Source organism: Enterococcus sp. DIV2402 (assembly GCF_017426705.2).
GTDB classification, from domain to species: Bacteria; Bacillota; Bacilli; order Lactobacillales; family Enterococcaceae; genus Enterococcus_F; species Enterococcus_F lowellii.
The window spans coordinates 602501-660171 of record NZ_CP147251.1 but is presented as its reverse complement, the minus strand read 5'-3'; the positions used below and the strand labels follow the sequence as shown (position 1 = coordinate 660171).

Here is a 57671-nt window from a genome sequence, read left to right as displayed (position 1 = left end):
CATTAAAATAACCGTCAGCGTCTTTTCCAATAATAGCGTCTTCATATAAAGGCATGCCACAACACTGACAAATCAACTTTCTTGGAGACCCCAGCAATGTATTAATCGAAACATCAAATTCCTTTGAAATAATTTTTAATGTTTCAGTATTTGGCACGGTCTCTCCAGTTTCCCAACGGCTAACCGCTTGACGCGTAATCATTAAACGGTCTGCCATTTCTTTTTGCGATAGATTATGCTGTGTTCGTATTTTAAGTAAAATTTCTTTAATTTCCATCATATCGTCTCCACGTATTGGTTATTAATAGTATTGTATAGCAAATCTGCTAAACATAAAAGCAACTGGAAATTGCTTTAAATTTCAATATGCCATCTCATATATCCCGCAATATTTAACTCGTTCTACTTTCGTAAATACTCTAATCACTTCTGCATGTGTCACGCAAGCAATGCACGTATACCCTGCATTTTTATAGTGCTGAAAGACGCTGGCAACACGTTGGTAGACTTCTTCTTTGGTTTCAAATTCTAAATCAGACGTCTTTGTTCCCTTTAAATAATCGTGATAAGCTACTTTCATTTGCTCTGGATTTTCAAATTTATAACCGGTTTTATCAGGTAACCATTCATGGAGTAATAATTCCACGCAGACGGGAATTTCTTTGAATCGAGTGATTTCTAGTGCGGTTTGCATAGTCCTTGTATATGGTGAAACTAATAAAAGTTCACTCTCATCAAAAATGGCATGATTAGCAATCGCTTGTGCTTGCTGTATGCCGTCGCTAGTTAATCGAGATAAATCCCGTCCAAATCCTTTATATTTTGCCTCGGTAACTTGCCCATAATCTGGTTCGCCATGGCGAATTAAATATATTTTCATGACACTCACTCCCTTTAACTAGTATACCAAACTTCACTTCTCAATTTACCTAGTCATTCTTCTAGCATCGTGTTACTCTAAAAGAAAAAAGGAGGTTTTTCTTTTGAAAATTATTATGGCAAGCGATCATGCAGGTGTTGATTTAAAATTGGAAATTATTGATTTATTGAAAAACATGGGACATGAGGTTGAAGATATGGGTCCATATACGAAAGAGGCAGCAGATTTATCTGATTATGTGTATCCTGCAGCATTAGCTGTGGCGGAAGGGAAAGGCGAACGTGGCATTTTTGTTGATGGGGTAGGTTATGGTAGTGCCTTAATCGCCAATCGGATTTATGGTATTGATGCGGTTGTATGCCAAGATCCGTTTTGTGCGCAGTTAGCACGTGAACATACGGATAGTAATGTCCTTTGTTTGGGTGGAAAAATTATCGGTTCAGCAATTGCGTTAGAAATCGTTCGTGTCTGGATGACAACGGACTTCCTCACAGAAGAAAAATATATTCGTCGTGTAAATAAAGTGAAAGAAATCTCTGAAAGACACTTAAAACCTTTAGATGAATGCAATTAAAAAATAAGCAGAAAAACGTGACGTTTTTCTGCTTATTTTTTTAGTTAATTTCTTTATATTCAGCTTCCAATGCGCGTTTGACAGCTGGACGTTTAGCAATTTTATCTGCCCAAGCTTTCAGATGAGTGTATTCTTCAGCCTGTAAAAATTCAGCTGCATCGCCATATAGTTCGCCTTGAACTAAACGACCATACCAAGGCCAAATTGCCATATCAGCGATGGTGTATTCATCTCCATTAATATAGGCATTATCTGCCAAGTGTTTATCTAATAAATCTAGTTGACGTTTCGTTTCCATCGTATAACGGTCAATCGGATACTCTTGTGGGAAAGGCGCATAATGATAGAAGTGACCAAAACCACCGCCAACAAATGGAGCTGCACCCGTTTGCCAAAACAGCCAGTTCATTAATTCTGTTCTTTCAGCAAGTGTAGTTGGCATAAATTTGCCAAATTTTTCTGCTAAGTATAACAAAATAGACACCGATTCAAAGACACGAATGGGTTCATTCTCTGAATAATCCATCATCGCGGGAATTTTAGAGTTAGGATTAATTTTAACAAAATCGCTACCGAATTGATCGCCTGCACCAATGTTAATTTTATACAGATCGTATTGTGCACCTGCCACATCGGCTTCGTTTAATTCCTCTAATAAAATTGTGACTTTCATCCCATTAGGTGTTCCTAATGAATAAACTTGCAACGGTTTATCTCCAACTGGAAGTTTTTGTTCAAAACGGCTCCCTGCTACTGGTTGGTTACCAGACACGCTTTTTTCTTCTTGATTCCATTCCCAAAGTTTCGGGATTTGATATTCTGACATAGTAATTCCTCCTTTTATCTACTTATTATAGTATAGCGATTTATAATTTTTAAGACAAGAAATCGCTTTACAAATTTCGCCAATCATACGGCAATAGCTCTTTCAACAAAACCACCTTGTTATCGCCCACCATTACTTCTGTATCTAGATTGTTTTCACTAATTTGACTCAAAAATTCACGACAACGACCACATGGAGATAAAATATCCCCTTGATGATTGACCGCAATCAGTTTTTTTATATGGTTTTCTCCAGCCAACAACATTGAGGCAACTGCCGCATGTTCTGCACAAAATCCCATCGAACAAGCGGTATCGATACAGATTCCCACATACACATTGCCTGTGTCGGTTAATAACGCAGCTCCTACTGTGCCGCATTGAGCAGTTTTCGATAATTTTCTAGGATTCGTCGCTTTTTTTGCTTGTAAATAAAGTTCTGTAAACTCCAATGTTATTCCTCCAGTCAATTCATTTGCTGCCTGATTTTATCAGGAATCATCACTACTTCAGTGGTCAATTTTACTGGTTTAAACACCGGATCAATACAGGCTCTCCAATATTCTAAATGTTTTTGATCAATCCAATGTGTGGACTCTTCCACTTCTTGTCCCCCTTCGCCTTGTATTGAATACCAATAAAGAAATTCTTGTCCATTCAGCACTTCTCTAAAAATTGTTTCGACGTACATTTTTTCATTTTCTAAAGTAAGTAAAACTTCTTGCATGTTCTCATTAAGAAAAGCTAACCATTCATCCACTTGCTTCGTCTGTCCAGCGAGAACTTTAAAGCGCATAATTTCTACGTTCATTCGGAATACCTTCTTTCTAATCAAAACTGTTTTCTTTATACTAAATGTTAAAGGAGTGATGGCATGATTCATCATATTGAATTATATGTTCGTGATTTAGCTGAAACCCAGCAATTTTATGATTTTTTATTATCTGAATTAAATTATTCTATTTATCAGCAATGGGATAATGGCATTAGCTATAAATTTGAAGATACTTATATTGTTTTTGTACAAGTAACAGCAGCTTATAAGAATAATGGCTATCATAGAAAAAATATCGGTTTAAACCATTTAGCTTTTCAAGTAAATAGCACGTCTCAAGTCAATCATTTACGAAAAAAATTGCTTGCGCGAGGTACCCAGGAACTTTATGCTGAGCTATATCCTTTTGCTGGTGGCCCTACGCATTATGCGTTTTACTTTGAAGATCCCGACCGGCTTAAACTTGAAATTGTCGCAGAACCAAAGTGATTAGGATTCATCCATTCGTTTTCGCTTAATTTGAACCCAAGAATCAAAGTCATTTTCGGGAAGTGGTTGATACGTATAATCTTTTTGCGATTGATACGTATCAATCAACGAAACTGCTTCATCAAAAACCATGTCTGGTGTCTTACCGGCAATATCAATCACACGTTCATTGGGTAATAAAGCACGCTGCATAATTTTCTCAGTTCCACGTATCAAAGTTTCTAAATGTGTTAATCCTGGTGGTTCACGATGTAGCATTTGTTGCTTATTTTGTTCAAAATCGCTCGAAATTAATTTCAAACAAATAAACGCCTTTCCTTTAAAACGACTGGGAATTTCTCTTGCACGAATATCATCATAGTCTAAAATAATAATATGTTTAAACCCTAAATCATGAAATTGTTCCACCATTGCTAACATTGCTTCCCAACAAACTTTTTCTTCCAGCAACGCGGCTTCATCGGCATCTTTCAAATAATTGTAGAAATCGGGAATCATATGTTGTTCAATGTATACGCCTTGATAATGTTGATGCAATTTCTTAGCAAGCGTCGTTTTCCCCACACCAGTTGGACCATTAATAAAAATAAATTCTTGCATGTCACTCCTCCTCGCAAATTCTCTCTACTAAAATAGTACCCTAGATAACTAGAATTGTAATGACATAAAAAACACTTAGAAAAACAAACCTCGTTTTTCCAAGCATTTATCTGGATGAATGTTTAATTTTTCGGAATATCTTTGTCGTTAATTTTAGCTTTGCCGTCTTTTCCCTCAAGTAGATTGAAAATTAATTTTGCCTGATCGGTATTATCAATCCGTCCAGCAAATGCTTCTGATTTTGGACCATAAGCATAGACGTTCACATCTTCCCCTGTATGTCCGCCTGTTGTCCAACCTGTATTCGAACGGGCATCGAAAATTTTGCGAATCGGTACGGCAATTTCTTCTAACTCTTGGCTTTTTTCAGCTTTGGTCACCGTTGCTAATTCTTCTTTGGTTAGTTCAAAGTCAATATATTTTTCAAGGACTTCTTTCGCAGACGCTCCATTTAAAATTTCATTCGCCATGAAATCAGGTGTCCGTTTTGCTGCATGAAGTGGCTCAGTTAACCAATTATATTCATCATTGGCACCAATAGAGAAACCTCCTGTTGAATGATCGGCAGTTGTCACTACTAAAGTATTGCCGTCTTTTTCAGCAAATTTAATCGCTGCTTCAAAAGCTGCCTCAAAATCTTGCATTTCACTCATCGCGCCAACTACATCATTACTATGACCTGCCCAGTCAATTTGACTTCCTTCTACCATTAGAAAGAATCCTTCATCGTTTTGGCCCAAACGTTCAATCGCAGCCGTGGTCATCTCTGCTAATGAGGGTGTTTCTTGTTTTCGATCAATCATTTTCGGTAAGCCTTCTGGTGCAAACAATCCTAATACCTTTTCAGTATCATCTTTTAATAATTCATCTTTATTGGTCACGTAGCTGTATCCACTTTTTTCAAATTCTTTTACTAAATCACGGTCTTCACGTTTAAAATAATCTAAGCCACCACCCAACAAAACGTCAACGGTGTGCTGATTGTTGGTCAAATCATCAAAGTAATCATCTGCTATTTCCTTCATATTTTTACGTGATTCATCGTGTGCGCCAAAAGCTGCCGGCGTTGCATGGGTAATTTCTGAAGTTGCAACCAATCCTGTTGACTTGCCTAATTCTTTGGCACGTTCTAGAACAGTCGGTGTATCTGATAAATCATTATCGACAGCAATCGCATTATTGTAGGTTTTTACACCTGCTGACATAGCGGTTGCAGCTGCGGCCGAATCCGTGACATTTTCTTCTGGGTCTTCTGGATGCGTTGCTTGTTGTCCCACTAAATAACGATCAAAAACTGTATCGGGAGCAATTTTTTCATTTCCTTCTTTAAAATAGCGATAAGCAGATGTATATGAAACACCCATACCATCGCCAATCATAAAAATAATGTTTTTAGGATGTTCTTGCGTCGTTTCTGTAGGGGCATTTTCTTTGTTACTACTAGCTAAAACAGTTGTAGAAACAACGCCTCCTACGACTAGACAACTAAGTAAACTCATTCCTAACATACTTTTTTTCATTGAACATTTCCTCCTCTATCTATTACCTCTCAAAAATAACAAAGGATTATTAAGTTGTAATCAATATCCAGTAAACAAGCTGTAAATTTTGTATATTTTTTGTTTTTTTGGAATATTATATTTTTTTAACAAAATTATAATAACCAAATAATTTGTTATTAATAAATAACTTGTTTTTCCTTATTATTTTACATTTATTAGAAGAAAAATGAGTGTTTCTTAAAAAATATTGACGGCTGTACAGATAAGACTATAATCGAAAAGGATATTAATCTTCGTACTAAAATAACAACTAAATATTATTTTGATTTTATTATTTGTTATTTTAATACGACTAATTTTATTTAAGGAGTTTTCAAAAATGGAAGCAAACACAAAACAGTTGCGATGGACCAACGTAGGGCTGATTGCCTTTAGTATGGTTTGGGGATTAGGAAATGTCGTGAATAACTATGCCCAACAAGGTCTTTCTGTCGTTACTTCATGGATCATTATCCTCGTTCTCTACTTTATTCCCTATGCATTAATTGTCGGACAATTAGGATCAACCTTCAAAGATAGTCCCGGAGGTGTCAGTTCATGGATTGAAAATACCACGACCAAAAAGTTAGCCTTTTATGCTGCTTGGACATATTGGGTCGTCCATATTCCCTATTTAGCACAAAAACCACAAGGCATCTTGATTGCTTTAGGTTGGGCTGTCAAACGTGATGGCACATTTATTTCAGATATGCCTATGCAACTTATTTCGATCCTTAGCTTAATTATTTTTCTTGCTTTTCTTTACTTATCAACTAAAGGTTTATCAACGTTGAAAGTAATTGGCGGACTTGCTGGAACAGCCATGTTTATTATGTCTATTTTATTCATCCTGTTAGCAATCGGCGCACCCGCTATTCATTCCAATATTGAATTTGCAACACCTGATATGAACAAACTAAGCTCTTATATTCCTAAATTTGATTTTTCTTATTTTACAACGATTTCCATGCTGGTTTTCGCAGTAGGAGGAGCAGAAAAAATTTCTCCTTATGTCAATCAAACTAAAAATCCAGCCAAAGAGTTTCCAAAAGGAATGATTTTCTTAGCATCGATGGTTGGTTTAAGCGCGATTTTAGGTTCCGTTGCAATGGGGATGTTGTTTACTAGTAACAATATTCCAGCTGACTTAATGGCGAATGGTGCCTATACTGCTTTCCAAAAATTAGGTGCGTATTATGGTGTAGGAAACACGTTAATGATTATTTATGCGCTAACCAATACTATTGGACAAATTTCAGCGTTAGCTTTCTCCATTGATGCACCGTTAAAAATTTTATTAGCGGATGCCGACCCTATGTACGTACCCGCTTGGTTAAGAAAGAAAACGGCCAAAGGAACCCTAAAAAATGGTTACTTACTAACAGGAATTTTAGTGAGCATTTTAATCTTGCTACCGATTTTCGGTATTAGCAGTATGCAAGAGCTTGTAAAATGGATGACCAACTTAAATTCAGTCGTGATGCCCTTACGTTATTTATGGGTGTTCTTTGCTTATATGATGTTAAATAAAGCTTCAAAAAATTATCAATCTGAATACAAATTTGTCAAAAATCCCAAAATTGGTTTTGCCATTGGATTATGGTGCTTCTTATTCACTGCTTTTGCTTGTATTTTAGGAATTGTCCCTAAGATGGAGATGGATTTAAGCTCCAAAACATGGTGGTTCCAATTGACTTCAAATCTTTTAACCCCAGTTGTTTTTCTTTTAATCGGCGCTCTTTTACCAATTATTGCACGTCGTTCTTCACAAACAAAAATTCAATAAAAGCAACTAGAGTTTGGGTACTTCTACCCAAGCTCCTTTTTTCATGTATAGTGGCACGCCATTTGTCCTGCCAGCACGGAATAAAAACCAAATTTTTCATAATAGTTGCGTAAAGAGTCATCATAAATAACATTTATCATGTATATTTTTTGTTCTTTTAGCTTAGCAATGGCCATCGTCATCAAGGTGCTTCCAATTCCTTGTCCTTGATAATCCGGTGCGACCATTACATCTTGAATATAGGCATCCGTTGCACCATTGCTGACTACTGAAAGAAACCCAACTAATTTTTGCGCATCGTAGCAAGCAATTCGCAAAAAATCAGCCAAATCAAGACGATTGAGTTCTTCCTCCAAGCGATTCCAGCCCACTGCTTGACGTAAGTCAGCAATTTCATTTGGTGTAATTAATTTATCAGTGACATACTCTACGATCATTTCCTCTCTCCTTTACTCCACGTTAACTAAATCAATAAAAATTTGAGCAATCATTGGATCAAACTGTGTTCCTTTATTCCGTCTAATTTCTGTCAAGGCTTCTTTTTTACTCATTGCCAAACGATAGACTCGATTGTGCGTCATCGCATCATAGGCATCGACTACACTAATAATTCGACAAGGTAACGGAATTTCTTCCCCTTTTAATCCATGTGGGTAGCCAGTTCCATCCCAACGCTCATGATGAGAAAGAATCAGCTCAGAAATGCCGGCGTTTCACGGGCAATACGATACCCAATCTCCGTATGTCTACGCATTTCTTGCCATTCTTCTTCCGTCAATTTACCTGGTTTGTTTAAAATATCTAAATTAATCCCCACTTTGCCAATATCATGTAAGAGAGACAGCAGTGCTAATTCATCTTTGTCTTTAGAAGATAATTCCAATTTTTGCGCTATGGCAGTACTATAGGTCTCCAAACGCTTCGAATGCGTTTCTGTCTCAGAGCTTCGTTCATATATCGTTGATAATAAGGTACTAATAATACCATTTCGATAACTCTTACTATTCAGTAGTTTTTGTTGATACATATTTTTTTCAGCCTCTTGAATTGCCGCATGGATACTGCCAACCTCTCCTGATGCGCTCGCACAACCTAAAGACAAACTAAGTGGCAAGTTACTCCCTTCGACAATGACTTCTGTTTGTTGAATATTTTGAATGATCGCTTCGGCTTCCTCAATCGCTTGATTCGGTAAAATAATTAAAAATTCATCGCCACCATAACGAATGACTGAAGCTTGCTCATCACAATATTGCGCACACAAACGACTCGCTTGCCGTAACAACTCATCGCCCACATGATGCCCGAAAACATCGTTCGTCATTTTCAACCCATTCACATCAATCATAATAACCGAAGTTGCTTGTTGCTTCTCTTCTAACGTAGTAACAGTTCTGTCTAAAGAATAACGATTGTGCAAACCCGTCATCGCATCATGGCGACTTAGATATTCAATTTCACGTTGCGTTTGCCGCTCTTCTGTCACATCTCGAAAGACCATCACTACTCCTGATAAATTATTATCATCCATATAAATTGGCGCCGTACTATCAGCAATTGGGATTCTTTTTCCCACACGGTTGATTAGTTCAGCTTGGTTGATTTCGATGCTTTTTCCCGTTTGCAAAACTTGTTTAATTGGATTTTCGATTAATTTTCCGTTCAATTCATTTCGTAGTTCAAATATTTCAGAAAAATCTTTTCCATAAACATCGTCACGTGTCCAACCTGTCAATTTTTCAGAAATGCGATTCATATTTTTAATCTTGCCTTTTTCATCCGTAACGACCACCCCATCGCCAATCGATTGAATGGTCGTTTTGAAAAATTCTTTTTCTTTAAATAATTCTTCACGATAACTTTCACGGTCTGTCGTTTCAAAAGAGACAACATGAATCAACTTAGTGTCATTTTCAAAAATAATCGAAGCATATAAGTCAAAATATTTAATCGTTCCATCGATTAAGCGATGGGGTGCGCCTAAAAAGAGCAACTCACTTTTCTCAATATTTCTAAATTTTTCTTCTAAAACTTGTGTAGGCAGCAAGATAAATTTGTTCGGCTTTTGTCCGATAAAATTTTCTCTGACTCCTCCAAATGCATCAATGACTGATTGATTGACATCTTCAATTTCCAAGGTTTTACCATTAATGATTACATTGAGCACACTGCTTTCAGAGAATAACTTCTCCCAACGCTGGACCCATTGCTTTTTTGTTTTTTGCTCATGTTGTAGCTTGTCCTGACTAGCTTGTAAACGTTTGGTTTCTTTTTTCAAGCGCTCACGATTTACTAATAGCTGGAAATAGATTGTCAAAGCGGCTCCGACTGTCAATAACAGCGTCAAACTACTGATGCGCACCATATCATTAAAAACACTTTCTGAACCTAAAAGAATATCTGTATCTTGTACAAATGAGATGAGCTGCCAATCATTTACCTTTAGCGGTACCGCAGTGATATAGTAATTTTTGTCAGCTTGTGCGATGACTGTGCTAGTTAGTTTATCTGCATGCATCATTTGCCTTAGTTCGGCTCTTTCTGTTTTATTTAGACGCAAGGTTTGTAACGTATCAAGTAAATTTTCGCCTTGATATTTATCGTAATCGCTATAAATCAGTTTATCATCTACTGCTAAAATGACACTTTTAATGCTAGAGTACATCGCAATATTATACATTTCTAAAAATAAATCAGTCACATTCACATAAGAATAAAATGCTCCAATAACACTCCCCTCTTCTTCAATTGGTAACAAAATAGTCATCCTATCATTCGCTAGTTTTTCATCATAATGAATGGTGCTAACGACAATTTCACCTTCTGCAAATCGACTCGGAATTTCTTGTTTTTCTTGTTCTCCTAACATTGATTCAGCATCCTTTAAAATCATTGCCATTGTGGCATATTCAACCCGGCGAACTGAATCATCATTGTTGCGGTATTTTAAAAATTCTTCTGGCGAGGAGACTTTCCCTTCTGTTTTTAGCAATTGATACATCGCTTCGACAGCGTGCAATGAATTTTGATTTCTTTCAATTGCATGTTCAATATGCTTGGCATCCCCTTCTGTTCGTACTCTTAAAATTTCCGATACTGTTTTGTTGTATTCGGCATCAACTCTTCGTTTTTCGAGATACAACAAAGTAACTAAAATGCCAATAAACGTTATTAAAATCAGCATGCTGTAACGGCTAAATTCTCTTTTAAAAAAGTTTTTCAGATTATAAATTCCTTTTTTCTTCTCATGTATCATACGCGTCTCCTTTACGTAGTTCTGACACATCGGCCAAGAAAATAGCGCAACAAGTGTTGGTTCTCCTTAGTAACTGCTTCAAAAAATTCCGGATGCCATTGAACAGCTAAAACAAAGCGTTTATTTGACATATAAACGGCTTCAATCAACCCATCACTAGCCGTTGCGGCAATTTTTAATTGGGGACTTAATCTTTTAATTCCTTGATGATGATAACTATTCACTCCAACTTGAGTTTTTCCTAAAATCGTAAACAATAAGCTATCTGGTAGAATCGTTACCTTATGTTGAGCGCGATTATAAGGAGCAATCATTTGATGCTGACACGCGCTCGAAGATTCTGTTGGTAAATCTTGATAAAGTGTGCCACCCAATACAACATTCAACAACTGCAAGCCTCGACAAATACCTAATATCGGTTTATCTAATGCGAGTGCCTGCTGTAAACAATAGGTTTCCATTTCATCACGTAATACACAACTTTCTCCACAAGTCTCCCGCATTGCTTCTCCATAAAGAGTAGGTGAGACGTCTTGTCCACCTGTAAATAAAAAACCATCGCAAGTTTGAAGGAAATAATCCAAGGTCTCTTGCTTATTTGTCAATGGTAAAATCAGCGGAATGCCACCATTTTTCTCAATTAATTCTAAATAATTGGGCAGCATCCAAATACTTTCTTTTTCTGAATCATATAATGGCATTACACCTATAATAGCTGACATACACATTCTCCTTTTTTTCACTCAAATAATTATTAGTATAGTATGAATTTTCCAAAAATTCATCATAATAAGCTAATCTTTTCAATCGTCATTTATGATTGACTCTGTTACACTGACTATATAACAAATAAGAAATGGAGGGATAGTTTTGCGCTTAGAAAACAAAAAAGTTATTGCTTTAATTGATGGCGATTTCGAAGATTTAGAGCTATGGTACCCTGTTCATCGTTTACGTGAAGAAGGTGCACAAGTTGATTTAGTCGGACAAGAAGCAAAGAAAACGTATATCGGTAAATACGGCGTACCCGCTGAATCTGATTATGCCTTTGATGAGGTGAACCCAGAAGATTACGATGCCATTTTGGTACCCGGAGGTTGGGCGCCTGATAAATTACGTCGCTTCCCTGAGGTAATTCAGTTCGTTCAATATATGGATGAGCACAAAAAACCAATTGGTCAAATTTGCCATGCTGGTTGGGTATTAATTTCTGCCAACATTTTACAAGGAAAAACTGTCACAAGTACACCAGGTATCAAAGACGATATGACAAATGCAGGCGCTACTTGGGTTGATACTCCTGCAATTACAGACGGACACATCGTTTCAAGTAGAAGACCACCTGATTTACCAGACTATATGCGTGAGTTTATTAAAGTACTTGAAGCTTCAAATTAGTCTTGCTTATAAAACACCCGAACGCTCTCTTTACAGACCGTTCGGGTGTTTTTGTCGTGTGTTATATTTTTTTCTTATGATATTTCATAAAACCTGACTGGATTTTCTTTTTTTGACAGTAGTGGCAATATGACTGATACACTTCAGGACGTTGCACTTTAGGAATTTGCTGCCAAGCATGGGCATCATGTGGTTTTTTTACAATGTCTAAATACGGACCCGCTTGTTTTAATGCCACTGGACTTTTCCAATGACGTAAGGCTTTTCGACGAATGGCGGGATTAATTGGATATAAGACATCCAGATATTCATGGGAATGATTCCAAGGTAAAACATCAAAGTTCGAACCATAGGAAAAGCCATAATTAAATGATTCAGTGTTTGCGACAGGTCCCAATTCAGGTACAGCGTAATGATTGGGCTGACTATCATAACGACCATTTGCTAATTTGCGATAGATATCCCATTCGCTGACAAATTCTCCCGTGCTAATTCGCACAATAAATTCCGACATTCGCGCATCATTTGGTCCCCACAAACATGTTTTGCGTTTTGGCACTTGTATTTTCATATTTCTTGGATAATCAAACGATGTCATTGAACGATTATGATAGCGGGCACCTGTCGTATAATCGAACGATAGATGAAAGGTTTTTCCGTAAGCAAGTAATTTCTCATAATCAGTTGTCCCTTGAAAATGTGTTCGGATATAAGTGATGTTTTGACGATCAATGTACGTACGAAACAAATGGACTTTTTTTCCTAATTCATCGCTATTTAATCCTTCTTTCGTTGGAAAAGCACGCAATACATCTCGACGAAAGTAGGCATAAAAAGCTGCATGGGGTGCTAATTCTTCATCTAACTGATACGTGTTCGACAATAAATGCATAAAATGGAATTCATCAATTTCTGCTTCTAATTGATTAAAAATGAGCTGAATTTTTTCTTTAGCTGACAAGCGACTAGCACGATACAATGTTAAATAAATAGGTGAGCCAATCGCAAAAGTATCCAGATAATACGTTTGAACATTTGCAATACTCGCTGCTAAATCTTTATCCGAAAGCTGGATGGTTTTACGAAGATAGCCCTTAATAGCTGCTTGATCCCATCCAGAACTTTGCAATTGCTGACTAATCTTCTGAACTTCCGACTGCTCTTTTAGTTGTCGATACAATCCCCACATACTCGCCACCTCCTACTCATGGAATGCTTTAATCAATTGTGTCATTTCTGCCAAACTCTCTTTTTGTCCAGTTTGAATCCACGTCAACCAAACTTCAAAAATTCCCGCTGACATGAACTTAATCCAGTATAGTCGCTTAGGATTTTCCCAATCACTCCAAGTTGTAGTGGTATCATAAAATCGCGCCATTTGTTCGGTAAAAATTTGAAAAATAATCATCGTGTAATCACCTGCAATCGCACGTTGAAAGTCAGGCGTCAATTCCGTAAAAAAATCGCCTAAGTCGGTCATCTTTTGTTCTTCACTAATTTTATGAATCGTCTGATCAAATATCTTTTGAAATTTTGGTTCATAATATTCGGTTAACACCTGTGGCAAATTAGTGAAATGGCGATAAAATGCCATGCGACTAACACCTGATCTTTTCGCTACTTCAGCAACCGTCATCTCGGATAATTTTTTGGTCTGTAATAATTCTAAGGTTGCAATCGTGATCCAGTTTTTACTATCTTGCTTTAAATTTTTTGCATAGTTCGTCGCTGCCATAACACTTTCTCCTATCTGTCACAAATGCGGTCACACTGCTTGTTCTTTTGTTTTGTGTTCTCTACAATAGCATCTATAACAAGTGTAACACTAGGAGGTAAAAAAATGAAACTATTAGTCACAGGTGCCAACGGATTTGTTGCTACCCATATCATTCAACAATTACTCGACCAAGGTCATGATGTCGTTGGAACAGTTAGAAATTTCAACAAGCAACCAACTATTTTCAAAGAACTCACGTATGTCGTAACAAATTTAACTCATTCTGATGGGTGGGTAGAAGCTATGGCCGGTGTCGATGCCATTTTACATGTGGCTAGTCCCTTAGGTCATGAAAATGCAAATGATGTTCGCTTAATTAAGGAAGCTGTGGCTGGTGTTGAACATGTCTTCGAAGCGGCACATATAGCTGGTGTCAAAAGAATTGTGATGACCTCCAGTCAAGCTGCGGCCACACCCCTTGCTCAGACAACAGGATTTATCGATGAACATTTTTGGTCTGATCCTGAAAATCCTGAATTAAACGCCTATCGTCTTTCCAAATTATTTGCCGAGCAAAAAGCATGGGAACTAGCCCAGAAATATAAACTGCATGTGACCACCATTTTACCAGGTGCCATTTTTGGACCAACCTTAACGGCTAATCGTTCCTCCAATCAAGTGCTTGATCAGATTAACCACACACGCTTCGTGCCAAAAATTTCATTAGAAGTAACTGACGTCCGCGATTTAGCAGCTTTGCATTTGTTGGCTCTCAACAACTCCGAAACAATCGGAGAACGGATTCTGGCAAAAAATGGTGATTTAACGTTTGCACAAATTAGTCGCCTTTATGGCCAACGACCGATTATTTTACCAAATAGTAGTTTGAAAATAGCGGCAAAATTCGTTAAAAATTTGCGTGCACTTGTCCCAATGTTAGGGAGAAGCTATACGCATACCAATCAAAAAGCAATCAATTACGGCTGGCAGCCTCGTGATGCGCAACAAACGGTACTTGATGCTAGAAATAGTTAAGTTGCACGTGATTCACTTTGAACGTTATGATCATTAAAAAAACAAATGTACACACCGCAACGGTTCCTATGCTTAGCAAGAGAGGATCTAGTATTTTTTTAGGAAAAATTTTAGCTAACAACCCATACAAAAGAAACCCACCATATCCACCTAACGTATTAGTGAGTAAATCAGTCATATCCGTTGCCCCAATCGCTAACAGATATTGGCTGATTTCAATTGCTAAACTAAATAAAAAGCTGTAGCGCAATATCTTCTGACCTTGATAGCGTGTTTCGCGCATACTGATTAACACACCAAAAGGCACAAATACAAGCGTATTTAACAAAATTTCTCTCGTACCACCCGATGCCATAAAAGGCACCCAATTGATGATGCGGTTTTCTCCATTGATAGCGGATTTTATAATGGCTTCTGGGGACAATGAGAATTTAAATAATAAGACCCACAAAACCAATAAACTATAACTACTTAATATGATTATTTGCCATCGTTTCATAGTAATCTCCTTTCATTTCTTTACAATTATGCTAACAAATTCTAGCTGCCAGAGTATTCTCAAATCATCATGAAATTCTTCGTTTTTTCTGACAAATGGAACCTGTGAGCATTGTTTGGGTTTTCATTTTAGTTATGCTATAGTTTGATAGAGTCAAACAGAAAGGAAGTCACGAATGTTTAATAAAGAAGAAACACTTTCATTTTTAGTAGAATTATTAGCAATTAATAGTCCCACTGGTTATACCCGACATGCCATTGATTTTATCAAAACAACAGTCGAGTCATTCGGTTACGAAACAACTCAAACACCAAAAGGGAATTTGATGGTACAGGTTCAAGGAAAAGATGCGACACAAACGCGTGGTTTAAGCGCGCATGTAGATACTTTAGGATTAATGGTGCGTTCCATTAATAGCGATGGAACCTTAGCTTTAACTAAATTAGGTGGTCCGCTCACACCTACATTAGACGGGGAATATTGTGACATTATTACCCGTGATGAAAAAATTTATACGGGCACGATTTTATCCAATACACCTTCTATTCATGTGTTTCCAGATGCGTCTACCAAAGCACGTGATATTGACAATTTGATTGTTAAATTAGACGAACGTGTCACGAATAAAGAAGAAGTCCAAGCGTTAGGCATTCAAAACGGTGACATCGTGGCGTACGATCCAAAAGTCATCGTCACTGATTCTGGTTTTGTAAAATCACGTTTCTTAGATGATAAAGCTTCTGTCGCCATTTTAGTTAGCTTATTAAAGCAAATCAAACAAGAATCTATTACTCCTGCAACCAATCTCACATTTATTTTCTCAACTTATGAAGAAGTGGGCCACGGTGCAGCGTGGATTCCAGCAGATATCACTGAATTGCTGGCAGTCGATATGGGCTGTATCGGTCTTGATTTAGAATGTACAGAATATGATGTCTCTATTTGTGCCAAAGATTCTTCTGGACCTTACGATTATGAAATGACCACACGCCTCGTAACTTATGCCAAAGAAAAAGAGTTGAATTACGCAGTTGATATTTACCCGATGTATGGAAGTGATGCTTCTGCTGCTTTAGGTGGTGGTGCCAATATTCGTGCTGCACTAATTGGTCCAGGCGTTGCAAGCAGTCATGGAATGGAACGGACACATGTTGATGCGATTGAAAATACGTTTGAACTAATCTCAGCTTATATTCAAAATTAAAAAAACTCACATACCCCTGTTACTTTTTCTAAAATTTGTTATAATAAGAATATTCAGACAATAAATACATTGCTGAGGAGTAGTACTTATCGTTCCGTTAACAGAAACTTGCTGGCTGATGAAAAGCAAGAACGCAAGATAAGGAACTCGCCTCGAAGTAGCCTTAATGACCATTTATTTAGTTAAGGACGGCAGCCGACCGTTATTTGGAAAAATCAATCAATGCGACATTGATTGATAGAGGGCATGGCTTTTTTAGTCATGAACAGGAGTGGTACCGCGAGTCTTTCGTCTCCAGTAATTTACTGGAGATGAAAGGCTTTTTTATTTTCTATTGAAGGAGGAATTTACATGTTTAATCACACAAAATACGAGAAAAAATATTACCTACCCCCGCAGTTAACCTATGATTGGGTACAAAAAGAAACGATCGAGCGCGCCCCAGTTTGGTGTAGCGTTGATTTACGTGATGGTAATCAAGCCTTAGCCATTCCTATGAATTTAGAAGAAAAATTAGCCATGTTTCAATTGTTAGTTGCTATTGGTTTTAAAGAAATCGAAGTTGCTTTTCCGGCAGCTTCAGAAACAGAATTTCAATTTGTTCGAACGTTAATTGAAGACAACTTGATTCCAGAAGATGTCACAATTATGGTGATTACCCAAGCACGTGAACATATCATTCGTCGGACTTTTGAAGCAATTAAAGGTGTTCCTCGAGCGATTGTTCATTTGTATAATTCAACTTCCGAAGCCCAACGAAGACAAGTTTTCCGTAAAAGCAAAGAAGAAATCAAACAAATCGCCTTAGACGGTGCCATCTTAGTGAAAGAATTGGCCGAACAAACACCAGGGAATTTCTATTTTCAATATAGTCCCGAAAGCTTCCCTGGAACAGAAGTCGACTATGCTTTAGACATTTGTAATAGTGTCCTAGATATTTGGCAACCTACACCTGCACACAAAGCGATTATTAATATTCCAACGACGGTAGAATATGCGATGCCTCACATTTTCGCAAGCCAAGTTGAATATATTCATAAACATTTGAACTTTCGTGAGGCAGTCACCTTGTCTGTTCATCCCCACAACGACCGTGGATGTGGCGTAAGTGATGCTGAATTTAGTGTATTAGCTGGAGCAGATCGTGTTGAAGGAACTCTTTTTGGTATTGGCGAACGAACTGGAAACGTCGATATTATCACGCTGGCAATGAACATGTATTCTCAAGGCTATGATCCTCAATTAGACTTTAGCCATCTAGAAGAAATACGCAAACGTTATGAAATGTTAACGAGAATTAGTGTCCCAGAAAAACAACCTTATTCTGGTGACATGGTTTTTACCGCTTTTTCTGGTTCTCATCAAGATGCGATTTCTAAAGGGATGAAATATCGTGAAGAAAATCAAATTGACATTTGGGATGTGCCCTATATTCCAATTGATCCCGTCGACATTGGCCGAAATTATCAAACAGATGTCATTCGCATTAATAGTCAATCTGGTAAAGGAGGCGTGGGGTATTTACTTGAAACCAACTATGGCATTAAATTACCTTACAAAATGAATGAAGAATTAGGATATGCCATCAAAGCGATTTCAGATAACACCAATCGCGAATTAACGGCGCAAGAAATTTATGATGCCTTCTTACAACTATATGTTGATTTCCATCCACATTTTGAAATTACGGATTATCGCTTTACACAAGGAACACCACAAGAAGTTACTTTAACTATTTTAAAAGATAACCAATCCATTGAAACACACAGTGCTGGTTCTGGAAGTTTGGATGCGGTGAATCAAGCGCTTAAAAAGACTTTGGGTGCGACATATACGCTTGAAGTTTACGAGCAACATTCATTAGGCAATAATTCCAAAGCGCAAGCCTGTGCACAAATTGGCATCGCCTCACAAGGTAAATTGTATTGGGGAGCTGGTATTCATCAAGATATTGTAAAAGCTTCGATTCAAGCTTTGGTTAATGCAGTGAATCGTTTAGAAGTTTTTTAGTCATTAGGGATTCCTTTTTTTCACAAATAATCTTACAATACGAATGAAGACAAAGGAGTCCACGAATGAAAAAATTACTTAAATACAGTACTATCCCACTTTTGTGCCTGTTACTTGTTATTGTTAGTTTGATTAGCTATCTTGCAATCAATGAATATCGTCCACCAGCAATCGAACCCCTGATTCCAATAGTAGGCAAAGAAACGATTGATGAAAAACAATCGCTTTCAATTGCGACGTATAATATTGGTTATGGCGGGCTAAGCGCCACAGAAGATTTTTTTATGGATGGCGGAACCAATGTCCAACCACACAATAAAAAATTTGTGCAAACTAATCTAGCAGCAATTGCCCAAACTTTACAACAGGCAAACGCTGATATTCATTTGTTACAAGAAGTGGACCGTCAATCCAAGCGTTCTTATTATATTGACGAAGAAAATTATTTCCAAGAAAAATTAAATACAGCTAGCGTCTTTGCCTATAATTTTTTGGTTGATTTTGTTCCTATTCCTGTACCACCAATTGGACGGGTTGCGAGTGGTTTAGCCACCTTCACGGATTATCAAATGACGCAAGCCAATCGAATTTCCTTGCCAGTACCTTTTAAATGGCCTATCCGCTTGTCTAACTTAAAACGAGCGTTATTAGAAACGCGTTTCCCAATTGCCGGCAGTGACAAAGAACTCGTCATCTTCAATTTACATTCGGAAGCTTACGATAGTGGCGAAGGAAGAATGGCGCAAAGTAAAAAACTTGCACAGCTCTTAGCAAAAGAATACGCAAAAGGGAATTATGTCATTGCAGGTGGAGATTTCAATCAAACATTCGAAGGAAGTCACCAGTTTCCAACAGTTAGTAAAGACATTTGGCAAGCAGGTACCTTTGCCAAAAAAGACTTACCAGAACATTTTAGTTTTGCCTATGATGATACCTATCCGACTGTGCGCGTATTAAACAACGCGTATACAGGCGATTACGAAACTTCGCAAGTGTATGTTATTGATGGCTTTATTGTTTCAGATAATGTAAACGTTGAAGAAATCAAGACGCAAAATACAGATTTCAAAGCAACTGATCATCACTTGGTAAAACTGACAATCACCTTTTCATTTATAATCTAAACCAATCAACGACGAATTGATTGCAGAATTTTAGCAATGATACCGGCAACTAATCCCCAAATCAAATTAGTCATAAGTACACTAATGATTGAATAGATGCTGAGAATCGGCCCTTGTACCTGCCCTAATAACATAGGCGATAACACGGCACTTAAAAGAATAGCTAACACCCCATATGTCACACCCGTTGCCCCTAATGTAATAATTGGATCAGCGGTTTTTTGTGCAACCAACACCCAAATAACCGTAATTAAAATGGTTGCCCCAATGCTTACCATGGGTTTACCTAACAGTTCAGAAATGCCCACTATACTAAAAAATGGGCGAATTAGCGCCAAAGCGCCTAACCCCAAAATTAACGTCCAATTTTGTTTATTCATTTTCATCCACTCCTCTATAACAAAAGTGTACGAAAAAAATAGCAATGAAACATCGGTCGCACTATGGAAAAGCTTCTACATCTCTAGCAGGAATTATATAGGCATTTGCCAACGCTGGTCTTGCCAAACGACATCGATATCATCCACATGCACCTGCCAGTTTCCGGAAATTTGCTGACGAATTTCTGTTAAACAAGCAAGCCAATACGCCAAGGTTGCTTCAATTAATTCATAGTCATCAACGAAAGGTAACTTGGTGGCACCTTCAAATATCGTGTCGGAGGTTGGATTTTCATAAACACAAAATGATTCGGCAAGCTCTTGCCATTGGAAATTGGTATTGTATCGTTCAATAATCGCGGCACTCGTTGCTTGTTCTGTGACAGTTAACGGTTGCGCTCGTTTACACGTATAATAAATCGATACACTCATCTTTTTTCATCCTTTCCTTTATAAAATTTCAAGTAATTCAGATAATTGACTAACTGTATAATCGGAGTGAAATAGCTCGTTTTCTGGTTGATACTGTCCCAGACCTTGGCGCACGCGAATCGTGGTAAACCCTAATTTTTTGGCTGGAATAATATCATTGTCACAACGATCGCCGATGTATAGGCATTCCTGAGCAGAAACGTGCGCTTGCTGAAGAGCATAGGTAAAAATATCAGGGGAAGGTTTTTTCATGCCAATTTCAGCTGATGAAATAATCAAATCAAAATAATGCGCAATGTCATGGGCAACTAATCGCTCAACCAACCCTGTTCCTTGATTAGCAATAATTCCCAAATGATAGCGAGAGGCTAATTGTTCTAAAGTAGGAATCGTGTCTGGATAGCGCCTTTCGCCGGTATACGACCACTCAGGTTTGGCTAATTCAGTATAACGTTCCCAAACCGTTTTAATTGGTTTCTTTCCTAATTTGGACGCTTGAATCATTTGACCGTAATATTCTTCAGGAGTAACGTGAATGCCCATCAATGCTAATTGTTGGGTGCATTGTGTGACGTGTTCCACATAACAACGTGTTTCATCAATTAATGTAAAACCAACATCAAAAAATACCCATTTTTTCATACTATCAACCACCTTTCCCTGTTAGTGTACCATCCTTGCAAAAAAAAAGACGCTTCCTGTAAAAGGAAACGTAATTTTTTATTTAACAATCGGCACTCCAATATTTTCACGTAAGGTACTACCCGCATAGGCTTTGCGATAAATACCACGCTCTTGTAGAATTGGAATCACTTCATTGATAAAACGTTCAAATGAACCTGGAATATCACTCCCAATAATAAAACCATCAATTGCCTCTGCTTCAAACCAGCGTTGGATTTCATCTGCTACATCTGTGGGTGTTCCGATGAAATTTGGTCGTGGTACAGCTTGTTCTAGCGCAACCTGACGCAAAGTTTGATTGTTGTCTTTCGCGCGTTGCTTAATATAATCCGTTGTACTACGGAAGGCATTTTTTCCGATGTCGCCTAATTCAGGGAACGGCGCATCCAAATCATACGAACTAAAATCGTAATCATCAAAATAACGTGCTAGGTAACGAACAGCATTTTCGATTGGAATCAAACTAGCAAATTCTTGATATTTCGCTTCTGCCTCTTCTAATGAATCGGCAACCAACGGATTAATTCCTGGATAAATTTTTACATAATCTGGATTTTTACCCGCAGCTTGTGCACGTTTTTTTACATCATCATAAAAAGCTTTGGTTTCTTCTAACGAGCTACTATGGGTAAAAATTGCCTCGGCATTCCCTGCAGCAAACGCTCGGCCATTTTCTGAAGAACCCGCTTGAAAAATTAACGGCTCACCTTGCTTTGAGCGACTAATGTTCAACGGACCGGCTACTTGGTAATAATCGCCTTCATAATTTAAGCGATGTAATTTACTTGGATCAAAGTATTCACCCGTTTCTTTATTTCGTGGAAACGCATCGGCTTCCCATGAACGCCATAACCCACGAACCACATCTAAATGTTCTTGGGCGATTTTATAGCGCTCGTCGTGTGGTGGTAATTCTCGATTATTGTAATTTTTAGCAACGCCTGCTTGAGGTGAAGTCACCAAATTCCAGCCAGCACGACCGTTACTTAAATGATCCAAAGACATTAGTTGGCGTGCCAACGTAAACGGATCAGTATACGTAGAAGAAAAAGTTCCGACTAAACCGATATTTTCCGTAATCGCAGCTAACGAAGATAATAACGTAATCGGTTCAAAGCGATTTAAAAAATGCGGAATTGATTTTTCTGATATGTACAATCCATCCGCAATAAATACAAAATCAAATAACCCTTTCTCAGCTAATTTAGTTCGTGCTTTATAAAAATCAAAATTAGTACTAGCCGTTTCATCGACTTCTGGATGGCGCCAGCCGTCTGTTGTACCGCCAACGCCATGCAGAATACTGCCAAAATGAATTGTTCTTTTACTCATACCCTACACCCCAATCTCTGCTTCACGTAAACCATTGACAACATGCTCTAAACCAAGGTCAGTAATCCCTCGGTAAACGTGACTACCCGCTGAAGCAACCTCAACTACAGGAACATAGCGAATGCCGTATTTCGCAAACAAAATATCACGAAAATTATCTTGTTGTGTCACATCAATTACTTGATATGCTAATTTTTTTTCTTGGAAAAAGTCTTTGATTTCTTGGCAATAATGGCAACCATCTTTTGCCCATAAAATAATCGATGCTTCTTGATTTGTTTGCGTCATTTTCTTACTCTCCTTTTAATTCATTCGCTAAAGCTTGAATGATTTCATGTTTTTTATCATAAGGTACACCTGGCGTATGAATCACAAAATGCTCGGTGTTAAAACGTTCTGAAAAATCTAGTAAATCTGCTTTGACTTGTGCCGCGCTACCTACAAAAGCTCCGACTTGTCGCTGAATCACTTGCGCTTCTTCTGCTTGATGTTGCTGAGCATATTCCTCAGCTGTTGCTTGATCAGCAAAATTAAGACGTTTCCCTGTATTAAAAACAACCGTATACGAAACTTGCTTTTCTAGATACTCGGCAGCTTCTGTTTCATCCTCGGTAATATAGACCACTACCGCAATTTTAAACGTTTCTTTTGCTTGGTATGCTTGGCGAGTTTTAGCCAAAGCCTCTTCGTCAGCATTGCCAAAGTATGGATAAATAAGACCTGCTTGTTCTTGCGTGGCCAGTTCAGCACTTTCTTGACTTCCACCTAATAATTCGATGGCTAGTTTTTCTTGAATTTGGGGTTCCAACGTGTATTCGGGTGTTGCATAAGGATGTCCTTCAGGAAAATCATTGCGGATAAAATGTGCTAGTTCAGCAAACTTCTCTTCAAAACTAGGTGCTGGTTTGATAAAGTCTCGTTGTAAAACCTCCACAGCTTCGTCTTTGCCTCCTTGGGCTTTACCTATACCTAAGACCACCCGTTCAGGCGCTAGATGATGCAACACACTAAAAGACTCTGCCACTTTAAAAGGAACATAATGCTGCAACATAATACCTGCTGCGCCGACTTTAATTTTTTTAGTGCTCGCTAAGAGATAGCCAATCAAAACTTCTGGTGACGCACCAGCTAGCTCTTTAATCAAATGATGTTCTGAAACAAAAAACGTATCAAAACCGAGGGCATCCGCTTTTTGCGCAAAAGCTACTGTCTTGGCTAAGGTCGATGTCGCCGTTTCCCCTTCATAAACGATACTTTGATCCAACAAACTTAATTTTATCCCCATTTCTTTCCCTCCTTTAATGGTAAACGGCAGTCCTTGCTAAAAAGTTTTTTGTCCGTTGTTCTTTTGTATAATCAAATACTTCTTGCGGTGTTCCTTGTTCAACAATCACACCATTTTCCATAAAAATGACCCTATCGGCAATTTCATAAGCGAATTGCATCTCATGCGTAACAATCACTAACGTACTGCCTTCGTTCGCTACTTGTTTGATGACATCCAGTGTTTCGCCAACTAATTCTGGATCAAGTGCCGAAGTTGGTTCATCAAATAAGATTACTTCTGGATTTAAAGCCAAGGCGCGGGCAATTCCCACACGCTGTTGTTGTCCACCTGATAATTCATGCGGATAGTGGTTTTCTTTCCCTGCTAAACCCACTTTTTCTAGCAATGCTTTGCCTTTTTCAGTTGCTTCTTTTTTAGGTGTTTTACGAGCAATCACTAGCCCTTCAATCACATTTTCTAAAGCAGTCCGATTAAAAAATAAAGCATACTGCTGAAAAACCATGGCTGTTTTTTTGCGAATAGCTAAAATTTGTTTTTTCGTTGCTTGTTTAAAATCAGCGGTAGTCTCACCAATTTGAAGTGTGCCTTGGTCAGCACGTTCTAAAAAATTCAAGCATCGTAAAAAGGTCGTTTTACCTGAACCACTGGGACCAATAATCACGACCACCTCACCTGCTTCAATCGTAAGGTCGACCCCTTTCAGAATTTCATTTTGTCCAAATTTTTTATGAATATTTTGTATCTTAATCATACGAAAGTCCCCCTTACAAATTTGCGTGCGTAGTGGCGTTCAAAAAATCCTGATAGCTGTTCAATAAGTATCGATAAGCCCCAATAAATCAGTGCTGCTGCGATATATGATTCTAAAAAAGTATAGCTAGTGGTTGAAGTAATTAGTGCGCCATTTAAAACATCGACGACTGATACTAGAGAAACCAATGCGGATGCTTTAATTAAGACAATTAATTGACTACAAATCATCGGTAGCACAATCGGAACCATTTGGGGTAAGACTACCCGACGAATCGTTTGAACTTGCGTAAGCCCAATCGATGCGGTTGCGTCCCATTGATCTTGAGGAATACTTGTTAAAGCCCCACGAAAAATTTCTGACAAACCGATACTTGCGTACAAGCTAAGGACAAACATTGCGATATATTCCCGATTAATGTCTTTAAATTGTAGTGACCAACCAAGTGCTTGAGAAATACTGTCAAACGCATCGGAAAAAACTAAATACGCCACAATTAAGCTCAACACAATCGGAATCCCTTTACCTACCGTAATTATTCCAGAGAAAATTTTCGCTAAAATAGGCAGACGGTAAAATCGAATTAAAGCGATAATCAATCCCACTGCTGTTCCAATCAATAAAGGAACCAGTGCCAGACGTAGCGTGACCGGAATATAAGGAATTGCTGCTTTAAAAGCTGTGATGATCGCGTTAATATCTATTTTCATTTCCTTCTACCTACTTTCTTTATTTTGTATAGTCGTCACCAAAAATATCAATCGATAGTTGTGACAAGGTTCCTTCATCAATTAATTCTTCTAACGCACCATCTACAGCTTGTTGTAACTCTTCATCGCCTTTTTGGAAGATGAAAAAGATCCCCGCACTCTTAAGTGCTTTATTCGATGCTTGCAAGTTAGCATTAAATTGTTCATTGTATTTATTGGTATCGAATTTCGTTAAAATTGCTGCATCGGCTGTGCCATTTTGCAAGCCTTTAACCAATACTTCACTAGCTGCTTCGTTATAAATAATCTCAATCGCCTGATTGTGCTCTTTGTTATACGTTTCTAAAATATAGGCTACTTCACTGCCTGGTGAAGCAAAAACCTTTTTCCCTTCTAAATCAGCCAGTGATTCGTAAGCTGCACCGGTACTTTCATCATTGACAATGTGATGTGCATACGTATTATACGCAACCTCGCCATAAAGATATTTTTCTCCTCGTTCATCATTGTACGCATAATTATGTGCAGCCAAACGAACTTTATTTGCAGAAAGCGAAGTTAAAATATTTTTAAAATCCATCGATTCAAATTCAAAGGTATACTGAGGTAATTTTTCATCAACCGCTTTTAACACCTCGACATCATAGCCTTGCAACTCATTATTTTCATCTAAATATACAAATGGTTGATAGACATTTCCTGTACCAACAATAACCGTTTCAGCATCTTCATCTGCTCCTGTTTTTTCTGATGAATCTGCCTTATTTCCACATGCCCCTAAAAAGAGTGCTCCGACAATTCCTAATGAGATCAACCACTTTTGTTTTTTCATTCTATGCCTCCTCAGTAATTATTATTTCGTATAGTCATCTCCTAAAATATCAATGGATAATTTCGATAAGGTTCCTTCATCAATTAATTCTTGCAACGCACCATCTACCGCTTCTTTTAATTCTTCATCGCCTTTTTCATATAAGAAATATGTTTTAGAAACATTGATAGGCTCTCCAGAAATCTGTAAATCGGCATTAAATTGTTCGTTGTATTTATTGGTATCATATTTCGTTAAAACGGCCGCATCTGCTGTACCGTTTTGTAACCCTTTTACAAACACTTCACTGGAAGCTTCATTATAGATAATCTCAATTTTATCGTCATGCTCCTTATTATATTTTTCAAGTAAATACGCGACATTACCCCCTGGTGAAGCAAATACTTTTTTACCAACTAAATCATCTAGTGATTGATAGGTGGCGTTTTGTCCTCCATCATGCACAATGTACAAGGTATAATCGGTATAACCAACTTCGCCATAGAGGTAGTTTGCAGCACGTTCATCATTGTATTCATATTGATGTGCTGCTAAACGAACCTTTCCAGCTGAAAGTGAGGTTAAAATATTTTTGAAGTCCATTGATTCGTATTCAAAATTATATTGATCGAGTTTTTCATCAATCGCTTTTAAAATCTCAACATCGTAGCCTTGCAACTCATTATTTTCATCTAAATATACAAATGGTTGATAAACATTTCCTGTCCCCACAACGATTGTTTCTGCATCGGGATTTTTTGAAGTTTCTGTTGCGTCTGATTGATTCCCACAAGCACTTAAAAGTAGTGCTCCAACAATTCCAAATGAAACAACCCATTTATTAGTTATTTTTTTCATAATTTTCTCCTTTTCAACGAACAACTTTCGGTAATTTTTTTTCTTGTTTAACTTGTTTAATTAGTGGCTGAAACGTTACAATTGGTTTGGATTGCGTTACTTTTTTGGATTGAAATTGATAACGTCGGCCTAACCAAGCAAAGAGTTGTTCAAGAATAATACTTAAAACGACAAAGATAATTGCCGCAATAAAATATCCTTCTAACGAGTGATAGGTTAACGCACCTAACGCCCGAACTTTCCCAATCACATCAATGACCCCCAATGAGAAGGCTAATGAAGTGTCTTGTAATAAGTTAACAATCATCGTACCTGTTGCAGGTAATGCAATACGAACCGCTTGCGGTAAAATAATTCGCCAATACGTTTGAATTTTCGTCAATCCCACCGATGCCGCTGCTTCTTTTTGTGAAACTGGAACGCTTAAAATCGATGAACGAAAAATCTCTGAGAAAAAAGCCGCAGTATTTAATCCATACGTAATATATACGTAGTCAATTTTGTTCAAATTAGCTAAACTTGGGAACAGAATCGGCAAGCCATAAAAGACTAAAAATAGTTGCACTAAAATCGGCGTTCCTCGAATAAATGAAACAAATACACGACTAATTTGTGAGAGAACTGGTACCTTTTCAATTCGAAGAAACGCGATGAGCAACCCTAGCAACATGCCAATCATCGAAGCAACCACCACAATGAGTAAGGTTATAGGTAGCGCTGATAAAATTTTTGGAAAAAATGAAACTACATATTCCCATTTAAAAAAGTCTGACATCACGTTCTCCTCCTTAATGCGTAACTACTTCAGGTATTCGTAAAATATTTTCGTCAAATTTTTCAGGGATTAATACTTTATAAAGAGCGACACCTGTATCATCTTCATCTTCACGCGTTGTTAAAATTTGATAACCATTTCGTAGATACATATCTAACAACCACGGATGCTTTCTACCCGATGTCCCAATCACATAAGCCGGTGCTTTCAAAATTTTGACTAAAAATTCTTCTTCAACTTGTTTGATAAACTTTTTGCCAATGCCTTGTCCTTTTAATTCATCTGCCGTAGCAAACCACCAAAGAAAGGGATAATTGGAAATCGGTGTTTCATTTTCCCACGGTTGGCGAACAGTGATGGTAGAAATTAAACGACCTTCGCGCTCTAACACAAGTGCAATCCCAGTTTCAATATTTTCGATGACGCTTTCTAAAGTGGCGTTAGTGGACGGCCAATCAATGCCATAATCTTTCACTTCTTGAAAGGATTCTTGAATCAATTCTAAAAAAGCGGGTGCATCTTCTTTGGTAGCAATTCTTAAACGATCTTTTCCCATCGTGGTTCCTCCTTTAGCTGTTTTGCTTCAATCCGAGTATAAAATTGTTCTAATTGTTGATTGATACGTTGTTTAACCACATCACTAACTAGAAAACCATTAATATCATCTTTTGTGACTTGCTCTTGGACAACATAGGTTGATTGCAAGAGCTCTTCTGTTCCTAATTCTTTTAAAACTGGTTCTAAGGCGTACTGTAACGCCAACAAATGATGATGCGATCCTCCCAGCCCTAATGCGTAAACGACTTTATTTGCTAATGCTTTTTGTGGCAATACGTCTAAATAGGTTTTCAAAATTCCTGAATAACTGCCTTTAAAAATTGGAGTAAAAACTAAAACACCCTCACTAGCTGCAATTTTTTCGTTATATGATTGAAGAGTGCTATCCATGACATCAGCAGTCAATAACGCTTGATGCGGCAACATGTTTACTTGAATCACCTGCGTTTGTAATTTATAGTCAAACAATACTTTTTGCGTATATTCTACCAAGCCATTTAATCTAGAAGACATTGAATTGGCACCGACAATGAGTGTAACTTTCGTCATGTTTATCCCTCTTTCCTGATTGTTTAGTGAAATTTGTTTCTAAACTATAAGGGATAAAAAACACAGTTACAAATAAAAAAAAGTAATCTAACGTATCAAAAAAACTAATGAATGAAAAAACATTCATGTGTAAAAACAACAAAAAAGCTTGATAAATCAAGCTTTCAAACAACTATATTCTTTTTATTTTCACCTTTATTTTTAAAATCCAACATCCTCTTTCACGTGATATAAAAAAACTATATCCCTAAAACAATAAGATTGTTGATTACACAAACTCTCTTTATACTGTAGAAAATACACTAGAAAGAGGGCAATTTATGGACATACGAGAAATTCAGACATTTGCAGTTATCGTTAAAACCGGCAGTTTCCAAAAAGCTGCTGAAATTTTACAATATTCACAACCAACTATCTCTATGCGCATCAAACAATTAGAAGCCGAATTAAAAATTCCCTTATTCGAACGGGGCAAAACGTTACAATTAACCCCTGCTGGTACTCTTTTTTATGAAAAAGCCCAAGCACTTCTAGCACAATATGACGCATTGGATCAGTTGGCGGAACAATTACATAACGAAACGCCACGTTCTTTAGTTTTAGGTATTTCAGATCCGACTGCTAGCTTAATTATGCCACAAGTCATCAAGTCATTTAATGATGCACATCCAACCGTTACGATTCATGTACAAGTGGCTGATGCCAACGCTTGTAGTCAAGCACTCCAAGATGGCATCATTGATTTTGCTATCTGTGGCGCACCCAATTTAATGTTGGACCATTATTATGAACCTTTTTTCTATGACGACTTAAATTTATTGGTTTCAGAACAGCATCCACTTGCTCATCGAAAAGTGGTGTCATTAAAAGAATTAAAAAATGAAACCTTCTTATTTACACCAGAAAACTGCCCGATTCGGATTCAAATCGAGCAGTATTTACGTCGCAGTATTGGCGATCAATATAAAAAAATGGAAGTAACGACTAGCTTGTCACACAAATATTATGTCCGTGAAAATTTGGGCGTTTCGATTTTTACTGCCACAGCGCATTCAGAAGTATTTAGTGGAACGAAAGTCATTCCCATCAAAAACTTGCCGATTCATCCACCAATTGGTTTATTGACGCCTTCAAATAAAACTGACTATGATAGCATTACCTTATCAATGATTCAACGGATTATCGAAGCATTTGAAAACCGTGGACAAGACTTACACTATCCAAAAATCTTGCGTAACCACACAAAATAAAGGACCTTATGTTATCATAAAAGAAAACGTTAAAGGTTGTGTGCTTATGAAACAGCGTTCACGTATTTTATTTGTCAGTTATTTTATTGTCATGCTCGTATTGCCAGCATTCTTTAGGAACTTTTTTATCCATTGAGTGGTTTTCAGTTGGCTCCTCTCTTTTTTTATTAGTATTCGCTTTATTATTATTTGGAAAACAGTTGCGTTTAGACTTTCAGCGCTTCACGCAACAAGTGCATCTGGGAAAATTTTTACTTTCTTGTATCGGTTATTTTCTATTGCTAGGTCTTATTCGTACGATCACCTATTTCATTTTGGATCTTTTTATGGATACTAATCAAATTGGCCAAAATCAGGAAATGTTAAATGAACTATCACAAAATATTCCGATGATTGCTACGTTCTTAGTTATAGCTATCTATGCCCCCATCGTCGAAGAACTTGTTTTTCGGCAAGCAATTATGGGATATGTCGATAAAAACAATCGGCCAAAAGTGATTTTTTTAACCATTCTTTCTGTGGCTATTTTCACCTTATTACACACATTACAAGTGGTTGACATCTTTTTATACCTTCCACTTTCACTACTATTAACTTGGCTTTATTGGAAATATGACCGCAACATTATTGCTTCAATTATTTTTCATTTTGTGAATAATACTATTGCAGTCATTACGATGCTGCTATTGCTATAAACAAAGAGCGACTCGCTACACGCAAGTCGCTCTTTTTGTTAATAACAATCCCAATTGTAAAGAACATTGGTAAAATTTCGATTGGCTAAATCTTCTTTCGAAATAAAGAAATTACCTACACCCGAGTCGCCCCACATAATCCCAATCTCATCCGTGTCTAACTGGAACAATAATTCAGTATGTGTGACATTTTCAGCGTAGTTACGGGGGTCTTCTTGTGTGAAGAACGGATAGCCTCCCATTAGTGCCCCAGCAATTGCGAGATTCTCATAAATGGCATCGCTCACATCATCGGCAGCATCGCCAAAGTGCGTTTCCATATACTTATAAAAATGCGTGCCATATACTTTTTCAAAAGAATAACTATCTGTCACTAAATAGCGAGGTTCGATTGTCCCAAGCATTTGAAATTCACCATTCACTACACGATAGTCATCTTCTTTAGGGAATTCTGCAAAAATGTCATCCATTTCTTCTCTGGTATAACTTTTTTTTATGATGTCTTCAAAATAAACAACTCTAAACCCCGTATTATTGGTCGGGTTATCAAAATCCAATCCCATCAGATCATCGAATAAATCAATATAAAATGCTAAAATTCCCTTTTTCGGATATTCTGCTAAGTGCGGCATTTCTTCAAAATTGATTTGGGCTAATAAAGATAACGGTTGACCTGCTAAATTTGTTGGATAAGCCAACTCTTTTGGAAAATAACCCACACCACCTGCTTTACTCGTTGTTAAAGATAACGGTCCCGCATTTTTAAAAGAAAAAGCCAACGCAGCTACTTCTGTTTGTTGCATCGCCTGATATATGTCATCATTTGGAAATAGTTCTCTTAATGATTTCATGTTAACACCTCGCTTTTCTTTCATTGTAACGAGGAAGTTTTTATTTAGCAAACAAAAACGGGAACCGACACGCTGGCGGTTCCCTCACCTTTATTATACTACACTTTGGTCGACAATTATAGACTGGTTCTTTCACCGAAAATAGCATAAGATAGACTTCCAAATAACAATCGGAGGTACGTTTATGACAACTGATAATGTGTTAGATCGTGGACCCTTTTTGCATGGGACAAAAGCTGTCTTGCAACTAGGTGATTGCCTTAAACCGCAACATCATTCCAACTATGAAGTCGGACGAATTTCTAATTATATCTATTTTACAGGTACTTTAGAAGCTGCCAAATGGGGCGCGGAATTGGCCATTGGTTCTGGAAAAGAACGAATCTATTTAGTGGAACCTTTAGGTGAATTTGAAAATGATCCCAATCTAACTGACAAACGTTTTCCTGGGAACCCCACACGCTCTTACCGCTCGAAAGAACCATTAAAAATCATTGGAGAACTGGCAACATGGGAACGCCATACTGATGAAATGATTGCTCAAACAAAAGCTCATTTAAAACAAATGCAAGCTGACGGTACAGCTGAAATTATTGATTAAAAAAGAAGAATTCTTCTTTTTTAATCAATTTTCCTGTTTGCGTCTTTCAATCAAATGAATTTTCTCAATTCTACGTAAATGACGTTCATCCATCGAACATTCTGTCTTCAACCAAGTATCCACAATCATCAGCGCCAAGCCTTCACCGATTACGCGTTGCCCTAAGCACAAAACATTGGCATGATTGTGTTCTTTGGTGGCTTGTGCGGAAAAGACATCCCCAACCACCGCAGCACGGACACCTGCTATTTTGTTGGCGGTAATGCTAACGCCAATCCCTGTTCCACAAATTAAAATCCCACTGTCTACTTCATTCTTAGCCACTTTTTCGGCGACCATTTCGGCAAAATCTGGATAATCTCCAGATTCTAATAGCTTATGTGTGCCGACATCAATGACTTCAATGTTGTGTTCTTTTAAAAAGACAACAATTGCTTTTTTCAGTTCAAAGCCACCGTGATCATTTCCAATTGCGATTTTCATTTTCTTATTCCTTTCTTTTAATAGCCATTTTCTTCAAGTAAGGTAATGATGTCTTGGGCTTCCGTTTGTTTCGATAATGCTTGAAGTAAGGTAGTATTTTGAATTAACTCCATTAATTGTTGCAGCATCGCTAATTGCTGATGCGGTTGATTCAAGCCTAAGATAAAGATGAAATCAGCGCCTACAGATAAATTAATGTCGTCCATCCGTTGAAAAGTAACTGGCTTTTTAGGAACGACCAAGGAAATAAACTCTTCTACAATACATTCCGGATCTGTATGAGGAATTGCAATCCCAAAGGAACCTTGGTGCAAACCTGTTGGAAAAACCTGTTCACGCTCAATAATTTTCTGTAAGAATTGTTCCGTCACCCAACCTTTTTCAAGCGTTTGTTCCGTTACTTTAGTAAACACAAATTCGCGGTTTTCAAATTCATCACCTAATAAAATCGGTGCATTCTTTAAATAATCTGTTACTTTTTCTGCCATTTTTTTACCCCCAATAGTTGATTCGATAGGAATGTAGAATTTTATAGGCTTGTGCTGCCGTCTGACATTCTACTAATTTTGAAATATAATCGTCTCTTCCGGATAAATCCATTAATTCTAAGAGCGCATCTATATGCTTTTCTTTATCATTGGAAGCTAATAATACGACAATATGTATCCGTTCACCTGTCTCAGTAACAAGTCCTTCTTTAAAGATACCAAAACTCATAGCTACTCCCAGCGCGCCTTTTTCTGGTTCAGTATGTGGCAAGGCCAATCGATTGCGAAAAACCATATACGGCGGTATCTCTGCCATCTCTTGTTTTAATGCCGTTAAATACTGTGGTGTGATTATTTTTTCAGAAATGAGTGGTTGACTTAACGCGTCTAGCGCTTCATGCCAAGTCACCTGATTTTCTTCAATTAATATACTTTTAGATGGAATTAACTGGTCGAAATGAATCACGTGGTCTTTGATTTTTTCATTTTTTGCCACATTTTCTTTTAACACATTTAAAACATCTAAAAATAACGCTTCTTCATCTAATACTTTGGTATTTTTTTTAACTTTTTTGACAATTTTTTCAGCTAAAGCAAAATCATCCATTCCAACTAACGTATCATTCATTACTTGCTTTCTAAGCTGTAATTTACCCTCATCGGTTAGAAAATCCTTCACTAAATAAAACCGTTTGTCCGTTTCTAAAGGTACCGAAGAAAAAACATATTCTGCTTCAATATTTTTCTCATAAAATTCTCTAGCCGATAGCGTGGCGATAAAATCAATTTCGGGGAAAAGCCCCGTCAAATTTCTTTCTAGCATCAATGAAACCGAAATGCCATTCGTACAAACAATGATGGCCGTTTTGCGTTCTTCCTTTGCAAGCACACTCTCATGTTCTAATAAATGTCCGCCAAAAAACAAAGCCAAATAAAAGATTTCCGTTTCTGGTAACTGTTTTGAAAAAAATTGTTCCAATGGTTCTAAGGATTGTTTCACTAAATAAAATACCGAAGAAACACCCATATTTTTTTGTCGTTCGATGTCCACTTCATTTAAGTGCATTTGATATTTAATCCGATAATAAGCTGGACGCATGTGTATCATCACTCGCTGTAACAACTCTTCTTTATCTACAATGGTCACATGGGCTGTTTTCTCAAAGTTTTGAATGACCTTTGTGACAGCTAATTCTAGTTGCCGCAACTCCTTAGCAGATAAAATGTCGATTTGCGTCAAATTCGTTGATAGAAATAATAACGTAAAGTAAATCACATCATTAAAATCAGCTGTAGCAAGCGCACCATCAAAAAATATTTCTTTGATCACATTGTATTCTTGTGTTTCTTGTAATTCTGAGAAATCTAATTCGACATCGTAACGAATCGTTTTTTTGCGTTTCACACGTCGATGCAACAACAAAGTGAACACCGGTAAATTTTTGATGTTGTTGTCGGAGTAGCGAATATTTAGAGATTGTTCAACAGCTTCGACTTTCGCTTGATAGTTGGCTAAACTCGCTTCATTAATATCCGCAAATTGGAGTAACAATGTGCCATCTGTATCAAACAAATAAATTTGATTAATTGTTTCCAATAACAACTGTCGACGTTGCCATTCAGTTGCTTTAATGCGATAGCCTTTTGAGCGTAAATACTCTAATTTAAACCCTTGTTTAGCTAAGAGTGCACCTAACTCTTTTAAATCTCTAACTACGGTATTTTTACTCACATTTAGTTCAACAATAAAATGATTCATTGATAAAAAATCAGTTTTTGATAATAACATCAATGTGATTAAATGCATCCGTTCCTCTGGTGCCAAATAAATATCAATTTGTTTACGCTGATGCAAATCATTAAACTGCTCGTTAACTGTTCGCGGAACAACAAAGTGGCCATTGGGCGTTCGATGAATTGCTTCTAATTGTAAATCGGCTAAATATTCGTTCAGTTTTTTAAACGAATAGTTTATTTGCGCCCGTGTTAAACCCAAGCGTTTGCCTAATGTTCCACTTGTTTCATTAGGATGATTCAATATCTCCATAAATAATTCATTTGTTCGTACGTCTAATTCCATGATATACCTCTTTTTACCCTTATCTTTAAAGAGTAGACAGCGGACGAATCACGCTGCCTATCTCCTCAATTAAAAGTCATTGGACTTAATCATCACTTTAATTTCATCCCCAGACATGACACTTTCAAATGCTTTGCGCCAATCTGCTAACACAAATTCTTTGGTAATCATTTCATCAATATGAATAGAACCTTTTGCAAGTAAATGCAATGCTACTGGCCAATCATAGGGATTTTGAGAACGGCTACCTACGTAGTTAATTTCTCTTTGGATAATTGTTTCTAAATCTAATTCATTCATTTTATTTTTGAACAAACCTACTTGAATGAACTCGCCGCCTTTTCGAATTAACGGTAACGCATAATTAATGGCACCTACCGCACCAGAAGCATCGTAAATTTTATCTACACCTAACTCATCGGTTTCTTGTAAAACAACTTCTTTTAAGTCTTCTTTTTCTGTATTTACAATCACATCAGCACCCATTTTTTGTGCTAACGCCAACCGATGTTCATCTCTGGTAATGCCTGTCACAATAACTTTAGAACCAATTTCTTTTGCAATTTGAACTAAATACAAACCAATCGGACCAGGACCAATAATTAAAATCGTATCATGTAAATCCAAATGACTTTTTTGATACATGGCGTGGACGCAACATGCTAACGGTTCAGTCATTGCGGCACCCTTATAGCTTAAAGAGTCCGGTAACTTATGCGCATATTTTTCCTTTACTAATAAATAATTAGCCATTGAGCCATTTTGTTGTGTACCAATACCTTTGCGGTGGGGGCATAAATTATATTGTTCTTTTGCGCAATATTCACATTCATTGCATACATAAAAAGTCGTTTGACTCGTCACTCGATCATTTGGGACAAATTTTGTCACGTCTGCTCCCACTTCCACCACTTGACCAGAAAATTCATGTCCTAAAATCACCGGTGTTGTAGGATTGTTATATTCGCCTTTAAATGTGTGTATATCTGAACCACAAATCCCTGTATAAGCAACTTTCACTAATAATTCATCCGCTGCAGGAGACGGAATATCTACTTCTAAGAGTGCCATTTGATCGTATCCAGGTGCCGTTTTAGTTACACCTAACATTTTATCCGTTGTCATTGTTTTCAGCCTTTCTAACTTATCGTTTTTTTAGAAAATACCATTCCATAATTGTGCTAATTTTAAGAAAATCCAGTTTAAAATATTTCCACCGGTGTCAAAATTACTAATTTGGGCAGCACCTTCTGGAAAGGCTACCACACCCTCTGCCATTTGTGTTAAAACTGGTGCATAATCTGTCGCCATTAATAAAGCAAATACCATTACAACTGTACACGTTAAAACAGAATGCAAAATGTTTCCTTTGCGACTTGGAACAATCATTCCTACGAAAAATGGAATTGTTGCTAAGTCTCCAAATGGTAACACGCGATTTCCTGGTAAGATAACTGCTAAAAATAGCGTGATTGGTACCATTAATAAACCTGTAGCTAAAGCTGATGGTGAACCAGTTGCTAACGCCGCATCCATTCCTAGGAAAATTTCACGGTCTCCATAGCGATCTTTCAATAATTTTTGCGCGCCTTCTTGGATAGGAATTAAACCTTCCATTAAAATTTTTACCATCCGTGGCATTAATAACATAACGGCACCCATCGTCATTCCCATTTGCAAAATACCTGAAATATCATACCCACCTAAAGCTGCCAATACTCCACCAATTAAGATACCCATAACCATTGGCTCACCGAAAATGCCGAAACGTTTTTGAATGGTCTCTGGGTTAACATCAATGTCACGAATACCTGGAATTCGACTAATCACCCAGCCAATCGGAATTCCCAATACAGCATAACCGGCTGTTGATCCAGTTGAAAAAGCAATCCCTTCAAGGCCATAATATTCTTGGACAGCAGGCGCCGTTTTGTCTGCTAAAATTTGTACAAATACGGTATATGCAATCCCCGCAATCACACCTAGAATTAAATTTCCAGTCACAATATAAACAGTTGCTGCGGCTGCCGACATATGCCAATAATTCCAAATATCAATATTTAACGTTTTGGTCCAATTCAATGCTAACATTATCAAATTAACCACTAAAATAATGGGAATCATCAAGGCTGAGATAGGCTGTGCCCAAGTTCCAGCGGCAATAGCCGGCCAACCACCATCAATCACCGTTAAATTTAACCCAAAACGTTCAACCATTGCTTGAGCAGCTGGACCTACGCTCGTCGTTAAAAGATTAATCACTAAATTAATGCCAATCATGCCGATTCCCACCGTAATTCCCGAAAGCAATGCTTTGGTAGGTTTCACTTTAAAAACGACACCTAGAATAAAAATAATGATTGGTAACATTACACTTGCACCCATATTCAAGACACTCTGTACAATATTCATCAATGTATCCATTAATAAGACCTCTCCATTCTATAAATAATAATAATCAAACTATGCCAGAATTTCTTTTGCGATGGTGATAATTTTGTCTTCTACTTTTTCTGTCCCAATACCTGTAAGAAAGGCCATTGCTTGAATCGCCGGAATTTTATACTGTGTTGGAAGCATAGTCGTCGAGATGAGCATGTCTGCATTCTCTTGCTTTCCTACTGCTTCCGAAATTTTAATTTGCTGAATTTCACAGGGAATATGATGCTCTGCAAATAAATCTTCTACTTTTTTTACCACTACCGTTGACGTTGCAATTCCTGCACCACATGCAATCAAAACTCGTACTTTTTTCATCTTAATTCCTCCAATATACTTTTTATGTAAAAACAACTATTTTGAATCTCACTGTGTATTTGTTATTTTTTACAAGTCTTACTATACGTTACAAACGCTTACACAACAATCGCTTTCAAGACTCACTTTTCTTCTGCTCGTTGTGCAACATGAGTCTAATCTTCTTCTAACCCACCATTCAGTTGTACAAATCACAACTTTTAAATCCGTCCTTACGTAAAAGAAGTACCCTCTTCACGCAAAGAGAATACTCCTTTTTCAATTGAGTATTTTTTCACTAATTGTTTTCTTTAGAATCGGAAACTTGTACGGATTGAAATTTACTTCGATATTGTCCGGGTGTCTTTTCGTAATATTTTTTAAAAATACGAAAGAAGAATGCTCGATCTTGATACCCAATTTCTTCACTGATTTTTTGAATAGGTAATTTGGTATTGCGTAAATAATAAGCTGCCGTTTCTAATCGCATGGTCAAAAGATGTTCTTTGAATGATTTGCCCGTTTCTTTTTTTATCAAACTTGATAAATAATTGGGATGAAAATTAAATTGTCTCGCTAGTTTTTCTAACGTGATATCTTTCAAATTATTTTCTATTACATTCAACATTTCTGATACTAAAATCGTTGAAGAAATAAAGGAATCATTTAAACGCAAGGACTTTTCAGCCAATTGACTAACTTCAACCATCAATAATAAAAAGGCGGCACGTGTAACTTTATTGTCTTTATAACGCATTTTCACTACTTGTTTTAACAATAGCATACTATAGAAATGCACATCATCTAAGGCACTAAATTCAAAAACGTAATAACGACCAATCGTATCTTCTGATTTTAATGATTCAATCAAAAAACGATACAATAACGGTTCTTCCGCTAACTGATTTAACAAAGACTCAGTAAAATATTCAGGTTTAAAATAAAAACCAACAATGCAGGTCCCTGCTTGCAACTCCTCATAAGCAATTGTCGTAAACCGATTGGATAAAATCATCCCACCAGCGCCTAAAACCAATTCCTTCCCATCAATTAATATCTTAACTTCCCCTTCTAACACATACAAAATCCGCAGATAAGGTGCCGGAAAACTTAATTTTTCTTGGATATTTTGACAAACTAAGGCAGCAATATTTCGTTGAGAATTCTCTTTAAACTCATGTAATTCTGCTATCATTCCTGCTTCCGAAGAAATATAGCAATCCAATTGCTCCAAAAACTCATAAAACTTCTGATGTTGTTCGTAACTAAATTGATACATCCTAACCACCTTTGAAAAGAACACTTTTTTCTTTCGTTCAGCTATTTTTTTCACAAATTTTCCATGTAGAATATAACATGTAATTACAAAGAAATCTATCTTTTATATTGTGAATACAGGCACATTAAAATGAATGGTATCCATTATTTAAAAAATTATATTAAAGCGAGGAATTGATAATGGACAAGAAAAAAGCAATTGCCCCCTCCGCTGCTGTGATAACTGCCGCAGCCATTTTAACCAACGTCATTTGGGGTGCACCGTTTAAAATAATTAAAGTGATGAATGCCGAGTTAGAAATTGATTGCGCACTTTTAGGCGACCACTACATGAGACAAATGTTATCTGTCATCAGTATCCGTTTTATCTTAGCAGGTTTAATGACTTTAGTCTTTGCTATGTGTATCGGACAAAATATCTTTAAAGTAACAAAAAAACAATGGGGTGATGTCGTATTGATGGGACTTGTCTCAACGACTGCTGCCCATTTCTTCTTTAACATCGGCAATGTTACTATCAGCTCAACCATCAATTCAACAATTTTAGCACCATCATTATATTCTTTGCTGTGATTTTTCTTATAGGAATGATAAATTAACAACCAAAAAAACCGTCGCATTGATTATTGGTTTTGCTGGATTGACGATTTCACAAATTAAAGGAGGTACATCACTTACCGATTTATTTTCTTTCTCTTTCACTGGTGAAGGTTTCATGTTAATCTATGGATTATTAGCAGCCCTTGCAACAAGGCTAGCAAAAAAATTAGGTTCTACCTTAAACTCATTTGTCATGGCTGGTTGGAACTTAGTCATTGGATTATTCATGGGTGGTGATTTAAGCATTATCACTTGGACACTACTAGAATTACGTTACTAATTATTTTAGCTGCAGCATCAGCGATTCCATTTAGCTTATGGTACTAGTGCGCGCAATACAATACGCAAACTTAAGCGAGTTATCTGTTTATAAGTTTATTATGCCAATTTCAGGTAGTATTCTATCTGTTATCTTAGGTGAAAAATTCACCACATAAACATAAAAAAGAACTACAACAAACTAAATTAGGGAGTGTCAATAATGAAAGATTTAAAAATTGGATTTATCGGTGTCGGTAATATGGCCTCTGCCATTGTTGAAGGAATTGTCGCAAAAGAATTTGTTTCTGGTTCACAAATTTATTTATTCGATATTTTAACCGAAAAAGTACAACAATTTGCGGGTACATTAGGTGCACATGCAATGAACTCACCAGAAGAAGTCATCATAAACGTAGATGTCTTAGTGTTAGCAGTGAAACCAAATATTGTACGCACAGCATTATTAAATGCTAAAGAAGGTATTTTAGAAAAACAACCTTTGCTGGTTTCTATTGCTGCAGGTACGACAACTGAAGCAATTTATGATATTTTTGAAACAGATCAACCTGTTAAAGTTGTCCGCGTGATGCCAAACGTTAATGCCATGGTTGGCGAAGGAGCCGCAGCTGTTTGTGGTAATCCGTTTGCATCCAAAGAAGATGTTTCGTTAATCGTTGATATGTTTAATAAAATTGGTCGCGCTTGGGAATTAGAAGAAAAGAATTTCTCAAATTTCACTGCCCTAGCAGGAAGTTCACCAGCCTATGCGTACCTATTCATTGATTCAATTGCTCGTGCCGGCGTTAAAAATGGCTTGCCAAAAGACATTGCTTTAGAAATTGCTACACAAGCTGTTTTAGGTAGTGCCAAAATGATTGAAGAATCAAAAGAAAATCCTTGGACCTTAATTGATCGCGTCTGCTCACCTGGTGGAACTACTGTCGCTGGTTTAGTCGAATTAGAAAACAATGCCTTTATTTCAATAGTTATCAAAGGTATTGATGCAACAATCGAAAAAGATTTAGACTTAATGAATCAAGCAAAAAAATAGTTCCTCGTTTCTAATACACGAATCTTCCCCAATAAAAAGCCTTGAGTGGATTGTAGTGACCCCCAAAAGTTAGACCAAAAATCTAACTTTTGGGGGTCGGTACAGATTGCTCAAGGCTTCTTATTATTCACTATATTTTTTCATCAAAAGCGTAGCATTATGCCCGCCAAAACCAAAACCATTACTCATCACAATCGTTGTTTCATGCTGGACGTTATGATTAGGAATATAGTTTAAATCACAAGCATCGTCAGGATCATCCAAATTAATGGTTGGTGGCAAAAGATTATTTTCCATTGCTTTTAAAGAAATAATCGCTTCTATTCCTCCAGCCGCACCTAATAAATGCCCAGTCATTGATTTCGTCGCACTGATTAAAAGCTCATATGCGTAGTCACCAAAAACTTCTTTAATCGCTTTGGTTTCTCCTATATCACCCACACCAGTACTTGTAGCATGTGCATTCAAATAGTCAACCTCATTGCTTTCAATTTGTGCCATTTCTAGCGCTTGTTTCATTGCTCGCACCGCACCTTCTGAGCTCGGCGCTGTCATATGATACGCATCTGACGTCATGCCGTAACCAATAATTTCACCTAGAATGGTTGCTCCTCGTTTTTGAGCATGAGAAAGTTCTTCTAAAAACAACACACCCGCACCCTCAGACATCACAAAACCATCTCTTTTTTTATCAAAAGGACGTGACGCTTGCTGAGGATGCTCATTATTGGTGGACATCGCCTTCATGTTACTAAAACCAGCATAAGCTAAAGGTACAATCGAAGCTTCCGTTCCTCCCGCTAAAATAGCATCACTCAATCCATATTTGATATTTAAATACGCTTCGCCAATGGCTTGATTACCCGTAGCACAAGCAGAAATAGGGCACATACTTGCTCCTTGAAAACCAGTTTTAATCGAAACAAAACCTGTTGCCATATTCGCAATCATTTTAGGAACCACTAAGGGCGATACACGCCTTGCCCCCTTTTCAGATAAAACATGTTCATTTTCTATTAATGACTGAATACCGCCAATTCCTGTCCCAATAAATACTCCACAACGTGTTCTATCAAAATCTTTTGCATCAAACTGTGCTTGTTCTAATGCTTGAAAACTACTAATCGTTGCAAAATGGGTAAAACGATCGGTTTTCTTGATTTCTTTTTTATCTAAATACGCCTCAATGTCATACGATTCAATGAAGCCCCCAATTTTTGTCGGTGAATCTGTAAAAGAGGGGTTTTGAATGAATTTGATTCCGCTAACGCCTGAACTAACATTTTCCCATAGTTCATTGGCATCTTTTCCGCTAGAAGAAATACTTCCATATCCTGTAACTACTACTCTTCTCATGTATTCTCAGCCTCTCCAATTTCTTGTTTTATTTTTTTTAAAATCGTCTCTGAAAAAGGAACATTCAGGGTGCGATTATAGATTTGAGCTCCTTTAATACTAGATAAATGAATTTGTGCCAATGTTTCTGCACTAGTTATCGGCATATTGCGAGCCAATATTTCTCGATAAATTTGGTACTCCTTGGCTACCAAATGGATAATTGCCAGTTGCATTTCTTCCTCGTATTCATTTAAGTCTGTCTGTAAACTGACAATCGGACAAATATCGTCTTGAGACAACGTTTGATGCCTCCGATGAATAAATTCCCAAGCGGTTTCATTTGAATATTCCATGAAATAATTGAATTGCTCTTGCAAGCTTGTTTCTAAATAATTACAAATTGCCAAACCTAAATCTTTTTTATTTTTAAAATAATAGTGTATGGCCGTTTTAGTAATCGCTAGTTGTTTCGCTAAATAATCATAGCTTAAATCTTTAAAACTAGCTTTTTTAATAAATTGTACAGATAATTGGATAATTTCTAGCTTTTTAGTCATACGCCCTCCTTACTTACCTGTAAGTAAGTTTAATCGACAAATGATTTTTTTTCAAGATTTTAATACAAATAAAAACCTGTAAAAATGAAAAACATTTTTACAGATTACTTCTTTATTCGAAAACAAATTGATTATGATACAATTCTGCGTAAAAACCAGCTTGTTCAAGCAATTCATGATGATTGCCTTCTTCAATTACTTGTCCATCTTTTAAGACGACAATCCGATCGGCATTCAAAATCGTTTTTAGACGATGGGCGATTACAAAACTCGTACGTCCTTTAATTGCTTCATCCATAGCTTTTTGAATTTTTGCTTCGGTTACTGTATCGACATTACTCGTGGCTTCATCTAGAATTAACAAGGCCGGATTGGTAATAATTGTACGGGCAATACTAATTAATTGTTTTTGACCTGTACTAAAGACACTATTTTCTTCAGTAATTGGTGTCTCGTAGCCTTTTTCTAAACTCATAATGAAATCGTGAATATTCGCTTGTTGGGCAGCATAGATAACTTCTTCATCGGTTGCATCTGGTTTCCCAAAAACAATATTTTCACGAATTGTACCTGAGAATAAGACCGAATCTTGTAACACAATTCCAACGTTTTGGCGCAAACTATCCAAATCGATTTCACGAATATCAGTACCATCAAACGTCACAGAACCGTTATTCACATCGTAAAAGCGATTTAACAAGTTCATAATTGTCGTTTTACCTGAACCAGTTGGCCCCACTAAAGCGACCATTTCACCTTTGTTCACTTGAATAGACACATCTTTTAAAATTAACCGATTTTCTTTATAACCAAAATCAACCTGGTTTAAAGCGACTGCTTGTTCAACACCAGAAATTTTAGGCGCATTCACAGGTTTCACTTCATCTGGTTCATCAAACATTTCATTCAAACGACGGGCACCCGTAATAGCTAATTGGATCATACTATATCCAGAAGAAATCTCCATTAATGGACGGTAATACTGTTGCGAATATTGGACGAACATAACGACTAATCCTAGCGCAGTTGCTCGTTCTAAGTCTCCATTTAAGGCTAACCAACCACCTAAGAAAATGACGATTGCTGTGTTCACTAAAGACATACCTTGCATCAATGGAAACAGCATTCCTGAATAAACTTGACCTTTAAAGGTTGCCTGACGCACTTTTTCATTATGCTCTAAAAAGCCATCAATCGTTTCTTCCTGTAAGCCATTCGTAATAATAATTCGTTGACCACTTATTTTTTCATCCATATAGCCGTTCAATTTCCCCACTTCATCTTGTTGGATATTCACGTATTTTCTGGCTTTTTGAATAATTACAACAGCTAAAAGCACAGCAATCGGTGTTGAAGCAACCGTTGCCCAGGCTAAAGTGACATTTTGTTGGAACATCATAATTAAGATACCGACTAATAAGGCGATATTTGTAAAAAATTGTAATAACGCTTGGTTTAAACTATTTTGAATATTATCCAAATCACTGGTAAAGCGACTTAAAATTTCTCCATCTTGATGCGAATCAAAAAAACGGATGGTTAATTTTTCTAATTTATTAAACAAACCAATCCGCATACGGTTCGTTGATTTTCCGACAACTTGTGTAAATAAAATACTATAAATAAAGTTGGCAGCACTTGCTAAAACATAAAAAATAAGCAATTTCCAAACAACCGCAATAAACTTGCTCTTATCATCAACACCTTGCATCAACCCACCAACATAGTTTGCTAACTCTTGAAAAGCTTCACCCACAAATTGCGGAGCTTTTACTTGAAGATAGGTTGCTAAAATGATTGTCACGAAAATAAAGAAAAAAGATGCTCTGTAACGTTTCAAATAATGATAGAAAAATTTACTTGCTTTTACTAAATCAGTCATGCTTACTCCGCTCCTTTTTGTGTTTCAAAAATTTCTTGATAAATTGGATTGGTTGCTACCAATTCACTATGGGTACCTTCACCCACTAATCGTCCTTCATCAAGCACTAAAATACGGTCTGCTTTCACCACTGAAGCAATTTTTTGGGCAATGACAATAGTGGTCGTCTCTTTCAATTCACGATCTAATGCTTCACGTACCAAACGTTCTGAGCGGGCATCTAAAGCACTGGTACTATCATCTAAAATCAAAATTTTAGGATTACCGATAACACCGCGGGAAATAGATAGTCGTTGTTTTTGACCACCTGAGAAGTTGGCACTACGTTCTTCAACAGTTGCATTGTAGCCATCTGGTAATTTTTCAATAAATTCACGAGCTTGAGCAATTTTAGTTGCACGTGTCATGTCTTGTTCAGTTGCATCTTTTTTACCATGACGTAAATTGTCAGCAATTGTTCCTGAGAAAAGAATTGCTCGTTGAAGAACAAAAGAAACCGTCTCGCGTAGGCTACGTTCATTAACTTGTGTTAAATCAACACCACCAACTTCAACTTTTCCTGAAGTTGGGTCAAATAAACGAGGAATCAATTGCGCTAAAGTTGACTTACCAGAACCAGTTGCGCCCACAATCCCAATCATTTCTCCTGATTGAATAGTAAAACTAATATCTTTTAAGGTATCTTTCTCATCGCCTGGGTAACGGAATGAGACATGGTCGAATACGACACTACCTGTCAACACTTGTTCCGGAACATCGGCATACGTCACATCAGGTTCAGCAGCTAAAATTTCTTTGATACGCTTCAAGGAAACTGCTGCACGCGATGTCATCATCATCATCATGCCTCCAATAATAATTGCCATCATAATTTGCATCAAATAGTTCATAAATGAAGCAATTCCACCGATGACAGTTGGATCATCTTTGACTAGATGACTCACAAAGAAAATAGCCCCTACTACAGCTAAATTCGCAGCCAACATAAAGCCTGGAATCATCACTGAAAATAACGTTCCCACAATAATATTGTGTTTGGTTAAATCATCACTGACTTTACTAAAATAATCCAGTTGATTTTTTTCTTGAACAAATGATTTTACAACCCGAACACCCATTAGATTTTCTTTGGCAATATTGTTTATTTTATCGATTAAATTTTGAATAATCATAAAATGTTTGCCCATACTAGTGAATGACAAGCCTGTAATGACTAACACTGCCACAATCAAAGTCACAATAATCCACCATAATTGGGGTAAAGTAATCATTGCTAAAATGAAGCTTCCAATAAAGAGGATAGGAATGCGAAACAGCGATTGCAAGGTAATCATCACTAAGTTTTGAATTTGATTGACGTCATTCGTTAAACGAACCACAATATTTCCCGCTGAAAATTTTTCGATATTTCCAAATGAGAAGGTTTGCACTTTGCGAAAGGCTTCTTCACGAATGTCAGCACTCACACCTTGTGCCACTTTCGCTGAAAAAATTGTATTAAGAACACCAGCAATTAACCCTAAAATAGCTAATCCAATTAAATAAATACCTATTTGCGTCATTTCATCATTATTTTCAGTAATAATTGCTTCTAAGACTTGTTGGAGTAACTTTGGTTGCCATAACGAAGCCATCACCATTACTACCACTGATAGTAAGGAAACCGATACAGCAAGCTTGTATTTCTTAACATGTTTTAAGACTAAATCCATCGTTTTTTCTCCTTTTTTTATAAATTTGACACCCTGTATTTAACACTGTAAAATACAGGCAGATAAATAATTTACCACGAGTAAAAATCAATTGCAACTAAAAGGATGACTTTCATGGAACAAAAATTATCGAAGGAAAAAATTATTCAAACAGCCTTCGACATTCTCGCTGAAAAACGTAGTATTGAGGGATTATCAATGCGTAATCTTGCCAACGCACTGAATGTCAAAGCCCCGGCAATCTATTGGTATTTCAAAGACAAACAAGACTTATTACAAAATATGGCGGAAACAATGGAACAACACTTGTGTTTACCTGATTCCTCGCTTGAAGCAACGGAACAACTAATCGCCTTTATGAATGCGTATTATGATTTATACACCCAATTTCCCTGTGGCGCAGAATTAGAAATCAATACCGTTCCGGCCTATGCAAGTCGCTTGGAACATATTGAAACAATGAATCAATTATTGTTACAACAAGGTTATAGCTTGGCACAGAGTCGCCATGCTGTTATCTCTCTGCATTATTTGTTAATTGGCTATTTAATTGACCAACAAAAAGAAGAGCAGCTCACTCAAAAAATTATAGATGGCAATCACTATCTGCTGCAATCCGTTCAGTGGATGCGTCATTATGCGCAAGAACAATCGCTCGAATCCTTTAATTTTGCTCTTTCACAACGTGAGCAAATAATTGATGTCAAAGAGATTTTTATGAGTAGCGTTAAAATCTATCTTTTAGGTTTGGAGCAACTGAAAAAATAATTTTTCCTCGTAATTCTTATATAGCTTACCACAGAACATACGTTCTCACAATAAGATATTTAGTATGTACCAAAAACGACCAATCTCCTTGTAGTGACCCCAAAAAGTTAGAATTTTTGGGGTCACTACAAGGAGATTGGTCGTTTTTATTAATTTAGGTTGGCTAGATTCGGTTGAACTTGTTCGTAAATTTTATCTGTTGTTAATCCAAATTCCGCTTGTAAGAAATCTGGCGTGCCAACTTGGCCAAAACGCTCATTCACACCAATTCGTTGCAAAGGAATACCATAGCCATTTTCTGCTAGTGTTTCCGCAACTGCACTACCTAATCCACCATTAATCGAATGATTCTCAATCGTGATAATGAGTTTTTTATCTTTACTTTGTGCTAATAGTAATTCTTTATCTAACGGTTTAATCGTAAACATATCAATCACTGCAACGGAATAGCCTTCTTGCACAAGCTGTTTGGCCAGTTGCAAGGTTTCATAGACCAACTGTCCGGCGGCTACTAATAAAATGTCGTTTCCTTCTTGCAAAAGATTGCCTTTACCTAATTCAAAAGTAGAGCCTGGCGCATAGACCTTATGAACAGCTTTGCGATTGCCTCGAACATAATGAACTCCTTGTAAGTGGCTAAAGGTACGAATAATCCATTCCATTTGCACTTCATCAGCAGCATCGCAAATAGTTGCGTTTGGAACCATGCGCATTAACGCTACATCTTCCCATGTCGTATGTGTTCCGCCATTTGGTCCTGCTGCAAAACCAGGGTCAGAACCATAAACATTAATCGTATTACCTGCGTAACCTCCGGAAATAAACATTTGGTCAAAGACCCGTCTCGTTGCAAAGGGACCAAATGTATGAATAAATGGAATATAATTGGTTAAACTTAAACCGGCTGCGACACCAACCATATTGGCTTCAGCAATCCCCATATTAAAGAAGCGTTCTTTGTTTGTTCCTTCTAGCGTCGTCCAACCACTGGCACTTCCCAAATCAGCATCTAAAGCAATCACGCGCTTGTTTTCATCCATCAACTCTTTAATCGTGTCTACTACTACCATCCGGAGTTCTTTACCAAGTTCTGCGGTTTCAATTTGTTTAAACATTGACTTGTTCACGCTCCTTAATGGATTTTTCAAGTGCCACAATAGTTTCTTCTGCCGCTTGATTAATTTCATCGTTGTTAAATTTCACAGAATGATTATCATTTAACGTTTCAAAATACGGGACACCTTGCCCTTTAATACTATCTAATACTAAACAGACTGCTTGGTCTTTGACTGATTTCAATTCCTCAATCGCTGCATCAATTCCTCGAATGTCATCGCCTTTGACTTTTAGTGTATAAAAACCAAATGCCTCCATTTTTTTCTGAAAATCAAAAGGATTCATAATATCCACTGTTAAGCCATCCAATTGTTTTTTGTTATCGTCAATGATGACAATACAATTGTTTAATTTAAAATGAGCTAAATATTGAAAGGCTTCCCAACATTGACCTTCATTCAATTCACCATCACCACAAATTAGATAGACATAATTATCTTTTTTATCAAGACGTAAACCCGTTGCAATCCCTGCGGCCACCGATGTTCCTTGCCCTAATGAACCTGTCGTTGCATCAACACCAGGTGTTTTTAAACGATCGGGATGTGAAGGCAAATTCGTGCCACCTTCGTTTAAGGTTGCTAACATAGTTTTGTCAAAATAGCCCATATTCGCTAACATCGCATATAGTCCTGGACCTGCATGCCCTTTTGATAAGACCAAACGATCACGATTGGCCCATTGTGGTTCTTGTGGACGAATCCTCATTTGTTTTCCATATAAAACAGCCAATAATTCAGCAATTGAAAAAGAACCACCCAAATGTCCATAGCCCATGTTTTTCAATGTTTTCAAGGTATCTAAACGAACTTTGTCTGCTAAGACACTCAAGCGTGTTACGGTTTGTTCATCCATGATTTCAGAACTCCTTTAGTTATTTGTTTGTTGTTTTTTACCAAAAATAGTCATTAAAATCATCACAACTAATACAGCAACAATTCCTGAAATAACCGCAATTTGTCCCCCAACATTTGCGATACTTCCCATAAAGATACCCACCACACCATAGTCAGTATCTGAGAATGTCGAACCAGCAAAACCAAGGTTCCCCATAACTGGCATTAAGAAAATTGGCATAAAGCTAATTAAAATTCCTTGTAAAAATGACCCAACTACAGCACCACGTAAACCACCAGTCGCATTCCCGTAAACACCTGAAGTCGCACCACAGAAGAAATGCGGCACTACGCCGGGTAAAATAATGACTGAACCAGTCAATGCCATAATCACTAGACTGAAAATTCCTCCAAGAAAACTTGAGAAGAAACCAATTAGTACTGCATTTGGTGCATAAGGAAAGACAATCGGACAATCTAATGCCGGAATTGAATTTGGTACTAATTTTTCCGAAATTCCTTTAAATGCTGGCACAATTTCAGCTAAAATTAAACGAACACCCGCTAAGATAATAAAAACACCTGCAGCAAACGTTCCTGCTTTTTGTAATGCAAAGATAATGGAATTTGTGCCATCACTCAAGTTCGCTGTGATATAATCGCCACCTGCAAAAATCGCAACAATAACATACACTACCGACATCGTTAACGTAATACTTACTGTAGAATCTCGTAAAAATGCTAAACCTTTCGGAAAGTTAATGTCTTCGGTTGATTTTTCTTTATTACCTACAAGTTTGCCAATGAAACCACTAAAAGCATACCCAAAGTTTCCTGTATGACCTAAAGCCACGGAATCATTTTTAGTAATCATACGTGTATATGGTTGCGCAATTGCTGGGAAGATGGCATTGGCAATTCCTAAAGCTAACCCACCTACAAGCACTAATACCGCACCTTTCATGCCTGTTGTTGTTAAAATAACAGCGATTAAACACGCCATATATAACATCGCATGCCCGGTTAAATAAATGTATTTAAACTTCGTCACTCGTGCAATCACAATATTGAAAAACATTCCGGCTAACATAATTAGAGCGGTATATGTCCCAAATTCTTCTAAGGCTAATGCCACAATTGCTTCGTTATTTGGTACAACGCCCGATACATTAAAAGCTTGTTGAAACATTTCGCCAAATGGTTCTAAGGAAGCAACAATTACATTCGCACCAGATGTAACAACTAAGAACCCAACAAATGTTTTAATTCCTCCACGCATAATATCGCTAATTGGTTTTTTCTGTAAAACTAACCCTAAGACTGCAATTAAAGCAACCAATATCGCAGGGGTACTGGCAATATCAATTAATACATCTAAAATTCCATTCATTGATGCTCCTCCTATTAAATTAAGTTATTTTCTTCAGCTACTTTTTTCACTTTATCTCTTAATTCGTCCATATCAATAATGCTATCTAGCACTACTACATTTCCTAAATGTTGGACGCTATCTGCTAAGTCGCCACCTACAAAGAAAACATCTGCTAATTCAGGTGCAGCACTTCCTACGTCATAATGGTTTACTTCCACATCATTAATTCCTAATTCACCTAACACCGTTTTAATATTCATTTCCACCATAAAACTAGAACCTAATCCTGATCCACAAACTGCTGCCATTTTCATTATTCATCTTCTCCTTTTAATATGTTTTGAATTTCTTCTTTACTAGTCGCATGTAATAATTTCTCTAAATTAGTGGCATTTGATAAAATCTTTGTCAAACTTGCCAACGCACGTAAATGCGCATCATTGTCGACTGCTGCTAAACAAATAAACAACGTAATTGCGTGTTTCTCATCATCTAACAACAACACGGGTTCAGATGTTTTCAAAAGAGACATCCCTAATTCATTCACACCATCTTCTGGACGCGCATGAGGTAAAGCGATATTTTTACCAATATGGATAAATGCTCCATATTGTTTTACTTTGCTGATCATCGCTTCAATATAACTATCTTCAATTTTTCCTTGCTCAAGCAGAGGTTTTGCTGCAAGTTGAATCGCTTGTTCCCAATTTAATTGTTCATCTGTCAATTGAATCATGTCAGATGTAATTAGTTCTGAAAGCATCGGTCGTTCGTCCTCCTTATTTTTTTGGATTGTCATCATCTTCTTTGTTAAAATATCTAACAATTTTTCTGTTTTGACCCCTTTGCGTAATTCGATATAAGGCTCAATAATTTTCAAAATTTGTTCAGGAGATAAAATAGCCACGCCTGGCAACAATAGCTCTTCTTGGACTTGGACAAGCAACCGCTGTTTTTCTTTTATCGTCATAATCGGTTGAATCGTATACATCGGTTTTTTGGTATTCAATGTCGTATTAGTAAAAATTACATCATAGGTATCTTCTGGAATATTTTCTAATTCTTTGACTGAATTGGTTAAGCTAAAATCAATGCTAGGAAACAATTGTTTTAATTCCGCTTGCATAATCAAAGAAGAACTAATACCATTCGGGCATAAAATCAAGGCGCGTACTTGCCTGGAAAGAACTTCTTTTTGACTTTCTATCTCACCACCAAATAAAATAGTAAAATAGGCAACTTCATTGTCAGGAATTGGCTTTTTCGTTAGCTTTTCCAAAGGGCTCAATGCAATTTGAGTTAATTTAAATAATTCACCATGCTGACGTTTCACCACATCGGTCCAGGCATTTGGTAAATGATAACCAAAATAAATTCTAAAAAAAGAGGGCACCAAATGATAAAAAACATGCAACAACGTTTGACTTTGTTCACGAAAATCAATTGCACTATACGTTTGAATCCGTTGAATAATTTGATTGGCACATTGTAACAAATAATCCAGTGATGAATCTTGAATACTGCCTTCAACAACTGTCATTACTAAACTCGTTAAAAATAATGCTTCGTTTGGATAATCAAACGCTGGCGTTAGCGCAATAAACTTTTTGGCAACATGTTGAGCATCTAAAGCTCCTAAAAGCTCATATTCCTCATTAGAAAAAACCACACGATAATCTTGAACACGCATACTTAAAAACGTAATATAATGGGAAACTTCTTCCACTCTACTAGGAACAACCGTTAACTTTTGTTCTTGCAACGCCTGCTTTAAATGCTGCCGAAAGACTAAATAATCATTTTGTGGTAATTTTTCTTGCAGAGCAGTTAAGCCCCAGTAACCTGACTCATTATCTAATAATTCAGAAACGAAATTTCGCCCTAATACCCGAATTTGCAATTCATTCCCTGACAAATAAAATCCTGACTTTCGTTGATAGACTAGCTCAATTTCATTTTCACTAAGATATTCTCTTAACTTTTTAATATCGGCTAAAATCGTATTTTTACTCACTTGTAAAAAATCTTGAAAATGAAAAACTGATAAATTATCAACATCCAAAAAGCAATATAAAAAGATGAGTCGTTGGCGTTCAATTTCAGAAAAAATAATGTCATAACGCGAAGTTAGAAATTTTAATTCAGCCCAACTAAAACTTATTTTTTCTGGTAGTTGAATATCCTCATCTACAAAACGAAACTCCGGTTGTTTCTTTGCTTTCAAAAAAGTGTTTACTTCACGAATTTGTTTAGACAGTCGTTGCGGATCGATCTCAATATATAACGCTAACTCCTCTAGAGAAATACGCGAACCATATAACTTTGATTGAAATAATTTTTGTAAATGATAATCCAACATAACCTCACCTCCATGTTTTCATCATAATTTAAAAGCGTTTTCAGTTAAAGCTTGTTTGAGTCCAATTTATTTACAGAAAAACGTTTTCATTAGACCGAACGCCAATAAGCTATATTTTATACTAAAGAAAACCGCATACCTGTCAATAAAAAATAACAAGCATACGGTTTTTAATTTTTATTTTTCCTCTAACCAAACTAATACACGCTGAATCCATTTGTCCCAGAAATCCCAATCATGGGCCCCTGGACCCTCTTCAAAGGTCACATCCAAGCGTCGTTTTTTCATCTGTTCTGTCGCATAGACACTCGCTTCATATAACCCATCTTCTGTACCACAAGTGATGAAGAAACGCGGTGCCTGTTTTTTATCTGTTTTTTTGATTAAATGGATTAAGTCATTTTCAGAACCCTTGATTTTATCCAAAGGACCAAAAATACCTTCCCAATAATTTTTTCCACGAATTTCTAAAAAAGAATCGGAGCTTTCTGCTATAGCTAAAGCACCTGATAAAGAAGCCACTGCGGCAAATTTTTCAGGTTTCCGTAAGCCCAACTTGATCGCTCCGTAACCACCCATCGATAGCCCTGCAGCAAATGTTTTTTCACGTTTCGTTGATAATTGTGGAAATAATTCATGACAAATTTTTGGTAATTCTTCAGAAATAAACGTCCAATAATTCATATCGTAAGTTGTATCTGTGTAAAATCCTAAATCGGTCGACGGCATAATAACCGCTAAGCCTAAATCAGATACATATCGTTCAATCGATGTTCGACGTTCCCAGACACTATGATTGCCATTCATGCCATGAAGTAAATACAAGACGGGAATATCAGTTACTGCACCTTTTGTTTCTTTACCGATTGCCTTTTTTGTCTGTTGTGGAAGAATCACATTTACCATAACTTCCATGCCTAATTCATTTGAATATACGTTTGCTTGTAAAAATGCCATTGATTTCCCTCGCTATCTTACTAATTTTTATCTATTGTAGCACGTTTTTTACGAAGTGTTTGAGTAAAAATTAAGGCAACAATAATTAAACAAGCCGCAAAACCGTAAATAACTTGTAAGCCTTGATGTAAAATCTCTCGTAAAGAAACTAACAAATCCTCTGATAATAGTTTCGCTGTCTGTGGATTAACCAGTTTGTTCATAATATCTGGATCATCCGTTAAATTAGCCTTGGCTAGTTGCGTCGAAGTTACCATGTTAAAGGTAATACCAAATACCGAGACCATAATGGTTTGACCAATCGTTCGAACTAATGTGTTAAAGGAAGTTGCCATTCCTAATTGTGAAGCTGGTACACTATTTTGAGCAACTACTGTCCCAGTAACCGTAACAGCCCCCATACCAACTCCAGTAATGGCCGATAATAAAATAAAGACAATAAACGGTGTCTTAGCTGGTGCCAAAAATAATCCTAAACTACCAATTAAAATAATCAACAAACTCGCTGTTAATACCCACTGGACCGTCTTAGTCGTCATCCAGCGACTCGCCATTGAGGAACCCATTACCCACATAATAGACAACGGTGCTAAGACCAAACCACCAATACCCGCACTTAAGCCCAACACTCCTTGCATCCACATCGGAATATAAACTTCAATTCCCATTAAGAAACCACTAGATAATGCTGCCACAATATTAACAATTACAAAAACATGGTTTGTAAATAATCTCAGTGAAATGACCGGATCTTCCGCACGCTTTTCTACTATAATAAATAAAATAAATGACACAATCGTTAATGCAAAAAGACCGATAACTTTGAATGTCGCATTTGGCTCACTTAAATATTGGAAACCTAATAATAAACTCAATAGAATCAGCATTAAAAAAGTACTTCCCAAAAAGTCCATTTTCTTCGTATCTTTCTCACGTTTGGGTTCAACCAAGAAAACAGTAATCAGAGCAATTAATAAAATACCAATAGGTACATTAATAAAAAAAATCCAGTGCCAACCAATGGTATCAACAATTACTCCACCCGCTAACGGACCCACAACACTGGCCACGCCCCAAGCTGTGCTGTTTAAACCAAGCATGCGCGCTCTTTTTTCTGTGTCATATAAATCAGCTAAAATTGTTAAAGCAACTGGCATCATAGCTCCAGCACCAATTCCCTGAATGGCACGTGAGATAATCAATGGCAACATAGCATTAGACAGCCCACATAAAGCAGAACCAATAATGAAGACTACCGTTCCAAAAATAAAAATGGGTTTACGCCCTACTTTATCCGCTAGTTTTCCATAAATAGGGGTTAACATAGCATTCGTTAATAAATAAATTGAAAATACCCAGTTCATAATTTCAATGCCATGTAATGAACCAACAATTGTTGGCATAGCAGTAGTTACAATCGTTCCTTCAACTGCTGTCATAAATGTTGCAACAAAAATGGCAATAGTTACAATCATTGTATTTGTTTTTCTTTCCATCCTTACACTTCCTTCATTCTATTTCAAAAAATAAAGACGATCCCTATTGATTCATCAATAGAGATCGCCTCTGTTATTCCTTCACACTTGCCAACAAACTGTCTACTTTATCCGTTTGTTCCCATGGTAAGTTGATATCTGTACGACCAAAATGTCCATATGCTGCAGTTTGTCGATAAATTGGTCGACGCAAGTCTAGCATTTCGATAATTCCAGCCGGACGTAAGTCAAAGTTCTCTCTTACTGCTTCGACTAGTTTTGCTTGAGAAACTTTGCCTGTGCCGAATGTATCAATCGAAATGGATACAGGCTGTGCTACACCAATTGCATAGGCTAATTGAACTTCTACTTTAGAAGCTAATTTGGCCGCCACAATATTTTTAGCAATGTAACGAGCGGCATAACTTGCTGAACGGTCAACTTTTGTGGCATCTTTTCCTGAAAAAGCCCCGCCGCCATGACGAGCATATCCGCCATACGTATCAACAATAATTTTCCGCCCTGTTAAACCAGCATCTCCTTGTGGTCCACCAATAACAAAACGTCCAGTTGGATTAATATAATATTTTGTTTTATCATCTAATAATTCAGATGGAATGACTTCTTTAATAACTTTCTCAATAACGTCTCGATGAATTGTTTCATTGTCCGTTGCGTCATCATGTTGTGTACTAATAACGACCGTATCCACACGTTGCGGTTTTCCTTGATCGTCATATTCAACAGTGACTTGCGATTTTGCATCTGGACGTAAATAAGAAATTTCTTCGGTCTTACGTAACTCTGCTAAACGTCTCACTAAACGATGACTTAAAGATATAGGTAAAGGCATAAACTCTGGAGTTTCATCTACAGCAAAACCAAACATTAAACCTTGGTCTCCTGCGCCAATTTCATCTAAATTATCTTTTTTCTCAGTTCTTGCTTCTAACGCGGTATCGACTCCTTGAGCAATATCTGGTGACTGCTCATCAATTGCAACTAATACAGCGACTGTATCGCCATCAAAACCATATTTCGCTCGTGTATAACCAATTTCTTTAATCGTTTCACGAACTACTTTTTGAATATCCACATACGCAGTTGTTGAAACTTCTCCAAATACTAACACTAATCCTGTGGTAACAGAAGTTTCACAAGCCACACGTGCCAGTGGATCCTTCTCTAAAAGTGCGTCTAAAATTGCATCACTGATTTGATCAGCAACTTTATCCGGATGTCCTTCAGAAACAGATTCTGAAGTAAATAAATGTCTTTCTGTCATGATGATTCCCCCTAATAGTTGTCGGTTACAAGGCATCTCCATTTGTTATACAAATGAATCCTTTCGGGAACTTGCAACGGTCTGATTATAGCAGATTTAATAAAAAAAAGCTTCTTTATCAAACTTTTTAATTTCTTATCTACTGCGCATTGCTAAAAAAGCAACGTTTGTAAACTGTCAGCAAAAGTTCTCTTTAATTAAAAAAAGAAGCATTCAAAATTTGAATGCTTCTATGATCCGTACGGGATTCGAACCCGTGTTACCGCCGTGAAAGGGCGGTGTCTTAACCACTTGACCAACGGACCATGCTATAACGGAGAAGGAGGGATTTGAACCCTCGCGCCGATTTCTCGACCTACACCCTTAGCAGGGGCGCCTCTTCAGCCTCTTGAGTACTTCCCCAAAACCAAAAGATATTTGATTTTAATGGGCCTAAATGGACTCGAACCATCGACCTCACGCTTATCAGGCGTGCGCTCTAACCAGCTGAGCTATAGGCCCTTAATAAAAAGGTAAAAGCGGGTGACGAGAATCGAACTCGCGACAACAGCTTGGAAGGCTGTGGTTTTACCACTAAACTACACCCGCAAAGGTGTAATGGCGCGGGACAGAATCGAACTGCCGACACATGGAGCTTCAATCCATTGCTCTACCAACTGAGCTACCGAGCCGAAACGGTCTGGACGGGACTCGAACCCGCGACCTCCTGCGTGACAGGCAGGCATTCTAACCAACTGAACTACCAAACCAGTGTTTCGTTTAAATATGATGCAATGTTTAAATTGCAATTGCGGGAGCA

The 57671-nt window shown here is 37.2% G+C and carries 62 protein-coding genes, 7 tRNA genes, 1 riboswitch and 1 other annotated feature (2 of these 71 running past the window's edge); of the genes, 15 read left to right on the top strand and 54 right to left on the bottom strand.

The annotated features are described in order from the left end of the window. Both DOK78_RS03265 and DOK78_RS03260 read right to left on the bottom strand, forming a co-directional pair. A protein-coding gene (locus DOK78_RS03265; protein ID WP_243430711.1) for a zinc ribbon domain-containing protein crosses the window boundary here: on the bottom strand, positions 1-280 show its 5' portion. 167 nt of this gene lie to the left of the window's left edge; 280 of the gene's 447 nt are visible here — the first part of the coding sequence; it begins with the start codon at positions 278-280; its stop codon lies off the left edge, out of view. 81 nt (positions 281-361) lie between these two features. Then, complete coding sequence (locus tag DOK78_RS03260; protein WP_207942255.1) at positions 362-880, bottom strand: histidine phosphatase family protein; 519 nt, start codon at positions 878-880, stop codon at positions 362-364. A 103-nt stretch (positions 881-983) separates the two neighbouring features. Between DOK78_RS03260 and DOK78_RS03255 the strand changes: the two genes are divergently transcribed. Further along, positions 984-1454 carry an RpiB/LacA/LacB family sugar-phosphate isomerase gene (locus tag DOK78_RS03255; protein ID WP_207942256.1) on the top strand — a complete coding sequence of 157 codons (471 nt, stop codon included), beginning with the start codon at positions 984-986 and terminating at the stop codon, positions 1452-1454. Between the two features lie 40 nt (positions 1455-1494). Here DOK78_RS03255 and yghU read toward each other — a convergent pair whose 3' ends face one another. The 3 genes from yghU to DOK78_RS03240 all read right to left on the bottom strand — a co-directional run bounded on the left by yghU (position 1495) and on the right by DOK78_RS03240 (position 3090). After that, complete coding sequence (gene yghU, locus DOK78_RS03250) at positions 1495-2280, bottom strand: glutathione-dependent disulfide-bond oxidoreductase (protein ID WP_207942257.1); 786 nt, start codon at positions 2278-2280, stop codon at positions 1495-1497. Between the two features lie 67 nt (positions 2281-2347). After that, the gene (locus DOK78_RS03245) at positions 2348-2731 is read right to left on the bottom strand and encodes a cytidine deaminase family protein (RefSeq protein WP_207942258.1); all 384 of its coding nucleotides are present in this window, start codon (positions 2729-2731) and stop codon (positions 2348-2350) included. Positions 2732-2745: 14 nt separating this feature from the next. Next, positions 2746-3090, bottom strand: a complete 345-nt coding sequence (locus DOK78_RS03240; RefSeq protein WP_207942259.1) for a DUF6176 family protein — start codon at positions 3088-3090, stop codon at positions 2746-2748. A gap of 63 nt (positions 3091-3153) precedes the next feature. Between DOK78_RS03240 and DOK78_RS03235 the strand changes: the two genes are divergently transcribed. Further along, complete coding sequence (locus DOK78_RS03235) at positions 3154-3543, top strand: VOC family protein (RefSeq protein ID WP_207942260.1); 390 nt, start codon at positions 3154-3156, stop codon at positions 3541-3543. Here the strand turns inward: DOK78_RS03235 and DOK78_RS03230 are convergent, their stop codons facing one another. After that, positions 3544-4143: an AAA family ATPase gene (locus tag DOK78_RS03230; RefSeq protein WP_207942261.1), complete on the bottom strand. Its 600-nt coding sequence runs from the start codon at positions 4141-4143 to the stop codon at positions 3544-3546. 122 nt (positions 4144-4265) lie between these two features. Continuing rightward, positions 4266-5663 (bottom strand): alkaline phosphatase, encoded by a 1398-nt coding sequence (locus tag DOK78_RS03225; protein WP_207942262.1) that lies wholly within the window; start codon positions 5661-5663, stop codon positions 4266-4268. A 361-nt stretch (positions 5664-6024) separates the two neighbouring features. Between DOK78_RS03225 and DOK78_RS03220 the strand changes: the two genes are divergently transcribed. Next, a complete protein-coding gene (locus DOK78_RS03220; protein ID WP_207942263.1) occupies positions 6025-7470 on the top strand; it encodes an amino acid permease in 1446 nt (481 codons plus the stop codon). Positions 7471-7511: 41 nt separating this feature from the next. On the opposite strand, the gene DOK78_RS03215 is transcribed toward DOK78_RS03220, so the two are convergent. The 4 genes from DOK78_RS03215 to DOK78_RS03205 are packed head-to-tail and all read right to left on the bottom strand — an operon-like array spanning position 7512 to position 11448. Further along, positions 7512-7907, bottom strand: a complete 396-nt coding sequence (locus DOK78_RS03215) for a GNAT family N-acetyltransferase (protein WP_207942264.1) — start codon at positions 7905-7907, stop codon at positions 7512-7514. 12 nt (positions 7908-7919) lie between these two features. Then, positions 7920-8162: an HD-GYP domain-containing protein gene (locus tag DOK78_RS15760; protein ID WP_422389689.1), complete on the bottom strand. Its 243-nt coding sequence runs from the start codon at positions 8160-8162 to the stop codon at positions 7920-7922. After that, positions 8162-10726, bottom strand: coding sequence for a diguanylate cyclase (locus DOK78_RS03210; protein WP_207942265.1), 2565 nt, complete (start codon positions 10724-10726; stop codon positions 8162-8164). The genes DOK78_RS15760 and DOK78_RS03210 overlap by 1 nt, the downstream gene beginning before the upstream one ends. An 11-nt stretch (positions 10727-10737) precedes the next feature. Next, positions 10738-11448 carry a gamma-glutamyl-gamma-aminobutyrate hydrolase family protein gene (locus tag DOK78_RS03205; protein ID WP_207942266.1) on the bottom strand — a complete coding sequence of 237 codons (711 nt, stop codon included), beginning with the start codon at positions 11446-11448 and terminating at the stop codon, positions 10738-10740. 148 nt (positions 11449-11596) lie between these two features. Between DOK78_RS03205 and DOK78_RS03200 the strand changes: the two genes are divergently transcribed. Then, positions 11597-12124, top strand: a complete 528-nt coding sequence (locus tag DOK78_RS03200) for a type 1 glutamine amidotransferase domain-containing protein (RefSeq protein WP_207942267.1) — start codon at positions 11597-11599, stop codon at positions 12122-12124. Between the two features lie 61 nt (positions 12125-12185). Here the strand turns inward: DOK78_RS03200 and DOK78_RS03195 are convergent, their stop codons facing one another. After that, positions 12186-13313, bottom strand: a complete 1128-nt coding sequence (locus DOK78_RS03195) for a DUF3114 domain-containing protein (protein ID WP_243430713.1) — start codon at positions 13311-13313, stop codon at positions 12186-12188. A gap of 12 nt (positions 13314-13325) precedes the next feature. Continuing rightward, positions 13326-13859, bottom strand: a complete 534-nt coding sequence (locus DOK78_RS03190) for a TetR/AcrR family transcriptional regulator (protein WP_207942268.1) — start codon at positions 13857-13859, stop codon at positions 13326-13328. A gap of 105 nt (positions 13860-13964) precedes the next feature. On the opposite strand from DOK78_RS03190, the gene DOK78_RS03185 reads away from it, so the two are divergent. Further along, positions 13965-14876, top strand: a complete 912-nt coding sequence (locus DOK78_RS03185; protein ID WP_207942269.1) for an NAD-dependent epimerase/dehydratase family protein — start codon at positions 13965-13967, stop codon at positions 14874-14876. Here the strand turns inward: DOK78_RS03185 and DOK78_RS03180 are convergent. Then, positions 14863-15375, bottom strand: coding sequence for a VanZ family protein (locus tag DOK78_RS03180; RefSeq protein ID WP_207942270.1), 513 nt, complete (start codon positions 15373-15375; stop codon positions 14863-14865). The genes DOK78_RS03185 and DOK78_RS03180 overlap by 14 nt on opposite strands. A gap of 175 nt (positions 15376-15550) precedes the next feature. On the opposite strand from DOK78_RS03180, the gene DOK78_RS03175 reads away from it, so the two are divergent. From DOK78_RS03175 to DOK78_RS03165, 3 genes are all read left to right on the top strand, one after another. After that, the gene (locus DOK78_RS03175) at positions 15551-16579 is read left to right on the top strand and encodes a M42 family metallopeptidase (protein WP_207942271.1); all 1029 of its coding nucleotides are present in this window, start codon (positions 15551-15553) and stop codon (positions 16577-16579) included. A gap of 60 nt (positions 16580-16639) precedes the next feature. Continuing rightward, positions 16640-16878, top strand: a binding site (T-box leader). A gap of 52 nt (positions 16879-16930) precedes the next feature. After that, the gene (locus DOK78_RS03170; protein WP_207942272.1) at positions 16931-18589 is read left to right on the top strand and encodes a 2-isopropylmalate synthase; all 1659 of its coding nucleotides are present in this window, start codon (positions 16931-16933) and stop codon (positions 18587-18589) included. 65 nt (positions 18590-18654) lie between these two features. Further along, complete coding sequence (locus DOK78_RS03165; RefSeq protein WP_207942273.1) at positions 18655-19713, top strand: endonuclease/exonuclease/phosphatase family protein; 1059 nt, start codon at positions 18655-18657, stop codon at positions 19711-19713. A gap of 5 nt (positions 19714-19718) precedes the next feature. Here DOK78_RS03165 and DOK78_RS03160 read toward each other — a convergent pair whose 3' ends face one another. The 13 genes from DOK78_RS03160 to DOK78_RS03100 form a co-directional block, all read right to left on the bottom strand. Beyond that, a complete protein-coding gene (locus tag DOK78_RS03160; RefSeq protein ID WP_243430714.1) occupies positions 19719-20093 on the bottom strand; it encodes a hypothetical protein in 375 nt (124 codons plus the stop codon). Between the two features lie 93 nt (positions 20094-20186). After that, positions 20187-20525 (bottom strand): hypothetical protein, encoded by a 339-nt coding sequence (locus tag DOK78_RS03155; protein WP_207942274.1) that lies wholly within the window; start codon positions 20523-20525, stop codon positions 20187-20189. 18 nt (positions 20526-20543) lie between these two features. Then, positions 20544-21167 carry an HAD family hydrolase gene (locus DOK78_RS03150; RefSeq protein WP_207942275.1) on the bottom strand — a complete coding sequence of 208 codons (624 nt, stop codon included), beginning with the start codon at positions 21165-21167 and terminating at the stop codon, positions 20544-20546. Positions 21168-21245: 78 nt separating this feature from the next. Next, positions 21246-22541, bottom strand: a complete 1296-nt coding sequence (locus DOK78_RS03145; RefSeq protein WP_207942276.1) for an LLM class flavin-dependent oxidoreductase — start codon at positions 22539-22541, stop codon at positions 21246-21248. Between the two features lie 3 nt (positions 22542-22544). Then, a complete protein-coding gene (locus DOK78_RS03140; protein ID WP_207942277.1) occupies positions 22545-22829 on the bottom strand; it encodes a glutaredoxin family protein in 285 nt (94 codons plus the stop codon). Between the two features lie 4 nt (positions 22830-22833). Next, positions 22834-23826 carry an MsnO8 family LLM class oxidoreductase gene (locus tag DOK78_RS03135; RefSeq protein ID WP_207942278.1) on the bottom strand — a complete coding sequence of 331 codons (993 nt, stop codon included), beginning with the start codon at positions 23824-23826 and terminating at the stop codon, positions 22834-22836. Positions 23827-23839: 13 nt separating this feature from the next. After that, positions 23840-24580 carry an amino acid ABC transporter ATP-binding protein gene (locus tag DOK78_RS03130; RefSeq protein ID WP_207942279.1) on the bottom strand — a complete coding sequence of 247 codons (741 nt, stop codon included), beginning with the start codon at positions 24578-24580 and terminating at the stop codon, positions 23840-23842. Continuing rightward, positions 24577-25290 (bottom strand): ABC transporter permease subunit, encoded by a 714-nt coding sequence (locus DOK78_RS03125; RefSeq protein WP_207942280.1) that lies wholly within the window; start codon positions 25288-25290, stop codon positions 24577-24579. The genes DOK78_RS03130 and DOK78_RS03125 overlap by 4 nt, the downstream gene beginning before the upstream one ends. Before the next feature lie 19 nt (positions 25291-25309). Continuing rightward, positions 25310-26122, bottom strand: coding sequence for a transporter substrate-binding domain-containing protein (locus DOK78_RS03120; protein WP_207942281.1), 813 nt, complete (start codon positions 26120-26122; stop codon positions 25310-25312). 21 nt (positions 26123-26143) lie between these two features. Further along, positions 26144-26959 (bottom strand): transporter substrate-binding domain-containing protein, encoded by an 816-nt coding sequence (locus tag DOK78_RS03115; protein WP_207942282.1) that lies wholly within the window; start codon positions 26957-26959, stop codon positions 26144-26146. Between the two features lie 13 nt (positions 26960-26972). Further along, a complete protein-coding gene (locus DOK78_RS03110) occupies positions 26973-27734 on the bottom strand; it encodes an amino acid ABC transporter permease (RefSeq protein ID WP_207942283.1) in 762 nt (253 codons plus the stop codon). 13 nt (positions 27735-27747) lie between these two features. Next, positions 27748-28290 carry a GNAT family N-acetyltransferase gene (locus tag DOK78_RS03105; protein WP_207942284.1) on the bottom strand — a complete coding sequence of 181 codons (543 nt, stop codon included), beginning with the start codon at positions 28288-28290 and terminating at the stop codon, positions 27748-27750. After that, positions 28272-28841: an NAD(P)H-dependent oxidoreductase gene (locus DOK78_RS03100; RefSeq protein ID WP_207942285.1), complete on the bottom strand. Its 570-nt coding sequence runs from the start codon at positions 28839-28841 to the stop codon at positions 28272-28274. Before DOK78_RS03100 ends, DOK78_RS03105 begins: the two co-directional genes overlap by 19 nt. Positions 28842-29161: 320 nt before the next feature. Here DOK78_RS03100 and DOK78_RS03095 point away from each other — a divergent pair, with 320 nt between their 5' ends. Together DOK78_RS03095 and DOK78_RS03090 are read left to right on the top strand one after the other, a co-directional pair. After that, on the top strand, positions 29162-30091 hold the full coding sequence (locus DOK78_RS03095) for a LysR family transcriptional regulator (RefSeq protein WP_207942286.1): 930 nt from the start codon (positions 29162-29164) through the stop codon (positions 30089-30091). Positions 30092-30417: 326 nt separating this feature from the next. Further along, positions 30418-30786 carry a CPBP family intramembrane glutamic endopeptidase gene (locus DOK78_RS03090; RefSeq protein ID WP_243430716.1) on the top strand — a complete coding sequence of 123 codons (369 nt, stop codon included), beginning with the start codon at positions 30418-30420 and terminating at the stop codon, positions 30784-30786. Between the two features lie 38 nt (positions 30787-30824). Here DOK78_RS03090 and DOK78_RS03085 read toward each other — a convergent pair whose 3' ends face one another. Then, a complete protein-coding gene (locus tag DOK78_RS03085; RefSeq protein ID WP_207942287.1) occupies positions 30825-31637 on the bottom strand; it encodes a YwqG family protein in 813 nt (270 codons plus the stop codon). Between the two features lie 184 nt (positions 31638-31821). Between DOK78_RS03085 and arr the strand changes: the two genes are divergently transcribed. Next, on the top strand, positions 31822-32238 hold the full coding sequence (gene arr / locus DOK78_RS03080; RefSeq protein ID WP_207942288.1) for an NAD(+)--rifampin ADP-ribosyltransferase: 417 nt from the start codon (positions 31822-31824) through the stop codon (positions 32236-32238). Positions 32239-32262: 24 nt separating this feature from the next. Here the strand turns inward: arr and rpiB are convergent, their stop codons facing one another. From rpiB to DOK78_RS03045, 7 genes are all read right to left on the bottom strand, one after another. Then, entirely contained in the window at positions 32263-32721 is a 459-nt protein-coding gene (gene rpiB, locus DOK78_RS03075) for a ribose 5-phosphate isomerase B (protein ID WP_207942289.1), read from the bottom strand. Positions 32722-32738: 17 nt separating this feature from the next. Next, positions 32739-33209 carry a PTS sugar transporter subunit IIA gene (locus DOK78_RS03070; protein ID WP_207942290.1) on the bottom strand — a complete coding sequence of 157 codons (471 nt, stop codon included), beginning with the start codon at positions 33207-33209 and terminating at the stop codon, positions 32739-32741. 4 nt (positions 33210-33213) lie between these two features. After that, on the bottom strand, positions 33214-35289 hold the full coding sequence (locus DOK78_RS03065) for a BglG family transcription antiterminator (RefSeq protein ID WP_207942291.1): 2076 nt from the start codon (positions 35287-35289) through the stop codon (positions 33214-33216). 69 nt (positions 35290-35358) lie between these two features. Beyond that, positions 35359-36414 carry a zinc-binding dehydrogenase gene (locus tag DOK78_RS03060; RefSeq protein ID WP_016176373.1) on the bottom strand — a complete coding sequence of 352 codons (1056 nt, stop codon included), beginning with the start codon at positions 36412-36414 and terminating at the stop codon, positions 35359-35361. Between the two features lie 30 nt (positions 36415-36444). Then, complete coding sequence (locus DOK78_RS03055) at positions 36445-37713, bottom strand: PTS galactitol transporter subunit IIC (RefSeq protein ID WP_207942292.1); 1269 nt, start codon at positions 37711-37713, stop codon at positions 36445-36447. A gap of 39 nt (positions 37714-37752) precedes the next feature. After that, a complete protein-coding gene (locus tag DOK78_RS03050; protein WP_016176375.1) occupies positions 37753-38046 on the bottom strand; it encodes a PTS sugar transporter subunit IIB in 294 nt (97 codons plus the stop codon). A 277-nt stretch (positions 38047-38323) separates the two neighbouring features. Beyond that, positions 38324-39304, bottom strand: a complete 981-nt coding sequence (locus tag DOK78_RS03045; RefSeq protein ID WP_207942293.1) for an AraC family transcriptional regulator — start codon at positions 39302-39304, stop codon at positions 38324-38326. A gap of 179 nt (positions 39305-39483) precedes the next feature. Here DOK78_RS03045 and DOK78_RS03040 point away from each other — a divergent pair, with 179 nt between their 5' ends. The 3 genes from DOK78_RS03040 (at position 39484) to proC (ending at position 41215) form a co-directional block, all read left to right on the top strand. Next, positions 39484-39876 (top strand): EamA family transporter, encoded by a 393-nt coding sequence (locus DOK78_RS03040; RefSeq protein WP_243430718.1) that lies wholly within the window; start codon positions 39484-39486, stop codon positions 39874-39876. A 142-nt stretch (positions 39877-40018) separates the two neighbouring features. After that, the gene (locus DOK78_RS03035; protein WP_243430720.1) at positions 40019-40183 is read left to right on the top strand and encodes a hypothetical protein; all 165 of its coding nucleotides are present in this window, start codon (positions 40019-40021) and stop codon (positions 40181-40183) included. Between the two features lie 201 nt (positions 40184-40384). After that, on the top strand, positions 40385-41215 hold the full coding sequence (proC, locus tag DOK78_RS03030) for a pyrroline-5-carboxylate reductase (protein WP_207942294.1): 831 nt from the start codon (positions 40385-40387) through the stop codon (positions 41213-41215). Between the two features lie 123 nt (positions 41216-41338). Here proC and fabF read toward each other — a convergent pair whose 3' ends face one another. The 4 genes from fabF to DOK78_RS03010 form a co-directional block, all read right to left on the bottom strand. Further along, a complete protein-coding gene (gene fabF, locus DOK78_RS03025; protein WP_207942295.1) occupies positions 41339-42571 on the bottom strand; it encodes a beta-ketoacyl-ACP synthase II in 1233 nt (410 codons plus the stop codon). Beyond that, entirely contained in the window at positions 42568-43110 is a 543-nt protein-coding gene (locus tag DOK78_RS03020) for a TetR/AcrR family transcriptional regulator (RefSeq protein ID WP_207942296.1), read from the bottom strand. Before DOK78_RS03020 ends, fabF begins: the two co-directional genes overlap by 4 nt. Positions 43111-43222: 112 nt before the next feature. Continuing rightward, a complete protein-coding gene (locus tag DOK78_RS03015) occupies positions 43223-44992 on the bottom strand; it encodes an ABC transporter ATP-binding protein (protein ID WP_207942297.1) in 1770 nt (589 codons plus the stop codon). Positions 44993-44994: 2 nt separating this feature from the next. Next, positions 44995-46704, bottom strand: a complete 1710-nt coding sequence (locus tag DOK78_RS03010; protein ID WP_207942298.1) for an ABC transporter ATP-binding protein — start codon at positions 46702-46704, stop codon at positions 44995-44997. 114 nt (positions 46705-46818) lie between these two features. Between DOK78_RS03010 and DOK78_RS03005 the strand changes: the two genes are divergently transcribed. Next, on the top strand, positions 46819-47472 hold the full coding sequence (locus DOK78_RS03005) for a TetR family transcriptional regulator (protein ID WP_207942299.1): 654 nt from the start codon (positions 46819-46821) through the stop codon (positions 47470-47472). Positions 47473-47621: 149 nt separating this feature from the next. On the opposite strand, the gene DOK78_RS03000 is transcribed toward DOK78_RS03005, so the two are convergent. The 15 genes from DOK78_RS03000 to DOK78_RS02930 all read right to left on the bottom strand — a co-directional run. Further along, complete coding sequence (locus DOK78_RS03000) at positions 47622-48587, bottom strand: transketolase family protein (RefSeq protein ID WP_207942300.1); 966 nt, start codon at positions 48585-48587, stop codon at positions 47622-47624. Further along, positions 48580-49443, bottom strand: coding sequence for a transketolase (locus DOK78_RS02995; RefSeq protein ID WP_207942301.1), 864 nt, complete (start codon positions 49441-49443; stop codon positions 48580-48582). Before DOK78_RS02995 ends, DOK78_RS03000 begins: the two co-directional genes overlap by 8 nt. A gap of 15 nt (positions 49444-49458) precedes the next feature. Beyond that, positions 49459-50814, bottom strand: coding sequence for a PTS ascorbate transporter subunit IIC (locus DOK78_RS02990; protein WP_207942302.1), 1356 nt, complete (start codon positions 50812-50814; stop codon positions 49459-49461). A gap of 14 nt (positions 50815-50828) precedes the next feature. Next, positions 50829-51110: a PTS sugar transporter subunit IIB gene (locus DOK78_RS02985; RefSeq protein ID WP_207942303.1), complete on the bottom strand. Its 282-nt coding sequence runs from the start codon at positions 51108-51110 to the stop codon at positions 50829-50831. Beyond that, on the bottom strand, positions 51110-53155 hold the full coding sequence (locus DOK78_RS02980) for a BglG family transcription antiterminator (protein ID WP_207942304.1): 2046 nt from the start codon (positions 53153-53155) through the stop codon (positions 51110-51112). Before DOK78_RS02980 ends, DOK78_RS02985 begins: the two co-directional genes overlap by 1 nt. Before the next feature lie 177 nt (positions 53156-53332). Next, positions 53333-54112 (bottom strand): alpha/beta hydrolase, encoded by a 780-nt coding sequence (locus DOK78_RS02975; RefSeq protein WP_207942305.1) that lies wholly within the window; start codon positions 54110-54112, stop codon positions 53333-53335. 20 nt (positions 54113-54132) lie between these two features. Beyond that, positions 54133-55608: an MDR family MFS transporter gene (locus DOK78_RS02970; RefSeq protein ID WP_207942306.1), complete on the bottom strand. Its 1476-nt coding sequence runs from the start codon at positions 55606-55608 to the stop codon at positions 54133-54135. A 73-nt stretch (positions 55609-55681) separates the two neighbouring features. Next, complete coding sequence (metK, locus tag DOK78_RS02965; RefSeq protein WP_207942307.1) at positions 55682-56872, bottom strand: methionine adenosyltransferase; 1191 nt, start codon at positions 56870-56872, stop codon at positions 55682-55684. Further along, positions 56870-56954, bottom strand: a riboswitch (SMK box riboswitch). It overlaps the preceding gene by 3 nt. Positions 56955-57105: 151 nt before the next feature. Next, positions 57106-57177 (bottom strand) — tRNA-Glu (locus tag DOK78_RS02960). 9 nt (positions 57178-57186) lie between these two features. Beyond that, a tRNA-Ser gene (locus DOK78_RS02955) sits at positions 57187-57274 on the bottom strand. 25 nt (positions 57275-57299) lie between these two features. Next, positions 57300-57373 (bottom strand) — tRNA-Ile (locus tag DOK78_RS02950). 16 nt (positions 57374-57389) lie between these two features. Further along, positions 57390-57460: transfer RNA gene (locus tag DOK78_RS02945), tRNA-Gly, on the bottom strand. Positions 57461-57470: 10 nt separating this feature from the next. After that, positions 57471-57543 (bottom strand) — tRNA-Phe (locus tag DOK78_RS02940). Positions 57544-57547: 4 nt separating this feature from the next. Next, positions 57548-57621: transfer RNA gene (locus DOK78_RS02935), tRNA-Asp, on the bottom strand. Between the two features lie 39 nt (positions 57622-57660). After that, a tRNA-Met gene (locus tag DOK78_RS02930) sits at positions 57661-57671 on the bottom strand; it runs 63 nt beyond the window's last position.

Bases quoted from the DNA above. Each gene is read 5' to 3' on its own strand.
- DOK78_RS03260 (WP_207942255.1), bottom strand. From the start codon at position 880: ATGAAAATATATTTAATTCGCCATGGCGAACCAGATTATGGGCAAGTT.
- yghU (WP_207942257.1), bottom strand. From the start codon at position 2,280: ATGTCAGAATATCAAATCCCGAAACTTTGGGAATGGAATCAAGAAGAA.
- DOK78_RS03240 (WP_207942259.1), bottom strand. From the start codon at position 3,090: ATGAACGTAGAAATTATGCGCTTTAAAGTTCTCGCTGGACAGACGAAG.
- DOK78_RS03235 (WP_207942260.1), top strand. From the start codon at position 3,154: ATGATTCATCATATTGAATTATATGTTCGTGATTTAGCTGAAACCCAG.
- DOK78_RS03230 (WP_207942261.1), bottom strand. From the start codon at position 4,143: ATGCAAGAATTTATTTTTATTAATGGTCCAACTGGTGTGGGGAAAACG.
- DOK78_RS03225 (WP_207942262.1), bottom strand. From the start codon at position 5,663: ATGAAAAAAAGTATGTTAGGAATGAGTTTACTTAGTTGTCTAGTCGTA.
- DOK78_RS03220 (WP_207942263.1), top strand. From the start codon at position 6,025: ATGGAAGCAAACACAAAACAGTTGCGATGGACCAACGTAGGGCTGATT.
- DOK78_RS03215 (WP_207942264.1), bottom strand. From the start codon at position 7,907: ATGATCGTAGAGTATGTCACTGATAAATTAATTACACCAAATGAAATT.
- DOK78_RS03210 (WP_207942265.1), bottom strand. From the start codon at position 10,726: ATGATACATGAGAAGAAAAAAGGAATTTATAATCTGAAAAACTTTTTT.
- DOK78_RS03205 (WP_207942266.1), bottom strand. From the start codon at position 11,448: ATGTCAGCTATTATAGGTGTAATGCCATTATATGATTCAGAAAAAGAA.
- DOK78_RS03195 (WP_243430713.1), bottom strand. From the start codon at position 13,313: ATGTGGGGATTGTATCGACAACTAAAAGAGCAGTCGGAAGTTCAGAAG.
- DOK78_RS03190 (WP_207942268.1), bottom strand. From the start codon at position 13,859: ATGGCAGCGACGAACTATGCAAAAAATTTAAAGCAAGATAGTAAAAAC.
- DOK78_RS03185 (WP_207942269.1), top strand. From the start codon at position 13,965: ATGAAACTATTAGTCACAGGTGCCAACGGATTTGTTGCTACCCATATC.
- DOK78_RS03180 (WP_207942270.1), bottom strand. From the start codon at position 15,375: ATGAAACGATGGCAAATAATCATATTAAGTAGTTATAGTTTATTGGTT.
- DOK78_RS03175 (WP_207942271.1), top strand. From the start codon at position 15,551: ATGTTTAATAAAGAAGAAACACTTTCATTTTTAGTAGAATTATTAGCA.
- DOK78_RS03170 (WP_207942272.1), top strand. From the start codon at position 16,931: ATGTTTAATCACACAAAATACGAGAAAAAATATTACCTACCCCCGCAG.
- DOK78_RS03165 (WP_207942273.1), top strand. From the start codon at position 18,655: ATGAAAAAATTACTTAAATACAGTACTATCCCACTTTTGTGCCTGTTA.
- DOK78_RS03160 (WP_243430714.1), bottom strand. From the start codon at position 20,093: ATGAATAAACAAAATTGGACGTTAATTTTGGGGTTAGGCGCTTTGGCG.
- DOK78_RS03155 (WP_207942274.1), bottom strand. From the start codon at position 20,525: ATGAGTGTATCGATTTATTATACGTGTAAACGAGCGCAACCGTTAACT.
- DOK78_RS03150 (WP_207942275.1), bottom strand. From the start codon at position 21,167: ATGAAAAAATGGGTATTTTTTGATGTTGGTTTTACATTAATTGATGAA.
- DOK78_RS03145 (WP_207942276.1), bottom strand. From the start codon at position 22,541: ATGAGTAAAAGAACAATTCATTTTGGCAGTATTCTGCATGGCGTTGGC.
- DOK78_RS03140 (WP_207942277.1), bottom strand. From the start codon at position 22,829: ATGACGCAAACAAATCAAGAAGCATCGATTATTTTATGGGCAAAAGAT.
- DOK78_RS03135 (WP_207942278.1), bottom strand. From the start codon at position 23,826: ATGGGGATAAAATTAAGTTTGTTGGATCAAAGTATCGTTTATGAAGGG.
- DOK78_RS03130 (WP_207942279.1), bottom strand. From the start codon at position 24,580: ATGATTAAGATACAAAATATTCATAAAAAATTTGGACAAAATGAAATT.
- DOK78_RS03125 (WP_207942280.1), bottom strand. From the start codon at position 25,290: ATGAAAATAGATATTAACGCGATCATCACAGCTTTTAAAGCAGCAATT.
- DOK78_RS03120 (WP_207942281.1), bottom strand. From the start codon at position 26,122: ATGAAAAAACAAAAGTGGTTGATCTCATTAGGAATTGTCGGAGCACTC.
- DOK78_RS03115 (WP_207942282.1), bottom strand. From the start codon at position 26,959: ATGAAAAAAATAACTAATAAATGGGTTGTTTCATTTGGAATTGTTGGA.
- DOK78_RS03110 (WP_207942283.1), bottom strand. From the start codon at position 27,734: ATGTCAGACTTTTTTAAATGGGAATATGTAGTTTCATTTTTTCCAAAA.
- DOK78_RS03105 (WP_207942284.1), bottom strand. From the start codon at position 28,290: ATGGGAAAAGATCGTTTAAGAATTGCTACCAAAGAAGATGCACCCGCT.
- DOK78_RS03100 (WP_207942285.1), bottom strand. From the start codon at position 28,841: ATGACGAAAGTTACACTCATTGTCGGTGCCAATTCAATGTCTTCTAGA.
- DOK78_RS03095 (WP_207942286.1), top strand. From the start codon at position 29,162: ATGGACATACGAGAAATTCAGACATTTGCAGTTATCGTTAAAACCGGC.
- DOK78_RS03090 (WP_243430716.1), top strand. From the start codon at position 30,418: ATGGATACTAATCAAATTGGCCAAAATCAGGAAATGTTAAATGAACTA.
- DOK78_RS03085 (WP_207942287.1), bottom strand. From the start codon at position 31,637: ATGAAATCATTAAGAGAACTATTTCCAAATGATGACATATATCAGGCG.
- arr (WP_207942288.1), top strand. From the start codon at position 31,822: ATGACAACTGATAATGTGTTAGATCGTGGACCCTTTTTGCATGGGACA.
- rpiB (WP_207942289.1), bottom strand. From the start codon at position 32,721: ATGAAAATCGCAATTGGAAATGATCACGGTGGCTTTGAACTGAAAAAA.
- DOK78_RS03070 (WP_207942290.1), bottom strand. From the start codon at position 33,209: ATGGCAGAAAAAGTAACAGATTATTTAAAGAATGCACCGATTTTATTA.
- DOK78_RS03065 (WP_207942291.1), bottom strand. From the start codon at position 35,289: ATGGAATTAGACGTACGAACAAATGAATTATTTATGGAGATATTGAAT.
- DOK78_RS03060 (WP_016176373.1), bottom strand. From the start codon at position 36,414: ATGACAACGGATAAAATGTTAGGTGTAACTAAAACGGCACCTGGATAC.
- DOK78_RS03055 (WP_207942292.1), bottom strand. From the start codon at position 37,713: ATGGATACATTGATGAATATTGTACAGAGTGTCTTGAATATGGGTGCA.
- DOK78_RS03050 (WP_016176375.1), bottom strand. From the start codon at position 38,046: ATGAAAAAAGTACGAGTTTTGATTGCATGTGGTGCAGGAATTGCAACG.
- DOK78_RS03045 (WP_207942293.1), bottom strand. From the start codon at position 39,304: ATGTATCAATTTAGTTACGAACAACATCAGAAGTTTTATGAGTTTTTG.
- DOK78_RS03040 (WP_243430718.1), top strand. From the start codon at position 39,484: ATGGACAAGAAAAAAGCAATTGCCCCCTCCGCTGCTGTGATAACTGCC.
- DOK78_RS03035 (WP_243430720.1), top strand. From the start codon at position 40,019: ATGTTAATCTATGGATTATTAGCAGCCCTTGCAACAAGGCTAGCAAAA.
- proC (WP_207942294.1), top strand. From the start codon at position 40,385: ATGAAAGATTTAAAAATTGGATTTATCGGTGTCGGTAATATGGCCTCT.
- fabF (WP_207942295.1), bottom strand. From the start codon at position 42,571: ATGAGAAGAGTAGTAGTTACAGGATATGGAAGTATTTCTTCTAGCGGA.
- DOK78_RS03020 (WP_207942296.1), bottom strand. From the start codon at position 43,110: ATGACTAAAAAGCTAGAAATTATCCAATTATCTGTACAATTTATTAAA.
- DOK78_RS03015 (WP_207942297.1), bottom strand. From the start codon at position 44,992: ATGACTGATTTAGTAAAAGCAAGTAAATTTTTCTATCATTATTTGAAA.
- DOK78_RS03010 (WP_207942298.1), bottom strand. From the start codon at position 46,704: ATGGATTTAGTCTTAAAACATGTTAAGAAATACAAGCTTGCTGTATCG.
- DOK78_RS03005 (WP_207942299.1), top strand. From the start codon at position 46,819: ATGGAACAAAAATTATCGAAGGAAAAAATTATTCAAACAGCCTTCGAC.
- DOK78_RS03000 (WP_207942300.1), bottom strand. From the start codon at position 48,587: ATGTTTAAACAAATTGAAACCGCAGAACTTGGTAAAGAACTCCGGATG.
- DOK78_RS02995 (WP_207942301.1), bottom strand. From the start codon at position 49,443: ATGGATGAACAAACCGTAACACGCTTGAGTGTCTTAGCAGACAAAGTT.
- DOK78_RS02990 (WP_207942302.1), bottom strand. From the start codon at position 50,814: ATGAATGGAATTTTAGATGTATTAATTGATATTGCCAGTACCCCTGCG.
- DOK78_RS02985 (WP_207942303.1), bottom strand. From the start codon at position 51,110: ATGAAAATGGCAGCAGTTTGTGGATCAGGATTAGGTTCTAGTTTTATG.
- DOK78_RS02980 (WP_207942304.1), bottom strand. From the start codon at position 53,155: ATGTTGGATTATCATTTACAAAAATTATTTCAATCAAAGTTATATGGT.
- DOK78_RS02975 (WP_207942305.1), bottom strand. From the start codon at position 54,112: ATGGCATTTTTACAAGCAAACGTATATTCAAATGAATTAGGCATGGAA.
- DOK78_RS02970 (WP_207942306.1), bottom strand. From the start codon at position 55,608: ATGGAAAGAAAAACAAATACAATGATTGTAACTATTGCCATTTTTGTT.
- metK (WP_207942307.1), bottom strand. From the start codon at position 56,872: ATGACAGAAAGACATTTATTTACTTCAGAATCTGTTTCTGAAGGACAT.